Below are 47,893 nucleotides of genomic sequence, written 5' to 3'. Positions count from 1 at the left end.
AGACTCCTGAAAGAACATCAGGTTGATAGGTTAGGGGTGTAAGCATGGTAACATGTTTAGCTGACTAATACTAATAAGTCGAGGGCTTGACCTAAGACATAATTTCACTGTGCAATTTTGAAAGAACAATTATAATAATTAAATTATATTGTTTTAAATTTTAATAGAATTAAGCATTATAAAGAAATGAAGTAATGCGAAGATTATATTAAAATTTAATCTGGTGATAATGCTCTTATTGGATACACTCGTTCCCATACCGAACACGCAAGTTAAGCAATTAGAGGCCAAGAGTACTGCAAGGGAGACTTTGTGGGAGGGTAGGTGGTCGCCAGGTATTAATCCAAAAGATGAAAAACATCAAGCAAAGCTTGATGTTTTATTTTTATTATATATAAAGTTAATATGACTATAAAAGATAATAGATACAAATTTAAAGTTAAAATCCCCTTACTTCTTTTAACTTTAAGTCAATTTCATTAATTTGTTGTTGTTTTTCAATCCAATAATCCTGACTTTTTTGTGCATTTAGCTCTTCTACAGTTTTACCTTGCTGCTCTACCCATGTATAATATTTCAAGTTATGCCATCTTTTTTTGTTGAGCATTGTTCCTTCTTCAATATAATCAAGTTTAACACCTTTAAAAATTGAGTTAAATCTTACTGCTGCTTCTGTAGTAGTTAAGGTACCAAACATTTCAGTAATTTGATTCATAACTGAATAATATCTGTCAAAATTATCTGTAGCCATGGTGAAGATATTATGATTTTCAGTCAACTCATAGTATTTTGCAGTTTTAATTGCTCCTAATATATTGCAAATTCCAGATATGCCGAAGATTTTTGACAACTTTTCAACATCTTCAAAGCTCAATCCAATATCTTTTATTAAGAATTGTTTACCTACTTCATCAGTTAACACCTGTAATGCTTTTTTACAATCCATATCATCAATACACATTATAGCATCCATATTCATTACATTATGAATCCATGTTACATGTTTATCACCAATACCTTGTATATCATGATCACCATATCCATTGTTATATAATGTGGGGCACTGAATTGGTTCTAATCCAATTATCTTTGCTTCAGGATATAGTTGTTTTACTCTATCTCCAGAGGCAATTGTGCCTGAAGACCCCATGGAAGATACTACTGCTGAAGCTCTACCATTTCCAATTCCTTTTCCTTTTAATTCTTCAGATATTTTAGCAATTGTATTACCAGTTACATAGTAGTGGAACATGTAATTTCCAAAACTTTCGAATTGATTTAATATATAGTTTGAATTGCTAGCTCTTTTTAATTCCCAGCATTTATCATAAATTTCTTTAACAGAACTCTCACAACCTGGAGTTTTTATATAGCTAGCACCATAATACTCAATTTTATCAAATCTCTCTTGGCTCATTAATTCTGGTAGGATTACTTTAGTGTCATATCCCATACGAGGACCTGTCCAAGAGCCACCAATACCATAGTTACCTGTTGAAGGATATACAATGGTATGCTCCCCTGGAATTATTTCTCCATTTAATTGCTTCTCCATAGTAACTGAATAGGTAGCTCCAACTTTATGACTTCCAGTAGGAAAATTCATGCCTAGCAAACAAATTATATTAGCTTTAACTCCAGTAATTTCCTTAGGAATAATAAAATAGCTTAAATTTCCTTTATGATCAGTAAAATTAATATTAAACAAATTTATTGGATCTAGTGGATCCTTCTCTAGAGCATTTAGAGCTTGCTCTCTTATGTCAGATTTGATGGTTTCAGGATTTAACATTTCTTCAAAAGTTGGGCCCCATATTAAATTTTTCATCTAAGTTACCTCCGTTTTAAAATATAAAAATTTGTCTGTTTACTGTAAATAAATATGATGAATTTTATATATTATGACATTTCTATTAAAGGTTTTTACAAAGAGTTTTTTAATAATTTTAATAAAACATACAAGCTTAAATAAGGATTTTCCCGAGTAGAATAATTAAAATAATGACTAATTAAATGCAGAAAGTTTTTAGATTTATTAACATATTTTTCATAAATAATATAGGTATATATTAAAATAACACATAATAAAACTGTAAATTTGTTTTATGAATAATTATTTAAATATAGCATATGTATTTATTAATAATTCTCATAAATAATGGAGATGAGTAAAAATTGGAGAAAAAAAATAATATTGATTTCATTTTTAATAAAAGTTATAAACCTTTGAAAGAAAATTGTCCAGAATTTCTTTCTAGTGAAGAATTAAAAAAGGTTAGACACATCCATGATTCAATTCCACAGTGTAAGACAAGTCCTCTTGTACACTTAACTAGCTTATCAGAATACTTAGGACTAAAATCTATTTTTGTTAAGAATGAATCAAAACGTGGAAGCATAAATTCTTTTAAAATTCTAGGAGCAACCTATGCAGTTTCAAAATTAATTTGCGGCAAACTAGGACTTGAAATAGAAGAAGTAACTTTTGACTATTTAAAGTCAAAGGAAGTTAATGAAAAGATTAATAACATCACATTAGTTACCTGTTCCGATGGCAATCACGGAAGAGGTATAGCGTGGACTGCAAATCAACTAGGGCTAAAGGCGATAATTTATATGCCTAAAGGTACTGTTGAAAGCAGGGTTAAGAATATAGAAACTTTGGGAGCACAAGTAGTAGTAACAGAGTTAAACTACGATGATACAGTAAGACATGCAAATAAAATGGCACAACTTAATAACTGGCACATTGTTCAAGACACTTCATGGGAAGGATATGATGAAATTCCCAAAAATATCCTTCAAGGTTATTCCACCATGGGGATGGAAGCCATTGAACAACTCCAAGCTTTAGGAGTTTGTAAGCCAACTCATATATTTGTACAGGCTGGGGTGGGTGCAATGGCTGGAGGCGTTACAGGTGCAATTGCAAATTTTTATGATGGAGCAATCCCAACCACAGTTATAATGGAACCTACAAATGCAGCATGCTATTTTAAGTCAGCTGAAATTAATGATGGTTTTCCTCATAATGTAGATGGAGATTTAGAAAGCATCATGGCTGGTCTTGCTTGTGGAGAACCTGTAAAGGCCGGATGGGATATTATTAAGGACTTCGCTTATGGTTTTTGTAAGTGCCCTGACTATGTTACGGCAGATGGTATGAGGGTACTTGGGAATCCCATAGGGGAAGATGAAAGAATAATAGCTGGTGAATCTGCAGGAGTGGGTATTGGGTTTATTTTGAAAGTTATGACTGATCCTCAATATAGGAAAACTAAAGAATTATTAAAACTAAATAAGGAATCTGTGGTGTTGGTTTTTAGCACTGAAGGAGATACAGATCCAATCAACTATAGAAAAATAGTTTGGAACGGTGCATATGGTAGTAACCTATAATTAAATAATATAAAAAATGTTGGTAAGGAGAGGTAAAAATGAAAATTAATTTTCAACAAGTCTTAGAAAAAGCAAGAAACTATAAGGAGGATATGTCTAAATTTTTAAGAGACATGATTAGAATACCTAGTGAGAGTTGTAATGAAAGAGACGTTGTATTGAGAATAAAAGAGGAAATGGAGAAAGTTGGTTTTGATAAGGTTGAAATTGATCCTATGGGTAATGTACTTGGCTACATTGGGCATGGAAAGCATATTATAGCTATGGATGCTCATATAGATACTGTGGGAATAGGAGATATAAATTTATGGCAGTATGATCCATATGAGGGATATGAGGATGAGGAAATAATTTTAGGAAGAGGAGGCAGTGACCAGGAAGGTGGTATGGCTTCTATGGTTTATGCTGGAAAAATAATAAAGGATTTAGGATTAGAAAATGATTATACACTAGTAGTTACAGGTACTGTTCAAGAGGAAGATTGTGATGGTTTATGCTGGCAATATATAATTAATGAGGATAAAATTGTACCTGAGTTTGTTGTAATTACTGAACCAACCTCTTGTAATATTTATAGAGGCCATAGGGGAAGAATGGAAATTAAGGTTACTACTAATGGACTAAGCTGTCACGGTTCGGCACCTGAAAGAGGAGATAATGCAATATTCAAGATGGCACCTATTCTTAATGAATTAAGGGCTCTACATGAAAATCTTTTAGATAATGAATTCTTAGGTAAGGGATCTTTAACAGTATCAGAAATATTCTTTACAGCACCATCTAGATGTGCGGTGGCAGATAGCTGCACTATCTCTATTGATAGAAGACTTACTGATGGTGAAACCTTCCAGTATGCATTAGAACAAATAAGAAGACTACCTTCTGTTAAGGCTGCAAATGCAAAGGTTGAAATGTATACCTATGAAAGACCAGCTTACACAGGTCTTGTATATCCGACGGAAAGTTATTTTCCAACCTGGGTAATACCAGAAGATCATAATATATGTAAGAATGCAGTACAATGTTATGAAGAGTTATTTGACAGAAAACCATTAGTTGATAAATGGACTTTCTCAACAAATGGAGTTTCTATTATGGGACGCTATGGAATACCATGTATAGGTTTTGGCCCTGGTCATGAGGATGAGGCTCATGCTCCTAATGAAAAAACCTTTAAAGAGGAGTTAATACAATGTGCTGCTATGTACGCGGTTATTCCATTTATGTATGTAGAAAATTTTAAGAAGTAATTTTAAAATATTTAGTAAAAGGTATTTCAATTATCAATGGAATACCTTTATTTTTATTAATTCCTTTTCAATTTGAAGTTCCTTTGATTATAATGTATATATATTTGCGAATAGTTTTAAGTTGGTCCATTATTAAATCTATGAAAAGTAATTCTTTTAAAACTAGATAGTTATGTAGTTATTGTAGGCTATAAATTATCACAAGAGTTAAAAATGAACTTTAGAATTTAAATAGTGAAAAAATAGTTTAAGAATATGGGTGGGGTATGAAAAGATATATTAGATTTGAAATAATAACTGAAGATAAAATTGGAATAACTCTTAAAATATTAGAAAAGATATACAAAGCTAACATTAGCTTGACTTCTGTTGAGGTTTTTCCAACTAAAATATGTGTAAAAATTGAAGACATTCACAAGTGGAAGAAGGATGAATTGATTAAGGAATTTTACACCCTAGAAGAAGTAATTCAAGTAGAAGAAGCTGAACTTTTATATTATGAAAAAAATGAAAGAAAACTATTAGCTGTACTAGATTCAGTAGATGATGGAATAATTGCTGTGAACAGAGAAGGCAAAGTTGAAATATTTAACAGGTACTGTGAAGAAATCTTTGGATATAAAAAGGAAAGTGTAGTTGGAAATGATATTACTACTCTAATCAAGGAAGATGATTTAATTCACGTAATTAAAAATGGGAAAAGCTATAAGAATATTGAAGTTACAGTTAAAAATTTAGAAGAAGAAAAACACTATATGGTTAGTGGTATGGCAATAAAAGACGATGATGGTAATAGCTTAGGTGGCATATGTTCATTAAGGGATGTAAATAAAGCTATTGAAATGGTTAAGGTGATTTCATCAACTGAAGAGGGCGCTTTTAAAGAGGTCATAGGAAATAGTAGAGCTATAAACAAAGTAAAAAATTTAGCAACTACTGTAGCTAAAATAAGTTCTACTGTACTAATAAGAGGTGAAAGCGGTACAGGGAAAGAGTTATTTGCAAAAGCAATACATAATTTGAGCAATAGAAGAGATAATCCGTTTGTGGCAATTAACTGTGCAGCCCTTCCAGATAATTTGATTGAAAGCGAGCTTTTTGGATATGAGAAGGGAAGCTTTACAGGTGCTTTAAGTAATGGAAAGGATGGATTATTTAAACAAGCTAACAATGGTACAATTTTCTTAGATGAGATTGGGGAGCTATCCTTACCCTTGCAAGCAAAACTTTTAAGAGTACTGCAAGAGGGCGTTATAAGAAAAATCGGTTCTAATAAGGAAGAGAGGATAAATATAAGAGTTATTGCAGCAACTAATAGAAATTTAGAAGAAATGATTAAAGGTAAGGTTTTTAGGGAGGATTTATACTATAGATTAAATGTTATTCCATTATATATACCCGCTTTAAGAGAGAGGGTAGAGGATATTCCAATACTAGTTATGCATTTTATTGAAAAATTAAATCACACTCTAAATAAAAACATAAAAGGTGCTGAAATGGAGTTTATCAATAAACTTATTGAATACCCTTGGCAAGGAAATATAAGAGAGTTACAAAATGTTATGGAAAGAGCTATGATTCTTTGTGAAGGAGATACTTTAGTTATAGAAAATATTATATTTGATATAAGTAATTTAAGTGTCTTTGAGAACACTGAAATCTCTAAAAGTGAACCACTGAAAGTTATAGTAGAAAGAACAGAAATAAATGAAATAAAAAACGCCTTGAAAAATAATAGAAGTATAAGGTCAGCAGCGAAGGCATTAGGAATATCCCACACGGCTTTAATGAATAAAATAAAAAAATATAGGATATAAGGCTAGTGGAACTTTTTCATACCAAGTGGAAACTAAAATTACCGCGATATGGTGTATAGTGGTAATTTTAGTTGCCATTAATACGTTTATATATAGAAAAGTATGAAAATAAACAAATTTTGAAAAGTTCTAAGAAATTACAACAGGTAATTTTAGATATAAGAATTAAAATCAATTATAGGGAAAAGAAGAAATTTAACGTTGAATTTCTTTTTTAAGGACAATTAAGAATAAAAAAATAGACATAAGGAGTAATTGCTTTAAATTGGCATAAAAATTGCTAATAATATTAGTGTTATGATTATATACTTACGGGGGGATTAACATGGATAAAAACTTATTAAAAAACATGGGATTTTCAACTAGAGCAGTACATGGTGGAGCAGTAAAGGATCAATATGGAGCACTAGCAACTCCAATACATCAAACAGCTACTTTTATATTTGATTCCGCTGATCAAGGCGGTAATAGATTTGCCTTAAAAGAAGAGGGTTATATTTATTCAAGATTAGGTAACCCAACAAATACTGTACTAGAAGAAAAACTTGCTCTTCTTGAGGGAGCAGAAGCGGCTATGTCTATGAGCTCAGGTATGGGAGCAGTTTCATCAGCTTTATGGACAGCATTAAAAGCTGGAGACCACGTAGTGGCAGCAAAAACTTTATATGGCTGCACATATGCATACTTAAGCCATGGCTTAACAAGATTTGGAGTAGAAGTAACTTTTGTTGATACAAGAGATCCAGAAAATGTTAGAAAAGCAATGAGACCTAATACAAAAGTTGTATATTTAGAAAGTCCAGCTAATCCAAATTTAGATATAGCAGATATTGAAGCTATAAGTAAAATAGCTCATGAAAATGAAGGCTGCCTAGTAATGGTAGATAACACTTTCTGTACACCATATATTGCAAGGCCACTTTCACTAGGTGCGGATGTAGTTATTCACTCTGGTACAAAATTTTTAAATGGTCATGGAGATGTTGTTTGTGGATTTGTTGTTGGAAGCAAAGAATTCTTAACACAAGTAAGATTATTTGGAGTTAAAGACATGACAGGATCTGTAATGAGTCCTTTTGATGCTTACTTAGTAATTAGGGGAATGAAAACATTAGAAGTAAGAATGGAAAGACACTGTGCTAATGCTATGAAAGTTGCTCAGTTCTTAGAGAATCATCCTGCAGTAGAGAAAATATACTACCCAGGATTAAAAAGTTTCCCACAATATGAATTAGCTCAAAAGCAGATGTCTCTTCCAGGTGCAGTAATTGCTTTCGAAATAAAAGGTGGAGTTGAAGAAGGAAAAACAGTGATAAACAATACACACCTATGCAGTCTAGCAGTAAGTTTAGGAGACTGTGAAACTTTAATCCAACATCCAGCTTCAATGACTCACTCACCATACACTTCTGAAGAAAGATTAGAAGCTGGAATAAAAGATAATTTAGTTAGACTTGCTGTGGGATTAGAGAATGCAGAAGATATAATTTCAGACTTAGATGCAGCTCTAAATAAAATATTATAATATAAGACTTAAGGACCTTTTTATAAATAGTCTATTTCTAGAATAAAGGGCTAATGTATTAGGAAGTAAAGTGCCGATTAATAACCATAGATAGTAGAGTACTAATTTCTCTATTGTCTATGGTTTTATTTAATTAGTGTGGATTGTTCTTCCCATGGCACCTTGAAATATGAATATAAAAATCAAAATAACCTACACTATTGTTAAGCATGTTTAAGAATACTTACCATATGGAAACGGAGGATAAGCTATAATATGAAACTAGATAAGAGTTTTTATAGAAGAGATACAATACAAGTAGCTAAAGATCTTTTGGGAAAAAAGCTAGTACATAATTCGAATGGGAAATTACTATCTGGCATAATAGTTGAAACAGAAGCTTATAGAGGATTAATAGATAAAGCAGCACACTCCTATGGTGGAAGGAAGACTGAAAGGACTAAGGTCATGTTCGAACCAGGAGGTGTAAGTTATATATACTTTATCTATGGGTTATATTATTGCTTTAATGTAGTAGCAACTGAAAAAGATATACCTGAAGCTGTTTTAGTTAGAGCTATAGAGCCAATGGAAGGTATTGATGAAATGAGCTTGTTAAGATATAAAAAACCACTTAGGGAATTAAATAAAACACAACTAAAAGCTATAGGAAATGGACCAGCTAAACTTTGTAATGCTTTGAAGTTAGATAAATCCTTAAATGGGGTAGATTTAACTGGTGACACCCTATATATTGAAGATATAGGGTATGAGGATTTTCAAATAATTGAAACTACAAGAGTTGGTATAGATTATGCTGAAGAAGCAAAGGACTTTCTATGGAGATTTTATATAAAAGATAATAAATATATTTCAAAAAAATGATTGTTTTTAAAGCTTGAAAATAAACTATTTATTTCCTGGAAAATAATGTATATAACTCTGACTATATGTATAAAATAAGAAAGTAAGCAATTTATTTCCTTGCTTCAAATTTTATCATTTTAGAGGGGCGATAAATATGGAATTTAGTTTGTTTTTACTAGAGGGCAGAGTTGGGAGAAGAAAATATGGGACTTTCATATTATGTTTTTTAGGTGGGTTTTTATTGTTGAACTTGATATTTAACCTTGGCATCAATATAGTAAGCAATATTAATTATGATAGTATAGGAGTATTTTTATTAGCTGGAAAGTTTACTCTGAAGATATTACTGAACATTTTATTAGTTCTTATTAGTTATAAAAGATTTCTAGACATAAATTATAATGGTTTTTATTCAATAATTTGTGCCATACCCTATATACAAATACCAGCTATTTTATTGTTATTATTTTTAAAAGGAAGCTCAGAAGAAAATAAAAGAAATAGCAATCTTTTAAAGAGGGATATAAAAAAACAAGAGGAAATTGCTACAGATATTTATGATAAGTAACTAAAATTATATAAGTTCTTTATAATAGTGTAAAATATTTTACACTATTTTTATTTTAAAGAAGAACAAACTATATTATGGAAAATAACGCTATAAAGTGGTAAAATAATATAACGATTGCAATATTTATAGATATTGACGAAGGAGGGGAATTTTATGATTGAGGTTAATAGTTTAAGTAAAGCCTTTAAGGAAGTTAAAGCTGTAGATAATATTAGCTTTACAGTGAAGTCAGGAGAAATTGTTGGACTTTTAGGAGAAAATGGGGCTGGAAAAACAACTACACTAAGAATATTAGCCACTATGCTTAAGCCTACAGGAGGGACAGCAAAGGTAAATGGTTTTGATATTTTAACTGAGGATTCAAAGGTTCGTTCACAAATTGGGATACTATTTGGTGGAGAAGTAGGTCTTTATGATAGACTCACTGCAAGGGAAAATATAAGATATTTTGCAATGCTCAATGGACTTTCTAAAGAAGAAACTAAGGAAAATATTGATGAGTTAGTTAAAGCTTTAGAAATGGAAGAGTATATTGACAGAAGAGTTGGCAAGTTTTCAAGAGGTATGAAGCAGAAAGTAGCAATTGCCAGATCAATTGTGCATAATCCCAAGGTTATGTTATTTGATGAACCAACTATGGGACTGGACGTTACGGCAGCAAGAATTGTTCAAAACTTTATTTTTAATTGCAAAGAACAAAATAAATCTATAATCTTTTCAAGTCACAGCATGGTAGAAGTAGAAAAGCTCTGTGATAGAGTGATTATTATTAACAAAGGAAAAATAGTTGAAAGTGGAACTATAAATGAGTTAAAGCAAAAGTATAATAACAAGGATTTAGAAGAAGTATTTATTTCACTAATTGGAGGTGATACTCGTGACAAATAATGTAACAGGCTTAGTATTTAGAAAAGAAATAATGGATATTTTTAGAGATAAGAAAACCTTATTTGCAAGTATACTAGTCCCTCTTTTAGTGTTTCCAATCCTGTTTTTTGTATTAGGAAAAGGAATATCAAAAACTACTGAAGATGCAACTAAAGACATGAAAATAGCCATAGTTGATACTGGAGGAAGCTCTTTAAAAGAATTTATTAAGGGTCAAAAAGATGTTGTTATAGTTGATTCTACAGACATAGATAAGGATATTAAGGATGGTAATCTTTCTATAGCCATTGAAATTCCAAAGGATTTTGAAAGTAAATTAAAAAGTGAGGAACAAGTATCAGTTGCTCTAATAATGGATAATGCAAGCCAAACTTCCTCTATTGTTGCTTCCACAATTCAAAACTATATACAAGCTTATTCTCAGGGTATTGTTACAAATAGGCTATCAGCTAGAAATATTGATACTAAGATACTTACACCAATAAATATTGAACAAAAAACAGTAAAAGAAGAAGAAAGTGGAGCTACCACTATGATCTTATCCATGATGCTACCGTTATTGCTGGTTATGTATTGCATTACAGGCCCAATACCTGCTGCAACAGACTTAGGAGCAGGAGAGAAGGAAAGGGGTACATTAGAACCACTTCTTACAACACAAGCTGGTAGAATGTCACTACTTTATGGAAAGTTTTTTGCCATAACGCTACTTGGTATGATTACTGCCATATCGTCTTTAGCAGGAATTATAATATCCTTTATGATGAATCCTTCAATGTTTAATGGAGGAGGGACAGCGGCTTTAAGTTTGGGTATGGATTACAAAACCTTCATTTTCATATTTATTATAGCAGTATTGACTACTATGGTATTTGGAGCTTTAGAGCTAGCTATTAGTATTTATGCTAGATCATTTAAAGAAGCTCAAACTTATATAACACCACTTACCATAATAGGAATTGTTCCAGTTTATGCAACGTATATGTTAGATGCAAAAAATATTGCAACCTTTTACTTTCATATACCATTAGCTAATGTAGTTTGCCTTCTTAAGGAATTAATCTTTGGAATATACAATTACACTCATATTGGAATTACCTTAGGATGGACGGTTGTTTATATTATAATTTCTTTATTTATAGCAAGAACTATGTTTAAGAAAGAACAAGTTATATTTAGAACTTAAATTTTACTTATATGAAATTAATTTATATCTATAAAAAACATCTCTGAAATTGAAGAGATGTTTTTTTTGTTATGCATATAGTTTAATAAGTATGAAAATAAAAGGGTTTTTTATTAACGCGTTGAATATACATAATAGTGTGAAAAAACTAAATAGAAAGGTGGATAGTGTTATGCTAGATTTAATAAAAAAGAGGATTAATTTTACTAGAAATATAAATGACCCTATAACAAAAGATGTGGTAAATATAGCATGGCCAGTGCTACTGGAATCTTTATTAGGTTCTTTATTCTCCATGGTGGATATGATCATGCTAGGTAGGATTAGCAATAATTTTGTGGCCGCTGCATCTGTTGCTGCAGTGGGAATTACAAATCAACCATTATTTATAGGTCTTGCCATAGTTCAGGCATTAAACATAGGTGGCACTGCAATGGTTGCTAGATACATAGGAAGAAAAGAAGAGGGAAAGGTAGAAACCACTGTAAAACATATTGTATTAATTAACTTATCCTTTTTGGTAGTTCCACTATTTATTCTTGCTCAGATATATGCTGTTGATATTATGAGGTTTATGGGGGCAGAACCAGAGACTATTAACATAGGGATATGGTACTTTAGAATAATAATGTTTGGATTTCTATTCCAAGGAGTAAACAACTCTCTATTTGCTGTTTTAAGGGGTGCAGGAGATACTAAAACACCTATGAAAATTAATATTAAAGTTAATGCTTTAAATGTAGTTGGAAATGCACTACTTATTTATGGATTCTTTGGATTGCCAGCTTTAGGAGTTACTGGTGCAGCAATATCAACTTGTTTTTCTCAGATTGTTGCTACTTTTATGATTGGAAATTTATTTTTAAGGGGTAAAACTGGAATAAGAATTGACTTTAAGAAGAAGTTTAAATATGACAAAGAAATTGTAAAGAATTTTATTAGGATTGGAGTTCCCTCATCTATTGAAATGTTGATTCTTAGAGTTGGTATAATGTTATTTACAAAAACCGTAGCTACTTTAGGTACAGTAATTTATGCTGCTCATCAAATTTGTTTAAATATACTTAGTCTTTCCTTTACTACAGGACAATCCTTCTCAATAGCTGCTGCATCCTTAACGGGAAGAACTTTAGGGGAAGGAGACCCATCAAGAGCAGAAGCTTATGTTTCTAAAGCTCGCCAAATAGGATCTATTTTAGCAACATTAATTGGAGTTGTTTTTTTCCTTTTTGCACCACAGGTATTAGGACTTTATACAAAGGATCAGGTTATTATAAAATCAGGTGCTGAAGCCCTAAAAATTGTGGCAATTATGCAACCTTTTCAATCATCAGCATTTATTATTGTAGGTTCCTTAAGGGGAGCGGGAGACACAACTTTTCCAATGTTGTCTACTGGAATTGGAATATTGGGTATAAGAGTTATTTTAGCCTATACCTTCATAAATATATTTAATATGGGACTTATGGGAGCGTGGATTGCGGTATTTTTAGATCAAGTATTTAGATGGGCTATGGTGTATTGGAGATTTAAAACAGGAAAGTGGAAACATATAAAAATTAAGTAAATGTATATTTTTTTCAAAGAAAACATCTATTTTAAAATTATGAAAAGTGTGTATCGAAATACTATTTTCTTAGAAACTATAAATACTTTAAATTTATATGCTTGACTTAGGAACAACAAGCACCAATATACTATAGAGATTCTATGTATAAAATTGAATTTTTTAAAACAAAAACCATAGAGGGTAGAGTGTGTAATACTCTATTTATCTATGGTTTTCACGTTACTTAGGACCAAAATTATTGTTAAATAATATTATACATATTCTGATGTACTTTAGGAATTTATTAAATATAATCCATTTATCGCAAAGTTTAAGTATAAATATTTACATATGTTAACAACAAAACTTTAGACTGAAAAAACTAATAATCAGGGCATAACAGCCTATACCAACCCTGTGGGAAAAAGCATAATGGACAAAATTGGGGAGCTTCTTTCCCTTCGTGTAGATAGCCACAGTTCATGCATTGCCAAATTTGAACAGTAGGACGATTATATAGGGTGCCGTTAGCTAGACGAGAGGATAAATCACTAAACTGTCTATAGTGTAAGTTTGTTACAACTCTAGCTTCCCTATAGAAGGTAGCAATGTCTTCAAAGCCTTCTTCACGAGCAACTCTCTCATACTCTAAATAAACATTAAGTTCTGCATTTTCAGCTGTGGCTGTAGATTGTAGATTTTCCTGGAGAGATTTTATATTACCAAGGAAACGGCCATAAACTTGCCTAGCATGGGCCAAGTTTTGCTCTGCAGCCTCCTCAAATGTTCTGGCAATAAATTCAAAACCCTCTCTTCTAGCATTTTCTGCAAAAAGTTGATATCTAGTTACACTTCTAGCTTCTGCAGCAAAGGTTTTTCTTAAATTGGTTTGGGTTTGAGAACCTTCTAGTGGCATTGAGTAACCTCCATAAAATGATTCTATTATAATATACTTTAAATACTAGGTTAAGGTGACAAAATTAATATAAAATATTGACAATAATAACACTTTAACATAATATACAAATAGTGTTATGAATATAAAATTTAAATATAGAAATAATAATAAAAAAGTTGTGAGGGATAGCAATGGATATGAATTATAATAAATATGATGAAGATGCAGAAATGCTTAAGGCATTGGCTCATCCAGTTAGGTTATGTATAGTTAATGGATTATTAGGAAAAGGAACTTGTAATGTATCTTTTATGCAAAATTGTTTAGGAATGCCTCAATCAACAGTTTCCCAGCATTTGCAGAAGTTAAGAGTAGCTGGGATTGTTAAAGGAGAAAGAACAGGTACAGAAATTACTTATTCTGTTTGTAACCCTAAAGTGGAAAAAATATTAGAAATATTAAACACATAAATTCGGATATAAAAATATCTGAATTTATGTGTTTTTTAGTAATATTATTGAAGGTAGTAGAAGCTATTTACAATTTATTGATTTCAAATTGTAGAAGATTACTCTTCATAATAACTAAAGCAATACCATAGACAATCTTTACCATAAGGTAAATCGCTTTCTATTATTACATGACCATTATCTGGCATCTTATTATAGAATTTTTTTGTTCCATCATCAAATCTACATTCTATGGTTCTAAGCTTTTTAAAAAGTTCATTTGCAAGTTCATAGGAGATGGGTTTTACAATTCTCCACTTATCACTTAAACTAACATGCTTATCCTTTGCAAGTTTAATACGACGATGGATAATAAATTTTTCTTCTCCTCTTAACTCTAAGGTATGACCTTCAGCATTTACAGCTCTGTAAGTTGGATTTTCATCCAAAATTTGAAATGCTTCAATAGTTGATAAGTTATACTCTACCATCGAAACAACCCCTTTCTATTGTAATAAAATAATATAGCAGGCTAATTTTTTTTATAAGGCCTCTGAAAATAAATAACAAGTCAAAGATGTGAAGGATATTTTGAGTTAGACAATCATACTGACTTATTTATTTTTGAAGATACTTAACATAATGGTTTTAGTATTGTCTAAAATGTAGCCAACTATGAATACATTTGATGATTATATATTTATAATAGCATATAATTAAGAAAAATTACACAAATATTTAGAATATTTAGTAATTTATTTCTGGGATTTTATGCTCAATTTATATATAATATGAGAAAAAAAGCACTTATAGAACACAAAATACTAAATTTTTAAGACTAATTTTAGTTAACTTAATCTTAAAGGATAAATTAGTGCAAGGTATATTAGAAAATACCTTACACTAATTTATATAATATTACTCTATCTCAAAATAGGTGAATAATATTTAGTAATTGGAATTAATTGCACTATAGCTACATAGTATTTATTAAATTAAATCAACCTATTAGGAGGAGAGAATTTGGCTAGTATATTATTTAAAAACATAGATTATTTAATTACTATGAATGACAAAGATGAAATATTAAGAGGGGTAGACTTACTAACAAAAGATAATAGAATTATTTCAATAGGAAAAGAATTAAATCCTTTAGAAGATAGCGAAATAGTGCCTTGTGATAATTTAGTAGTGATGCCCGGATTTGTTAATACCCATCACCATTTATATCAAACTTTGTTTAGAGGAATAAAAGAAGTGCAAGATATGCCTTTATTTCCTTGGCTTGTGGGTTTGTATGAGTTTTGGAAGCATATTACACCAGAGGCTGTTTATTATGGAGCTATGGTTGGGTTTAGTGAACTATTAAGAACTGGCTGCACCACAACAATGGATCATCATTATTTATTTCCTAAATTCACTTCTGGTAACCTTATAGATGAACAAATAAAAGCTGCTGCAGAAATTGGAATTAGATTTCACGCCACAAGAGGTTCTATGTCCTTAGGTAAAAGCGGTGGAGGATTACCACCGGACTCAGTAGTTCAAAAGGAAGAAGATATACTTATAGACTCTGAAAGACTTATAAATAAATATCATGATTACAAAGACCTAGCAATGACAAAAATTTCATTAGCTCCCTGTTCGCCTTTTTCAGTAAGCACAAGATTAATGAAGGAAACTAAGGATTTGGCACGTAAAAAAGGAGTAATGATGCATACGCATCTATGTGAAACCATAGATGAAGAAAATTTTTGCATTGAAAAGTATGGAAGAAGACCTGTAGAGCTAATGGAAGATTTAGAATGGGTTGGACAAGATGTCTGGTTTGCTCATGGAATATATTTGAGTGATAGAGAGATTAAAGCTATAAAAGGAGCAGGCATTGCACATTGTCCTAGTTCCAATATGAAATTAGGAAGTGGGATTTGTAGAACTTCAGAACTTATTAAAGCTAAGGTTCCTGTAGGTATTGCTGTAGATGGAAGTGCATCAAATGATGGGTCTAATATGTGGGAAGAGGTAAGAAGGACCTATTTATTAAATCATTTAAAGTATGGAGATAAGGGACTTACAGCCTATGAAACTTTAAAGATGGCTACAAGAGGCGGTGCTGAGGTATTAGGAAGAAAAGATATAGGCTATCTTGAGGTGAATAAAGCAGCTGATATTATCCTTCTAGACTTAAATGATATTGCCTTTGCAGGATGTCATGACCCATTGGTTTCTATTGTCTGTTGCGGAAATACAAGCTTTGTTAAGAGCACAATAGTAAATGGAAAAGTTTTAGTGAGAGATGGGATTATAAATACAATAGATATATGCAAAACAAAAAAAATGGCTCATGGAATTGCAAGGGATATTGTAGAAAAAGAAAGAGGCTTAAAATAAAGTAAAAACATGTGAAAATGGATATTTTTAATGAGAATAAAAGGGTTTTAAGTGGATACTCTAAATTTAGAGAGGAGAGTGTTCATATGACAAAAATGAAAGATACAAAGGAAAATAGAAAACATGATGGAAAGTTTAGAAAGAAGCACATTAATCATGATCCAGCTGCTGAGAGTGCAAGATCTGTATTTGGAGAACCTAAGGTAAATGATGATAATCCAAGAGATTTTAAAATTTAATAGAAACATTTGTGAAGGCTTCTATTAAATTAACTTATTGATTAAGTGTAAGAAAAATACAAAAAATGCCATGAAACTATAATGATTGAAATCCTTAGCTATTTTTAGCTAAGGATTTTGTATTTAATATAAGAAGATAAGTATTAATTATAAGGAGTAGCTATTAATTACGGTTACTTTAATTATTTTTATCATGGGAACGATTTTCAAATCGTCCTTATCTTAACTAGCTTTTAGGCGGAAATATGGTTACATTTACAATTACTGCGATAACTATTCCTAGTAAGGTCTGAATTAGTCTTTGAAAACCACTTTGTAAGGGTGAAGTTACTGTGGGATCTACCATAATAGCAATAACTACAATGCAAGCAATATTTATAGACCCTTTGCTATTTAGTAAGGTAATAGTATAAATAACACATAGTATGGCAAGTGCAGTAAAAAAACTGCTTTGTTGACCAAAATAGGAGAATACTACTCCAAAAGCAGCTCCAACTGTGCTTCCTAACATTCTATCCCTTCCAACTAGAAAAGAAGAGTGAATAGAGGTTTGAATGGTAGAAACCGCGGCAATACAGGAATAAAAGGGGTCTATGCCAAACATAGTGCTTATAACAATACAAAAGTACACTGCTACAGAAGTTTTTATTGTACGTAATCCTAACCTTGGCATAGTTCATTCTCCTTCATAATTAATTGGTTTATAAATAACATAAATAAAATCCTAAGTAACTAAAATTAGTATGGCTAATAAGATTACAAATTATATAATAAAAATATTAGTTTATAGGTGTAGTTGAAGGTTTCGTGGGTAAACTAAGGTTAAAGTAGAAAGGGTGGTAACATGAGAAAACTAAAGTACTGGCTATTATCTTTATTTATTTTAACTAATTTATCTATTAATGCTTATGCACTATGCAATCCTAAGGATTCTCAGATCGTGCTTAAGCAATTATCTATTAAAACAGAAGTAAATGTAACTTTAAATCCCATCCAATACAGTAATGAATATATTACTGTGAAATTAGATATTCCAGTAATCTCAGGAATAGGAAATAGTGAAGTTCAGAAGAAAATTAATGACAAGATACAGAATACAATAATGACTACAAAGGATTCAATCGAAAAGATGGCAATAGAAGATGGTGAATTAAATAAGAAAACCAGCTATGATGTAAGGCAATATAATGTTACTTCCCAATATGATATAACCTATAATGAGAGTAATATTTTATCTGTTGTTCTCACAATTTATCAATATACCGGTGGTGCTCATGGAAGTTCAAATAAAATTGCATATAATTTTGATTTAAATACAGGGAATTATGGTGTGTTAAATGACTTTATTGGAAATAATTTATCCTATAGATCTATTATTTTAGGTAAGATTAAATCTGAAATGATAAAGGAGCCAGATAAATATTTCTCAGATTCTATTAAAAATCTTAATGGAATTCCGTATAATCAAAATTTTTATCTAGATAAAGATGGAGTAGTAATATACTTTGGAGAGTATGAGATAGCACCCTATGCCTCAGGGATTCCAGAGTTTAAGATTTCTTATAATGCATTTCCAAAAGGTTTAAACAAAAATGTTAAAATTATAAATAGTCCATTAGAAATCACAAACGAAACCCTTATACAAGGAGAACAAAGTTTTCAATCTTACCTTTCTTATCCTGTAATAAAAGGGAATAATAGCGTAGTAATAAATAATATAAATAAGATGATAAAGGATCAGGTATTTGATTTTAATAGTTTTATTAAAACTACGGCAAGTGAAGAGAAAAACAAAATAAATAGTGATAAGCAATTAAAAGAGTGGGGAGCATCAACATATTTTAAAAGTTACTTTGTAAACAAAGATTTATTAAGTATGGTTATAACTTATTCTGCTAGCAATGGTACTACTGAAAATTATGTTTTATATAATAAGGGGTATAATGTAAATCTAAATAATGGTGAAGTTTATAAGTTAAAAGATGTTTTCAAAAAAAATTATAACTATATAGAACCAATAAATAAAGAGATAAAGGATCAAATTAAAACTTTAGAAAAAAATTTAGGCCATGGTAATATTTATAACTTTACTACAGTTGATGAAAATACAGATTTCTATATAGAAAAGGGAAATTTAATAATAACTTTTCCTCAAGGTAAAATAGCATCGAAAGAATATTACAATCCAGAGTTTGTAATTCCTCTAAACAAATTTAAAGATAATGTGAATAATTTATTTTTAGAAAAATAAATTGTTCAAGTATAAAATAAAAAAACTGACTTAAGGTCAGTTTTTTTATTAACATATATTTCCAAATATTTAATCATATGTTATAATATTATTACACTATATTTAAAAAACTTTCATATAGAGGGGGACAAGTTGTGTACAAATTTAAAAATTCCATTTTCATAAGAAAAGATATTAATGAGGTATTTAATTTTTATACTGATTTTAAAAGGTTTTGTACAGTATGGAATGATATCCTCTCTATTAACAAAATAACAGAAGGACCATTAACAAAGGGAAGTAAATATGAGAATATAATAATTCATAATGGAAAGGATTTTAAATTTAATAGTGAAATAATTGATATTATTGAAAATCATAGATTTATTTTCAGTACTATAAAATATGGAGTGAAAGTAGTATATAATTATGAATTTGAAGTTTTAACTAAAGGAACATTGATTAGTTTCAGAGGGGATGTCATGTTTAATGACTATCCAGAGGATTTATCTAAAGATATTTTCGATGTCATTGTTGAAGAAGATGAAAATCATCTAAAGCTTATTAAAGCGTATTTAGAGTCTAATGAAGAAATAGCTATATAAATTAAGGGGTAGCCTCTTGGCTACCCTTTAGTTTATAGAAAAATCTGATTTTAATTTTATAATCATGGTTCTTACGGCGTTTACTTCGTCAATAAGATCACTATTACCAGGAGAAATATTTGTCTTTAAAATACTTTGTAAGTTTTCGTCACCAGATTCTGTCCAGTAATTATAATTCTTTTGAAGAGAATCAAAATGATACATTAAATCGATGACTTGACGAAGCTCTAATTCAGTTAAATACTTTCTTAGGGTAATTATATCATTAAACCATTCATTGTTAATAATTATATTGCTAATACAAATTCTAAGATTATTATTAAGATATAGATGGATTTGTTGAATTATTTCAGTGGATTCAAGGACTTGAATTTCAAGAAGTTTAATTATTTTAATTGCTTGCTGAAGGTTATGATACTGACTTAATCTTAACACCACCCATAGTACAAATATAGTAACAGCAATTAGAGAAATGAATATAGATAGTCCTAAATTTACATTTAAATATACTAAAAATAATACCAGAATACAAACTATTATTAATAAAAAATCTTTGGGAAAAGAAAATACTTTTATATTTTTCATAATATCTCACCTCATAGAATTAATTTGCTTATTTTTATATTCTACAAATTTACAGAAAGTCCTCTATTTATAGTAAAAGTTTCAATTTTATGGAATTTATTTTTTAAGCTATAACTTTCAATTGTTTTACTAAAATGAAATTATTATTGTAATTAGTTTGGTAAAAGAGTAATATATTATTAGAAATTTTCGTTTATAGAGAAATTAGCTTAAAATCCATATAACTTATGAATTAATTTTTAAACAACAGTAACTTAAATTTCAGTTATAAATTTTAAAATCATAGTAACTTTGACATAATAGGATGAAAAGGAGATTTTATGGACGTAATATTAGGTTTGATATTATCATCGATTTTATTAATTTTTAGTGTGGCCAGAGGTATAGATATTCTTGTTCCATTAACCTTAGTTCTTAGTATATTTACTATATTGGCTATAAAGAGAGGACTTACTTTGAAGGAAAGCCTAGAAGTAGCATATAAAGGTGGTAAAAAATCCTTTATAGTGCTTCAAATTTTCGTTCTTATCGGAGCTATAATTTCATCTTGGATGGCGTCAGGTACTGTTCCTGCTATAGTATATTATGGAATAAACCTAATAAGTCCAAGTTACTTTGTAATTAGTGCATTTATATTGTCTGCTTTAGTTTCCCTATTAATTGGAACTTCCTTTGGTACTATTGGTACTGTAGGAATATCCTTAATGGTAATGGCTAGAGCTGGTGGTGGGAATCTATATGCTGTAGCTGGTGCTATACTATCAGGAGCTTATTTTGGAGATAGATGCTCACCTATGTCTTCTAGTGCTAATCTTGTGGCTAATATTACAGAAACAGAGCTTTATAAAAATATAAGAAATATGATTAAGACATCCATTATTCCACTTATAATAGCTTGCATAATCTATACTTTGTTATCTTTAAAGCAGCCTTTAGATTATAGTAATTCTAATATAATATCTGAGATAGTAAATTATTTTAATGTTAGCATAGTAGTGCTGATTCCAGCCTTTATTATAATGGTTTTATCCCTATTTAAAGTTAAGGTGAAAACTTCCATGTATATAAGCATGACAACGGCATCTTTAATTGCATTTTTCCTTCAAGATTACAATTTTATAGAAATTATAAAAACATTAGTTTTTGGGTTTAAACTACCAGAAGGAAATCCTTTGTATTCAATTATAAAAGGGGGAGGCATTTTATCCATGCTCAAGCTTTCTCTTATAGTATTTATGTCTTCAGCTTTAACAGGAATTTTTGAAGGAGCAAATATGCTTCAGTTTATACAAGAGCCTTTAAATAGAATAAAAAGAAGAGATATACTATTTCTTTCTACAATAGGGGTAAGCATAGTAAGTGCCATGGTAGGTTGTACACAAGTATTAGCAGTAATGCTCACAAATATGACTATGAAAAGTGCTTATGAGAAAAATAATATAGATAAGTATACTCTTGCAACTGAACTAGAAAATACAGCGATAGTAATTGCTCCACTTATACCGTGGAATGTAGCTGTGTTAGTGCCATTAACTAATCTTCAAATCGGCCCTAAAGCAATACTATTTTCTTTTTATTGCATTTTAATCCCTATAGTGAACTTAGTAATCATACATTTAAAATCAAAGGTTAAGACCATGAATACTATTGAGAGTAACATAGGTAGTTAGTTGAGGATAAATTGATTATGTAATTTTCTTATAAGATTTTTAACAAGTTACAATTAATAAACTAGTAAGATTTTTAAAACTTGCTAGTTTATTTTTATTTATGATATAAAAAATCCGTTATATTGTAACATTTTAACCATAAAATTAATAATATATTAAGTGAATTACTACTATTATGGAGGATAGTATGCAACAGGCAACTTTTGCTAATATAATAGGTCCAGACATAAATGAATTTAGGGGCGACGTAAATTATGCTTTACTAGCTACTAAGACTAACTATTGTTACGTACGTGGATCAAGTTCTGGTACTGGAAGATTTAGAGTAGACAGAAGATTTTTTGAGTATGTAAAAGGCTTAAGATCAGTAGGAATACTTAGTGGAGCATATCATTATGCAGTACCATCGACGGATTTAACAACTGCGGATGCTCAGTGTGATGACTTTATAAGAGTTCTTCAAGAAGCTTATGGTCCTGGAAATTATGGGGACTTATTCCCAGTAGTTGACATAGAAACCCCACAGGATAAATCTATATCTACTGATAATTTATTAGATTGGGTTGACAGATTTAGAAAGAGATTTGAAAGAAGAACAAGAAGAAGATTAATGTTATACACAGGGCTATTTTTTATTCAACTTTACAATAACTTCCGCCACTCAACTAAGGGGTATATTTTATCTAATATGCCGCTATGGATTGCTATGTATAAAGAAATCCCAAGTAATCCACCATTTCCACCAGATGCAGGTGGGTGGACTAGATGGAGAATGTGGCAGTATTCTGAAAGTGGTACCATGGCAGGGGTTAATCCACCCGTAGACTTAAACTATGGACCAACTAATTTAGATTTTCTAAAACCACCAGTAGTGGTTAAAAATTTCAAGGCTTTTCCAGGAAGAAGTGCAATATCACTTACTTGGTCAAGAAATCCTGATGTTGATTTGAATGGCTATAATATCTTTATAAATTCTAACTATGTAACTACTGTGTCAAAAAATGCCACTAGTTATACCATTAAGCTAGCTAAAGCTCCTAGGCCAAACGAAAAATATGAAATTACAATAGAAGCTTTTGATGTTGATGGAGATTTCTCACCTACAAGGGCAAAGGCACAGGTTACCTTTAGAAATTCTGACATAAATTATGATGATGTGGAGGATAATATGATTAAAAATAATTCACCTGAAAATTATGTATTGGAAGATATATTTTTACCTAAGGCAAGTGGAAAGAAAAATTATCAAGATCCTGTAGATTATTTACAGCGTGAATATATAAACAAACAATCAGACAGGTCAGAGTATTTTGGTAAAGAAGATGAGTTTGAATTCTACAACCTTCCACTAGAAGAAGTAGATGTTTATGAGCCTATAGACTATGATTATGTCGACCCAATGGGAGATATGAATGAAGTTAATCCTGAAGTTAGATATAGAGAGATAGACACTAATTTCAGTGAGTTTAATGCTAATACTAAACCAGTATTTAAATATAACTTAAATGAAGAAGATGAAGACTTTGAGGATTTTGATGACTTTGAAGATTACGATGAATTTAACTCAGTACCAGTATTTAATGATAACTCTTTTGATTTTGATGAAGAAGATTTTGATGTAAATTATGAGGAGCAGGCTTATTACCGTGAAGAGGATTACTCAGAGGATGAAGATAGACTAGATATAGACGAATATGATATGTTTAACAATCAAAATCTTGCTCAATATAACACAATGATTAATCCAAAGTATAATAAGTATATTAAGGAAAATATAAGTGGTAATGAAAGAAAGCCTTGGGAAATAGAAGATAATAGAGAAGAAGATAATACTGTTGTAGAGACTAAAGAAGTTATACAAGTACCAGAACTTAACACTTTAAAACAAGAAGAGGAAAAAGAAGAAATTAAGGATGAGGATAATTCAATAGTTTATAATAATGAATATGAAGATAGTATTCGTTATCGCAGAGTTGCTGAAAATCAACTTGAATTTAGAAACAAAAAGTGCAAAAAGTGTAAAAAATACAAAAAGAGCAAAAAGTATTGTTATGATTGTAAGTACTATGATGGTAAGCATAGTATAGGAGGATTTGAACATCATGAACACCATGAACATCATCATGATGAGAATTATTTATATCATCCTAATTACCACTTAAGTGATAATTATAAAAACAAAAAGAAAAAGAAACATCATAGAGAATATTAATATATAGCAATAACATTATTATTTTCAAAATAAAAGGTGATAGTGGAAAATCAATAGCTATATGATAAAGAGTTTAAATATAAAGCCAGGAATAGAATTACTATTCCTGGCTTTTATGGTTATAACATGAAAGTACTTTTGTATAATGCTTACTTTGCACCAAGTGAAGCATGAACCTCTTTAAGCAATTGTCTTATTGGTAGGTTTTGAGGACATTCTTCTTCGCATTTTCCACATTCAGAACAGTTAGCTGCAGATTTGTTTTTAGGCATTAAATTATTATAAGTATGCGATGCAGCCTCTAATGTATTAAACATATGTCCTTCGTTGTATAGCTCAAAGTTTCTTGGAATATCAACTTCAAATGGGCATGGCTGGCAATAGTTGCAACCTGTACAATTAACCTTAGTTAATCTTAAATAAGCATCTTTAGCTTTATCCATTATTTCAAGTTCTTCAGCATTCATTTCATTGGCTTTACAATTAGATGCAATTTCAAGGTTTTCCTGTAGTTGCTCCATAGTAGACATACCACTTAATATTGTTGTAACCTCGGGGAAATTATATAGCCACTTTAATGCCCAGTTAGCAGGGGTTCTTGAACTATCATAGCTCTCAAATAATTCCTTTACTTCTGTAGGTGGATTTCCAGCTAACTTTCCTCCTTTAAGAGGCTCCATAATAACTACTGCCATACCTTTTTCAGAAGCATATTTTAATCCTCTAAGACCTGCTTGATATTCAACATCCATGTAGTTAAGCTGAATTTGGCAGAAAGTCCATGGATAGCTATCTACTATTTCATAGAAGTGTTCTTCATCATCGTGGAAGGAGAAACCTGCATACTTTATTTTACCACTTGCAATGGCTTCATCTAAGAATTTAAATACTTGATTTTTCTTTAAATCTTCAAAACGATCTTTATTTAGTGCATGCATTAAATAAAAATCAATATGGTCTGTTTGAAGCTTATTTAGTTGTTCATCTAGGTACTTATGAAAATCAGCGTATTCTTTTACCAGCCAAACTGGGGATTTAGTTGCAAGCTTTATCTTTTCTCTATAACCGTCTTTTAAAGCTTTACCAACTAAAACTTCAGAGTTGCCACCATGATATGGATAAGCAGTGTCTATATAATCTACACCATTATCAATAGCATGTCTTATCATAGCAATAGCCTTTTCTTCATTAATTTTTGAAGGATCTTTGTCTATAACTGGAAATCTCATGCAGCCAAAACCTAAAGACGAAACAGAAAAATCGCAATTACCAAACTTTCTATACTCCATTTTTATTCCTCCTAAAACTTTATATTTTAAGTATAACTTTATTATTTTATAATAGAATTTTAATATATAACATATCTACTATTAGTAAATAAGTCTATATTAAAATTTTAATAATTATTCACTTTTATATTATAACAGAAAACTACTAGAAATAAATGTACTAAATTTATAAATATGGTAAAATATACTTAAATTCATATATATTTAGGAGGATTATCATGGGTGAAGTTAAAAAGTTAAAAACTAGAGGTGAAATAGAATCAAAGTATAAGTGGAATGTAGAAAAAATGTATGCAACTGATGAACTATGGGAAGAAGATTTTAAAAGGCTTCAAAAAATAGCCCCTAAACTTGGGGAATTTAAAGGAAAGCTAAATAATGGAAAAGCTTTACTTGAATACCTAAACAGGTATGTGGAAGTATCAAACTTATATGAGTATTTAGCAGTGTATGCTCATTTAAGGGGAGATGAAGATACTGCAAATTCTAAATATCAAGTTATAAAAGATAAAATTTCCACCTATGGAGCAGAGTATAGCGCTATAGTTTCATTTTTTGTTCCTGAAATTCTAAAGATGGAAGAAAGTCAAATTAAAAATCTTATTGATGAAGAGCCAGGGCTCAAGCTTTATGATTTTTTCTTAGAGCAAATTATGGAAAAGAAACCCCATGTGCTTTCAGAAGAAGAAGAAAAGCTTTTAGCAGCAGTAAGTGACTGCTTAAGTGCGCCAAGAAACATATTTGGAATGTTAACTAATGCTGATATGACTTTCCCAATAATTAAGGATGAAGATGGCAATGAAGTTGAACTTACAGAAGGAAATTATTCAGTTTTTATAAGAAGTAAAAATAGAGAAGTAAGAAAAGCAGCTTTTGAAGCTTTATTTGGGACCTATGAAAGGTTCAAAAATACGGTGGCTACCTCATATACTTCTTCTCATAAAAATTTTATTTTTAAGTCTAAAACAAGAAATTACAATTCAGCCTTAGAAAGTTCTTTAAAACCAGATAAAATTCCTGTGGGGGTTTATCACAATGTGGTGAATACTATCAACAAAAACCTAACTTCCCTTCATAGATATGTAGACATTAAAAAGAGACTTTTAGGTTTAGATGAAATCCATATGTATGATTTATATGTTTCAGTTATAGATGATGCAGAATTTAATGTGGAATATGAAGAGGGTGTAGAGCTTTGCGAAAAGGCACTAGAACCACTAGGACAGGAATACCTAGATATTTTTAGAGAAGGTATTAAAGAAGGTTGGATTGATGTTTATGAGAATAAAGGCAAAAGAGGAGGAGCTTACTCAAGTGGAAGCTATAATTCCATGCCCTATGTGCTATTAAACTATAGCAATCAAGTTAATGATGTTTCAACTCTAGCTCATGAAATGGGGCACAGCATCCACTCATATTACTCAAGAAAGACACAACCATATATTTATGCAGATTATGTATTATTCTGTGCAGAGGTGGCATCAACAACTAATGAGTGTTTACTAATGGATTATTTAATCAAAAATGAAAAAGATAAGGCTAAGAGACTTTTCTTAATAAATCAACAGCTTGAGGGTATAAGAACTACTGTGTTTAGACAAACCATGTTTGCAGAGTTTGAACTTTTAACTCACGAAAAAATGGAACAGGGTGAATCTTTATCCAGCGAAGAATTATGTAGAATTTATCATGACTTAAATGTGAAATATTTTGGTGAGTCTATGGTAGTAGATAAGGGCATTGATATGGAATGGTCAAGAATCCCACACTTCTACAGAGACTTTTATGTATACCAATATGTAACTGGTTTTGCAGCTGCTAACTCTTTCTCTCAAATTATACTAAATGGTACTGAGGGGGATGTAGAAAGATATAAAGGCTTCTTAAAAGCTGGAGGAAGCGACTATCCAATTAATATTCTTAAAGATGCTGGAGTTGATATGACTACTCCAAAACCTCTTGAAGATACTATAAGAAGATTTGATGAACTTTTAGATATGTTAGAAAAAGAAATTAGTGAATAAAACTTTATAAGAATCCCACTTAACATCTTATTTAAGGTGACAGGTGGGATTTTATATATTAGGTAAAAATTAATCTCTATACAATAGTACAAAACAAGAGGTTTTTCGTATAATGAAATGTAAAGATTTTTAAGTGAGGGATAACCATGAGTTTGATTTCAACAAAAAAAGATATTAAAGAATTAACAGTTTCTGTATATCAAAATAACTTTGGATTAGTAAGAGAAAAGAGAACCATAAATCCAACTGATAAGGAAGAGAAGATTTACTATCTAGATGTAGCTGATTTGATAGAGATAAACTCTATTATAGTTGAGAACATAGAAGCTTATGAAATAAATTATGATTATGATGTATTAAATTCTATTAATATATTAGAAAAGTTCATAGGGAAGGAAGTAGTACTTTATGATCCAGATAGCGGGAAAAAAGTCCATGGTATATTATTATCCACTGCTGGGGGATATATTATTGAAGATGTGAAGACTAATGAAGTTTATGTTAGCCCAAAGGGAGAAATTATACTTCCTTGTCTTCCTAAGGGCTTCACTTTAAAGCCTACCATATCATTTAAAGCATGTCCTACTGATGAAAATACCTTTACTGTATCCTACTTAACAAAAGGATTAGCCTGGGTTGCAAATTATTCCATAGAACTATTTAACCAATATTTAAGTTTAAAATGTTTTGCTAAAATAAATAATTTTTCAGGTATAGATTTTAGAAATACAAAAGTGAATTTAGTATCAGGAGATATAAAAAGAGTACAAGAGCCTCCAGTAAAACCTGTATACGAAACTGGTTTTATGTTAAAAGCTGCCAGTGATGTTGGGGGAGTACCACCAACGGCTTTAGGGGATAATTATATTTACAATTACCCATGTCCAACAGATTTAAATGATAAAGCGTCAAAACAACTTCAATTGTTTTGGAGTAAAAATGTTAGATATATTAAATATTATATTAATCCTTTTAACGGAAATGAATTAAGTACAGTTATTGAATTTAAAAATTCAAAGGAAAATAATTTAGGAGAGCCATTACCAAATGGAATTGCGCAGGTTTATGATAGGCCTAAAAATAGAGAAAATTTTGAGTTTATTGGTGAGAGTAGAATAGACTATACCCCAGAGGATGAACTAGTTAAATTAGAACTTGGAAGACCTTTTAATATTGTATTTGATAAGGTGCAAACGGATTATAAGAGATTAGAAGGTTTAGAAGAATATGAGTACGAAATAACTATAAAAAACACTGGGAATGAAGAAGCCTTATTAAAAATTACTCATTTTATTTCTGGAGATTGGAAGATGATTAGCTCTACAGATAAGTTCACTAAGAAAGATGCAAATACCATTGAGTTTGATGTAACAGTGCCACCAAGAACTGAAAAGAAAATTACCTTTAGATATTCAGTAGTTGTTCCTGAAAATAATAGAGAGTTTTAATTGCAATAATTAGAATCCACTTAGCTATCACAATTTCATAAGTAGATTTATGAATTTTATATTAATGAAGCCATGGATTATATAGAGTGCTATTCTCTATAATCCATGGCTTAAGAAGTGTTAAGAAATTTATGATCTAGATAAGTATATTAGGTTTTAATTCTTAATTTAGCTAGGTAGAACTTCTTTTTTCACTTTGCTAATAAAGAAAAGAGCAAGGAGGAAGAATAAAGCTCCATAAAAGAACATGTACTTATATCCTATTGTGTCCATGATTCCACCTAGGAGTGGTGGTGAAATTATAGCGGCTATTGAAGAGAATAAATAGTATAATCCAGTGTAGGTGCCTATATTGCCTTTAGGTGCCATTTCTGCTACAAAAGGATAAGAATTTATATTAATCATAGACCAGAAGAAACCAGAAAATAAAAAGCAAATTCTTATTAATAGTATAGATCTTAAGGTTCCTAAAACAACAAATACTACAATTAATCCAAGAATTCCCATAACAATAGTTTTTTTCTTCCCCAATTTTGTCCCAATAGCACCAGCGGGAATTGCAAAAATTAGAAAACTTAAAGACATAAAGGTAAAAGACATGGAAGCTACATTTGCAGGAACCCCTAAGAAGTTCTCACCGTAGCGGGTAAAAAAGGTTTCGATTCCATTGTATCCAATAAACCAAGAACAAATAGCAAAAAGTAGGTACCTAATGTTTTTATTTTTTAAGCCGCTAACAATGCCCTTTACAATGTGTACCTTCTCCTCTGAAGACTTGTAATTTAGTACATCTCTTTTTTCTTTAATAAATAGGAATAATACAATAAAAGATATTAAAATTAAAAAAGCTGCAAGATAAAAAGGATAAGCCCTATTATATCCCCACAAAATAGAACCAATGAAAAAAGCAATAAGAGAGCCAATTCCACCCATGAAATTGATTATACTGTTAGCTTTACTTCTATTGCTTTCATGTGTTATATCAGGCATTAAAGCTATTACAGGAGAACGGAATAAACTCATAGACAAATTCATTAGAACTATAAAGGAAACTAAAGCTAAAAGGGTTTTGTGACTAGGAATGAGAAAAGTAAAAATTACTGCCAGGGGCATTCCAATCATTAAAAAGGGCATTCTTTTTCCAAACCTGGTATCAATTCTGTCGCTAAAGATCCCCACCGTTGGTTGTATAAATAGTGCTAGATAATTATCTACTGTCATAATAAATCCAATTAATGCAGAACTTTTAATAAAGTTTCCAAGAAGTATGGGCATAAAAGCATTATAAACAGACCAAGTAATAGCTATAGAAAAAAAGCCAAAGCCTAAAAGAAAAGTCCTTTTGTAATTAAGCTTTTCCATAAACATCCTCCATAATATTTTTTAATTTATCAGGATAATTTGTAATAATCCCATCTACGCCCGCTAAGATTAGGTTATTCATAGCACCCTCATCATTAACAGTGAAAGGATTAACTTTAAGCCCCTTTTCATGTGCATTTTGTATTACCTCAGGTTGAGCGCAGTAAAAGTATGGGTGAAGAGCATTTGCACCAACCGTTGAGCAGTAATCCTCAACCTTGTATAAGGCTTCCATGTACAAAATTCCTGTGGGTATTTCCCTTGAAACTTCCTTACATTTAACTAAAGAGTAATGATTAAAGTTTGAAAGGATCACATTGTTTTGAAACTGTTCCTTATAAATCAAGTTGATTAAATTTTCTTCAATATTAGGGTAAAGAATAACTCCGCTTTTAATCTCAAAGTTTATAATAATGTCTTGATTCTTAGCTAATGCTAGAAGTTCCTCTACAGTGGGAATAGATGTTTTATTAGTATAGTTTTTCATATAGGTTGAAGCATTAAGTTTCATTAGTTCTTTATAAGTATAGTCTTTAACAAGACCAATGCCATCAGTAGTTCGGTTTACATATTCATCATGAATAAGTACAAGTACCCCATCCTTAGTCATTTGCACATCTGTTTCTATACCTGTAGCTCCCATTTCAATAGCTTTCTCAAAAGCTACCATGGTGTTTTCAGGAAAATAGCCGCTTGCACCTCTATGCCCATAATTAATAATCATAATAAAAGCCTCCTTAATAAAACTTACTAAACTCTTACTGTTCTTATTCCACAATGGTTAGAAAAAACCTTGTGTTTTTCATTAATTCGTTTAACAAAATTTTGTAAGCTACATGCAGGTTAGATTCTATAAGTTAAAGCTGATAATACAAGAAATACTTTATATAACGTGTGAAAGCCATGCAAAATAGAAAAATAATTTCTGTATTTTGCATGGCTTTATTAATACTAAGCTAATATGAGCTCATCTCAAGTTATTTAGAGAGTAAAAATATTTAAATTGTACCTAGTTCTGGATTTCCAATTATATCATCATCCTCATTGAACATTGAGTTATCTTCTGTTATTCTTTCGCTATTATCCATAGTAGAAGTTTCTTCATACATTTCATTGTACATTGATTCTTCTGCTGGTTTAACCTTAATACTATATTGGAAGGTGAAGTTTTCTTTTTCAGTATCACAATTAGGAGCCATATATTTCTTTATTTCTGGAAATATTTTATGAAAACGTCTAAACTTACTTTCTACTGGCTTTTCGATTTCTACTGTACCACTACAGCAACAATCATCAATGGGATCCATATCTTCTAAAATATTAAAATTGCTCTTATCTAAATTACTTAAGCACCTACTAATATTTCTTTTGTGAGCAGTGGAAACCATATCTGCAAGCCTATCTACAACAACAATAGCACCAACTACGGATAAAGTAGTTGCCAACATTTTACCTAGTTTCATAATATCACTCCTTCTTTATAATGCACTAGATTACTTTGGCCATAAAACTAAATTAATAAGTAACAAAAATGTACATTATAGCTTCTAATTAAGATTTAAAATGGTAATAGGAATAAAATATAATCAAAGTTAAAAATAGTTTGCCTTGTTTAATGTTTTTTTATGTTAGGAAAATAATAAACTCCTTGGGAAAAAATGAAAAATTACCATGGAATATAAACTAATGCTCAATAATAGATATAAAATAATAAAGTCCTTTTTTAGACATAATATCCATAGCTTTTAGTTCTAAGGTTTTTCCTTTAAGCTGAGCAGCAGCTACCAAATGACATAAAGCTATTCCTAAATCAATTTTATTGATATACTCAAGGGTCTGGGCAATTTTTAATCTTTTTACTCCATATAAATGAATAATATTTTCTTCCTTAACAAACCTCCAAGGTTGACTATTAATAGCAGAAGGAGCATGTCTTACAGCATCCATAATTGAAAGCCAAGTTTCATCTAACTCTCCACTAATAATTTCATGAATTTCCTTACGCTTTGTAGCTGCAACTAATTTAGCTGTGGAGTCAGCATACTTTTCTGGATTAGGGTCTATGTCTTCTAAAAGATTATTTCGTAAATCTCTAGTTTTAAATCCATCAGGATTTAACGGATAACCAAGAGAAATTACTATTACAGGTATATGGTTTTCAGGAATTTCTATTATATCCTTTAGTAAGTTCTTTTTTATAAATCCACCAATCCAACAGGTTCCGAGGTTTAAAGTAGTAAGTTTAAGAACTAAATACTCTAAAGAGAATCCCACATTCTCCATAAACCAAGGTTTTTCCTCGGAAGTAACTACAAGATAATGAGGTGCATTTATTTTTCCATAACTTCCAATTATGCCTTTAGAAATGTTTTTTATTTTACTTCCATCCTCAACTAAATGAATCTTCATTGAAATTGTTTCATCCAATTGAGGAGTAGAATGAATTAGCTCTTCTACTTGTTTTAAAAGACCATGAGCTAATGGTTCATCTTTATATTTTCTGACTGAAGAACGTTTATAGATAGCTTCAAATAACGATGAGTTATAATCCATATTAAATACCTCTCAAATTTTAATGGTTTTATTGATGTATAGATTGGAAACTATAAAAAGCAGTAACTTTTTGCTCTTAGAGTGGATGATTTTAAAATAAATTTCATTATGATGATAACCTTCTACTTATTATATTATGTGTAAAAATTTATATATTATTTTTAATAACTATTGTATAATTATCTCATAAATTACAAAATAAATATATTGAAGCAATTAAAGGGGGAATTATGGTGTTTAAGCCAATGAGAAGAAATGATAAAGCAATTACTGAAGTTGAAATCCTAGAACTATTAAAACAAGGTGAATATGGAGTTTTATCCACAATTGGAGAAAATGGATATGCTTATGGAGTACCATTAAGCTATGGATATAAAGATGGAAATATATACTTTCACGGAGCTACAGAAGGGTTAAAGCTAGAAAATCTAGCTTACAATAATAAAGTTTCCTTTACTGTTGTAGGTCCAACTAAGGTTCTGTCAAGTGCCTTTAGCACAAATTATGAAAGTGTAATTGTTTTTGGAACTGCAGAGTTTTTAGAAGGTGAAGAAAAGATAGAAGGACTAAAAGTGATTTTAGAAAAATATTCTCCTGATTTTATGGAAAGTGGAATGAAATACATTAGAAATGACGAAAATAAAACCAAGGTATTCAAGATTAAAGTAGAGCAGGTTACAGGGAAAGCTGGAAGAAGATAAGAAAATAACTTTTTAAAAGATAAGTAATGATAAAGCTTTAAGGGAACCTAGGGGTAATAAATATATTTTAACCCTGGTTCCCTTATATTATATTTTGTTATTAGTGGTTATGATTTTAAGTTTTTTCATAATGTCTTCCATGATGAACAGTGAGTTCTGAAGTACATTTATATTATTTGCATCATGATAAAAATTAGCAATCAAGTTATTAAAAACATAAGCTTCTCTTTGCTTTAGTGAATTTTTAAAGCTATTCTGATTAGCTTCAGTTAAATTGTTATAGATTTTTATAATTTCATCAGCATACTCTAAAAGATTGCTATTAATAGTAGTAGCTCTGTTTTTGTAGTTGTTTTTCGATATAAAAAATCCAATAAAAATTATTAAAATAAAGAATAAAAAATTATACATAGCTAAGTTCCTTTCAGTAGTTTTTTCTATAGTATAAACCATAAAAACAGTACAAACAATATTATTACTCTAATTATAGGAGGGGTTTTTATGATTAAGCCTACAATTGTTGTAAGTAAGTGCCTAGGATTTGAGCCTTGTAGATATAATGGCGGAATGCAAAATGATGAATTTGTTAAGAAGTTACATAATTATGTTGACTTTATTGCTGTATGTCCAGAAGTGGAGATTGGACTTACCACCCCAAGAGATCCTATTAGAATTGTACAAAAAAAGGGAAGTATATGCTTAGTTCAACCTAAAACTGGAATTGATGTATCAAAATCCATGTACGAATTTTCTAATGAATTTTTAACTTCTCTAAGTGATGTAGATGGATTTATTTTAAAAAGCAGATCTCCTTCCTGTGGAGTAAAGGATGTTAAAATTTATCCGAGTGAAGAGAAGGGAGGGGGCTCTTCTAAGGGTAAAGGATTTTTTGCTGCAGTAGCCCAAGAGAAATTTCCACACTTAGCCATTGAAGATGAGGGGCGTCTTAAGGATTTTAAAATAAGAGAGCATTTTTTAACAAAAATATTTATTTTATCAGAATTTAGAGATATTAATAAAAGAAAGTCTTTGAAGGAACTTGTAGATTTTCATAGCAGAAATAAGCTTCTATTTATGGCTTATAGCCAAAAATACTTAAAAATACTAGGCAATGTTCTTGGAAATAATGACAAGAAGTCAAAGGAAGAAGTATTTAAGTTATATGAAGAAGGCTTACAGGGTCTTCTTGCTAGGTCTCCTAGATACACTTCAAATATAAATGTGCTAATGAAGGCTATGGGATTTTTCAGTGACAAATTATCTCATAATGAAAAGGGCTTTATTCTAGATACCATAGAAAAATATAGAACTGGAAATGTTCCTTTTAGTGTACCTCTATATGTAATTAAGTCTAATGTAGTAAGATTTAATGAAGAAAGATTACTAGATCAAAGCTTTTTTAACCCTTATCCTCAGGAACTTGTGGAGATGAGAGATTCAGGGAAGTTGGTTCATTAGCGGAACGTAAAAGAACAAAATGTTAACAAATTGTTAAAAAACATATACTGGAAGTAAAAAATAACTTCTCTTGAATAAAATATTAAGGATTTATATCTAAAAAATCCATTTATTTGGGGGGGGGCGTTAATATGAACAAAATATATTATTGCGTAGATTGCAAAAGGATAGTGAGTAACAATGAAAGATGTTGTTATTGCAATGGAAACTACTTAAAAGAAATAGTTCAAGGATCTCCAGTTAATGTTATTGGCACTAAACAAAAGGGCAAAGTATTAAAGGTTGAAGAAGATAAGGTTAAACTAATTGTTATTGATGAAGCTAAAAACAAGCTAATAAAAGAGTATAAAATAGAGCAATTAAAAAAAGTTTTATAGAAAAAAATACTCCAAAATGAAAAGAGCATTTACTTTTGAAGGTAAATGCTCTTTGAATTTAAAATAAAGTTAATAGCATTTTTAAAGCTACTGCAAGAGACATGGTTACAAATATAGGTTTAATAATCTTTGAACCTTTATTAATTGCAAGCTTTGTACCAGCTCTAGCTCCAATAATCATAAACACTGCAACCATTGCTCCAATTCTGTAGTTAATTGAACCACTGAAAGCAAAAGTAACTAAAGCTGTTATGTTACTTACAAAATTTAAAAATCTAGCATTTGCTGAAGCATTCAAAAAGTTAAAGCCAAAGATATTAATCATTCCAAATACTAAGAAAGAACCAGTACCTGGACCAAAGAAACCATCGTAAAAACCTAGTGAAAAAGCGAGAATGATTCCTATAGTAATATTCTTTTTAGTAAGCCCCTTAAAATTATCCTCTTGGCCTATTGATTTAGAGAATAAAGTATATATCCCTATACAAAGTACTAACACAAGAACCAATGGTTGTAAGAACTTTTGGTCTATTAGCATTACTGTTCTCACTCCAAGGATGGAACCAACTAAAGTAAAAGGAATTAATATTTTTAATAGCTTAAAATTACATAAACCTGATTTTGCAAACTTTAAAGAGCTTGTAAAAGAACCAGTAGCTGCAGCAAACTTATTTGTTCCTAAAACCATATGTGGACTTAAGCCTGCAAGCATAAAGGCTGGAACACTAATTAAACCACCACCCCCAGCAATGGAGTCTATAAAAGACGCTAAAAACCCAGCTATACATAATAAAATCATCTCGAACATTTTTTAACACTCCTTAATTTGACATGATTAAGCATAATAAAACACGATGTCCACATATATTATATAATTAAACAGTGCATATTAGAAGTAATAATTATAAAAATTTTAATATATTAAAATTTTGTTGAATAATTCATAGTAAATCAATGAAAATACCAGACTAGAGTAAAGAAACTGTAAAATTATTCATATATGCACATTTCAATAGTTTTTATATAGGCTTTACAACTGTGGCTTATATAGAAAATAAGTTTTATATAAGCTCTTGTTTATTATGCTATAAATAAGCTAATAATTTAATGCTTATTCTTGAAAAAGTATTGGTAGTAAAACCTATATAAAAGCCGGGTATGTAAGAAAAGTTACTATGATTTCAACATAGACATACATTAAATTATCTTTTAATAGATGCTTTTATAAAGTAAGATCCGTTAACTTTATTACGTGATTAAAGCTTGCTTAATAAATGAATGAGAGGTAGGTTAAACTTCCTACCTATGAAATATAATAAAATTCCCTTTATTTTTAGAGAAATCACATATATACTATATAATGTTGGAAAAATAATAAAAGTAGTAAAGCCAATATGTTTTTTCATTAAGCAATATTATCTCAAGAGTAATTCATAAAGTTTCATAAGCAAATAAATTTGTGAATTATGAACGTATCTAAGAAGAAAGTGTTGCACATAATTACTATGATTTTTAGAGTGTTAGAAAATGATAAAGAGCCTTATGGGAGTGAGTAATTTAAAGTGATCAAGTTATTTCTTTACAATAAATATTAAGTGCACTCAATGTTTTAAGGATAGCTCAAAGTTTTTTATATTTCAAGATTTTGATTTCACTACTATTTAATTATGACTAAACAAAAGTCTCATGAATAGTAAGTACATGTATCATATAATCATTCTTAAAAAGAAAAGAATATTAAAACAAAACATAGTAATTTTCAAGAAGAAACCAGAGAAAATTACGGATTTTAAAAATAATAAATACATAGGAGTAGATAGCGTGAGAAAGAGAAAAGAATATGAATTTAATATAGAAGGAACTGAGTTTCCAGGAAAAGGTATAGCATATTATGAAGGAGAAAAGGTGGCAATAAAAGGTACTCTTCCTGGTCAAAAGGTAAGAGCAAGAGTCTCAAAGAAAAATAGCAATGGGATAGAAGCAAAACTTACTGAGGTCTTAGAAGATATAGATTATAAAGTTGATCCAAAGTGTGAAAACTTTGGAATGTGCGGTGGCTGCAGTCATGGACATTTATCCTTGGAAAAACAACTTGAATTTAAAGAGCAGCAGGTGCTAGATTTATTAAAGGATAAAAATATTAAGGACTTTGAGTTCTTAGGAATTGAAAGCAGCCCAGAAGAATATGAATACAGAAATAAGATGGAATTTACCTTTGGAGACTTTGAAAAAGGTGGAGAACTTACCTTAGGAATGCATGCTAAAAATAAAAGCTTTGCCATTGTAACTGTAGATAAATGCCAAATTGTAGATGAAGACTTTAGAGCTATTCTAAGCACAACTCTAGAACACTTTAGACAAGAGGAACTTCCTTACTATAAAATAATGAAGAGAGAAGGATTCTTAAGAAATCTTGTAATTAGAAAAGCCAGTAATACAGGAGAAGTACTAGTAAATATCGTAACAACTTCTCAAATACAATATGATTTTGTTGAGTTTACAAATAAGCTGATAGCCTTAAATCTTAAGGGAGAAATCACAGGAATTATCCATACTGTAAATGACTCCTTCTCTGATGTGGTTCAAGCAGATAAAATAAATATTTTGTATGGAAGAGAATATATAATTGAAAATCTTTTAGGTCTTAATTTTAAAATAAATCCTTTTGCATTTTTCCAAACTAACACTAAAGGAGCAGAAGCTCTTTACTCAATGGTAAGGGACTTCATGGGAGACTCTGAATCAAAGGTAGTATTTGACCTTTACTGTGGAACTGGTACCATAGGACAAATAGTGGCTCCAAAGGCTAAAAAAGTTCTAGGTATAGAATTGATTGAAGAAGCAGTAGAAGCTGCAAAAGAAAATGCAAAACTAAACAATTTAAATAACTGTGAGTTCATCGCAGGAGATGTAGCTCAAGTTATTAAAGATGTAAAAATAAAACCAGATATCATAATCCTAGATCCACCAAGACCAGGAGTTCATCCTGTAGCGTTAGACTATGTAATAAGATTTAATGCACCAGAAATAATCTACGTATCCTGCAACCCTAAATCTTTAGCGGTGGATTTAGCAGTTTTAGTGGAGCATGGATATAAGGTGGAGAAGGTTAAACTGATGGATATGTTCCCACATACCCCACACGTGGAGACGGTAGTAGGAATACGTCGCAAAGATACCTTATAATCCTTGAATTCATGCACTTTACGAGCTTTTTTAACTTTAACACAAAAGGTGATGATTTTAGAAATAAAGAGGTCATAAAAGGTGTTAAGGTAAGAGTTGGTATTTAATAGGGTGTGAGGAGATATGTTAGTACTAATTTAATATGAAATAGAAAAGGACTATGAAGGAGCTTTTAGTAACTTCATGGTCTTTTATTTTTGAAGTATAGTGATGTGATTTAATGTAGTTAAATGCAATAATGTATATTTATATTGAATATTATTTGTTGTATAGCAGGAAAAAATGGTTTTTTGTAGAATTATATACCTAGATAAATTTATATGATTTAGTTTTCATAAAAAGGTAACTATTGTTAATAATCAATATATAAATTGTGATTATTATATTAATCAGACTCAATTTGGAGGCGATAATTTGTCTAGAGTAGCGGATTCAACGATAAAAGGTTTTTTATATCAATTTAATCTTACATTAAAGAATTTACTTGAATTACCAAGTGATAAAGAAATTCAAGTAGAAGGAATAATTGAAGATATTGATATATTATCAAATGAAGATATTACTGCAATTCAATGTAAATACCATGAATCACAAGAAAAATTTAAGCTATCGGCCATTTATAAACCAGTGTTGCAAATGCTAAAAAACTATTCTTTGAAACCAGATTCAAAAATAAAGTACATACTCTATGCTTTTTTTCCTTCATTAAGTGAAGGTATTTATAATTTAACCAAAGAAAATTTGGTAGAAATGTTGAATACAAATAATTTAGATTATATATGTAACTACATTGCGTTTATTAAACCATGTGCAGATCAAGAAATAAAAACATTAATTGAGAAAACAAATAAAACAATAGATGATAAAAAAAAGATTAAAGAGTATTATGATAAAAACTCGATAGAAGTAAGTTGTGATTTAGATTTATTTCTTGCTTCAAAATTCAAATTTGAGATTGGTAAATCATATCAAAAAGTAGAGGATGAAGTAAAACAACTCTTAATAAATGAGCAGTTTTCACCTGATGATGTAAAGGATATATTTTATCCTAATGCTATTCAAAAGATTGCAGAGATTAGTACTATAAGAGTAGATGAAAATCGTATTATAAATAAGCAGTGGCTTATAGAGAACTTGAAGAAAACTAAAAAAACTGCAATAACAAGATGGACAAAAGAATTAACAGATTATAAAAATTTGTTAAAAACACGTAGAAAGCAATTAAGCTTTAATCTTAATGAGAATTATCGAAAAAGGTGTTTTATAATAGATGATAAGGGCATTGAAAATTTTGATGATAATATTGTTATATTCTTGAAAGATTATACAAATATGTACTGTAAAAAAGTAAAATTACATAGACCTGCAACTTTTTGTATTCATAATTATACTAAAAATAAAGTTGATGATTTAGTTTCTAGACTATACGCTAAGGATGTTATTGCAGAGAATGGTTATAAGGGGAACTTATTTTTTAAAGATGCTTTTGTAAAAGAACCTGAGACAAAAGTTTCTGAAAATTGGATGCAATTTAAATTAAGAATAAGTAATGGAATGGAAGATGTTTATAGTGCTATAAATAATAATAAGCCAGATGATCTTTTTGTTATTGGTAGCGATATTCCTTCCAATTTAGACTTGAAAGATGTTAACTTAGAAATATTAGATGTAAAGTCTTTATCAGAATTGAAATATCTTCTTAAATTAGAGAGTGAGGTAAAATAATATGGAACCAATTGGAGTCGTTTACGAAAGTTCTGCATCATCGATAATAATAAGAATGGACTTTGAAAAATTTGAATCTAACAAAGTTAATTTAAAAATAGGAAAGCACTTGAAGATATCTGTAGGTAATCATGATTATCTGATTGCAAGTATTAAAAATATTAGAGCTGTTAGTGATGGTGATAGTGAAAAATATTTATTAGCAACGGAACCTATCGGATCAATTTGTGAAAATATATTTATACCTGGAAGCTCAGTTCTTCCGTCACCAACTGAAAATGCGTATATTGCTGATAAAGAGTCACTTAAAAATATTTTTTTACAAAATGAAAAATATTCTTTTAAACTTGGAAGATTAGTTCAGGATGAATCTGTAAATTTATTTATAAATGGAAATAATTTTTTTAGTAAACATGTAGCTATTGTTGGTTCAACTGGCTCGGGAAAATCATGTGCAGTTGCTAAAATTCTTCAAGAAGCAGTAGGAGTAAAGGAGAAAAAAAATAAAAATAGAGAAAATATTAAAAATTCACATATAATAATATTTGATATCCATTCAGAGTATAAGTCTGCTTTTACAGTAGCAGCAGAGGAAAAATTTTCTCTAAATCATTTAGATGTGGAGAAATTAAAATTACCATACTGGTTAATGAATTGTGAAGAATTAGAAGCACTTTTTATTGAAAGCAATGAGGCGAATTCTCATAACCAAATTTCACAATTTCGTAAAGCAGTAATATTAAATAAAGAAATTCACAATCAGAATTTGACAAAAGTAACATATGATACACCTGTATATTTTAATATAAACGAAGTTTATAATTATATTTGTAATATGAATGAAGAGGTAATAAATAAAATAGAGGGGCAAGAGCAATTGCCTAAAGTTATTGAAAATGATAGTACTAGACTCATAAAAGACAGGAAAGAATACTTCTTGGAAAAATATTCCTTTGTTCCTAATTCTACCTCTAAAGCAGATAAAGCGAGTAATGGAGCTTTTAATGGAGAATTCAACAGATTTATTGCAAGATTGGACAATAAAATTAATGATAAACGCTTAGAGTTTTTAATGAAACCTTTAAAAGAAGATGGTAGTGAATATAAATCAGAAGACTTTAGTGAAATACTGAAACAATTTTTAGGTTACTTAAATAGAGCTAATGTGAGTATTATTGATTTAAGTGGAATACCATTCGAAGTTTTATCAATTACAATTAGTTTGATTTCAAGAATAACTTTTGATTTTGCTTTTCATTATTCTAAATTAATGCATGATAAAAATAAAACAAATGATGTTCCGTTTATGATTGTCTGTGAGGAGGCACATAATTATATACCCAAAAATGGTGGAGCAGATTACAATGCTTCGAAAAAGTCGATAGAGAGAATTGCTAAAGAAGGAAGAAAATATGGATTGAGTTTAATGGTAGTTAGTCAACGACCTAGTGAAGTGTCTGATACAATATTCGCACAATGCAATAATTTTATATCTTTAAAACTTACAAATATGGCAGATCAGAGCTATATAAAAAATTTGTTGCCAAACAATGCGAGTTCTGTTGCTGATGTTCTGCCAACCTTGTCTCCAGGAGAGTGTTTGGTAGTTGGGGATGCATCACCAATTCCAGCAATTATTAGAATGGACATGCCTAGTCCGGAACCTAAGTCAGAGAATGTAAAAGTTCATGATGTTTGGAAAGAAAATTGGAGAGAAATAGATAACCATACTATTTGTGAAGTTACAATAGATGATGTATTAAGACGATGGAAAAAATAAAATATAAAAAATAATAAAAAAGGCTATGAAAGATTATATAATTTACTTTCATAGCCTTTTGTGTTTTAAAAATAAGAAAGTAGGAGTTAGATTTTATCCCCATCCTCAAAAACAAAAAATCCTTCAAATTTACATCCAAGAACTTCAGCAATTTGCTGGAGCTCTTTTTCTGAAAAATTATCACGAGTAAGTTTGTTGGATAAGTTTTGATTAGTAGTTCCAATTAAATTTGCAAGCTCCGATATAGTAATTTTTTTGCGTTTTATTAAAATGCGAATTTTTTCGCCCATTGTTAAAGCCATAAAGTTTCACCATCCTTAATAACAATAATATACACTTTTTAATGTGATTTATCAATAAATACAAATAAAATCAAACTAAATCAAACTAAATAATTTAATATTACTTGCAATAACACACTTTAAAGTGTATTATTAAATTATAAAATGTGAACCATAAGAACAACAAAATTAAATTTGGGAAGGTGGAGGCTAAAAATATGAGTAAAGTAATAGCAATCGTTAATCAAAAAGGGGGAGTAGCTAAAACGGTAACAGCTTTAAATTTAGGATATGCTTTATCTGAAAAGGGAAAGAAAGTTTTACTTATAGACTTTGACCCTCAGAGCAGTTTAACTGTGTGCTTTGGATATGATAACACTGATAGCATTAATACTACAATATATAATTTAATGGCACTGGCTATTGAAGAGAAAAATCTACCTAAAAAAGATGGATATATTCTTTCAACGGGAAACATAGAACTTATTCCTTGTAATTTAGAGTTGTCTGCAATAGAAATAGCACTTGTTAATGTTATGAGTAGAGAACTTGTTTTAAAGTCCATTGTTGATGAAATTAAAGGAGATTATGACTATGTTATTATTGACTGTTCACCATCACTTGGAATGCTAACAATTAATGCTCTTGCAGCTTGTGATAGTGTTATTATACCTGTTACTCCTCAATATCTTTCTGCTAAAGGTTTGGAGTTGGTATTAAGAAATATTATAAGAGTTAAAAAGAGGATTAATCCTAAAATACAAGTTGATGGAATTCTTCTTACAATGTATGCAGAGAGAATGAAGCTATCAAAGGAAGTACTATCAATTATTCAAGAAGCATATGGAAGTAGTATTAATATATTCAATAGCAAGATACCAACATCAGTAAAGGTTGGAGAAGCTAATATGAGAAGTAAAAGCACCATAGAATATGATCCTAAGAATAAAGTGTCCATAGCATATGGGGAGTTTGCAAAGGAGGTTGTGGCAATATGAGTGAGAAGAAGTTAATGAGTTTAGCAGATATGTTTGGAGAAAATACAGAGGAAAAAGAAGCTACTAATCAAACTGAAATTGATATATCAAAGCTTCTATCTTTTGCAAATCATCCTTTTAAATTATATGATGGTGAACGCTTTGAAAATATGGTTAGAAGCATTAGGGAACTTGGAGTTATTGTTCCTGTTATTGTAAGACCTAAAGGTGAAGAGTTTGAAATTTTATCTGGTCATAACAGAGTAAATGCTGCTAAAACAGCAGGATTATTAAAAGTACCAGTAATAATTAAAGAAAACCTTGAAGATGAAGAAGCAATGCTTATTGTAACTGAAACAAATCTTATGCAACGTTCTTTTAGTGATATGCTTCACTCAGAGAGAGCAACTGCATTAGAACAGCACCATAAATCATTAGCTTCTCAAGGTAAAAGAACAGACATTTTAAAAGAGATAGAAACTTTGCTAAAGGCTGATGAAATCAAAGATGAAGAAACTTCTCGACAAGTTGGCGAGAAGTTGACAAGTGCAGATGAAACAGGAAAAACTTATAATCTTTCAGGGAGATCAGTATCAAGGTATTTAAGAATATGCAATCTTATAAAGGAATTAAAAGATAGATTAGATATAGAAGAAATACCTTTTACAGCTTCAGTAACCCTTTCATATCTAACCGAGGAAGAACAATATACTGTAGAACTTATTCTTTCAGAACATAACTTTAAGGTGGACATGAAAAAAGCAGAAGTACTTAGGACTTATTCAGAGAGTAAAAAGTTAGATGAAGAAACAGCTTATGCAATTCTTTCAGGAGAATTAAATAAGAAGCAAAAGGCAAATAAGCCATCACCTATTAAATTGAAACCTAAGCTTATCAATAAATTCTTTGCACCTGAAACTAAGCAACCTGAAATTGAAGATGTTATTGAAAAAGCTTTGGAATTATATTTCAAGTCACAAGGGAAGGAGGTTTTGAATGAGTAGATATAAAGAGGTAAAAGAAATTTATGAAAAGATAACTGATGTTGTTACAGAAAGTAAAAAGGAGTGGAAAGACTTTTTAACCTTTGCAGCAAGGATTTATAAATACAATTTTGATAATGCTATTTTAATTTATGCTCAAAGACCTGATGCAACAATGGTTGCTAACATGGAAATTTGGAATAGAAAGATAGGAAGGTATATCAATAGAGGAACAAGAAGTATTGCAGTTTTTGATACTTCTAAGCCAAGTTTAAAGCTTGAGTACTTATTTGATGTTAAAGATACTAATGGTGAGCCACATACAATTCCTAAGTTGTGGAGTTTAAATAATAACATTACTCCTTCGCTTATAGACAAGCTTAATAAAAAATACGATTTTTCACATAATGATTTAGAGGGTTTAATTGGAGAATTGGTTGAAATGAAGGTTAATGCAAGTCTTGAAAATAGCTTTGCAGATTTTGAAAATGATACCCAAAATACATGGCTTCAAGATTTACCTATGGAAGGGCTTATAAGTTGTTTTGCTCAAACTATTATTGAAAGTAGTCATTATATGGTAGCTAAAAGATGTGGTATAGACTCTCCTATTTACAATGATGATAACAGTTTTAGATTGATTACACATTTTAATACATTGCCACTTACTTTCCGTTTAGGCAATGCAGTATGTAGTATATCCCAAGAAATTCTAAGAGAAATTGAAAGTGAAGTAAATCTAATTATTAGAGAAAAAAGGAGTGAGAGAAATAATGAAAGAAGCATTAGCAATGAATTACAAGGAAGTAGAGGGGATATTTTATCCAGAGATTCAAATATCCAAGGACAAGGAAGCAGACGAGAAGCCATTAGGGAAGTATGGACAGATGGCACTGAATTATCTGAAGGAAAATCATCCGAACAGATACAGCTTACTTTTGGCAAAGGGGGAACTGATGCCGACAATGCACAAGGTGAACAAGGAAGCCTATGGGAAACTGGAGTTAATAATGGAACAGATATTGAAGACAAATCCAATAAAAAATCCAAAGAACACCATGGAGAGCTTCAAGTACAGGGAACAAGTGAAACAGACAGCAGAAGAAATAGTTCTATTGGAGATAGTGTATCAAATCAGATAGACAATAAAATACAAACGAACTTTATTGAGTCACTTAATGGTGGCTCTTTTTTAATGCCAGAAAATAAAAAAGATAAAAGTAATGAAGAAGATACTGTTTTGAAAGAAATTAAAACAAATGAAGAAAAGATAGCTATAGAAAAACATAAGCCTATAAATTATAAATATAGTCCAGAAGATGAAATTGGAGTTGGTGGACTTAAGACAAAGTTTAGAAATAATGTTGAAGCTATTAAAACTTTAAAGGTTATTGAAGAAGAAAATAGATTTGCAACAGCAGAAGAACAAAAGATACTAGCAAAGTATGTTGGATGGGGTGGAATGCCGCAAGCCTTTGATATAAATTCAGGTGGATGGAATAACGAATATGCAGAGCTGAAATCTTTATTAACACCTGAAGAATATTCATCAGCTAGGGCATCTACACCTAATGCTCACTATACTTCACCAATAGTTATTGAAGCTATGTATAAAGCTATTGAGAAATTTGGATTTAAGTTAGGCAATATATTAGAGCCAGCTATGGGAGTGGGAAATTTCTTTTCAACCTTACCAGAAAGTATGGAAGGCTCAAAGCTTTATGGAGTAGAGCTTGATGATATTTCAGGAAGAATATCAAAGCAGTTATATCAAAAGGCAAATATTAAAATACAAGGTTTTGAAGAAAGTAATTATCCAGATAACTTCTTTGATGTAGCTATTGGTAATGTTCCTTTTGGAGATTACAAACTACATGATCCTAATTATGATAAGCACAACTTTTTAATTCATGATTATTTCTTTGCAAAGGCCTTAGATAAAGTAAGACCAGGAGGAGTAGTTGCTTTTGTTACAAGTAAAGGAACTCTTGATAAAGAAAACAGTTCAGTAAGAAAATATCTTGCTGAAAGAGCTGATTTAATAGGAGCAATAAGGCTTCCCAATACAGCTTTTAAAGCTAATGCAAATACTGATGTTACAACAGATATTATATTCTTACAGAAACGTGAAAGAGTGTCTGTAAATGAACCTAATTGGCTTCATATAGGATTAACAGAAGATAAAATTCCTGTAAATGAGTATTTTATTGATAATCCAGATATGCTTCTAGGTAAAATGATTTTTGACCAAAGAATGTATGGTGAGGGCAGTAAATACACAGCATTAGTTAATGATGATGAAAACTTTGACCTTAAAGAAGCGTTGAATAAAGCTATTGAAAACTTAAATGCTGATATAGGTAGTTATGAAAGAGAATATATTAATTCAGAAGATGAAATACCAGCGGACCCTAATGTAAGAAATTACACATACACTTTTGTTGGAGAAAATTTATATTATCGTGAAAATGCTTCTATGAGAAGAATTGATGAAACAGGTAAAACCTTAGAACGAATTAAAGGGCTTCATAGTGTTAGAGAGATTACAAGGGAAATCATTGATATTCAAACCAATGGATGTACTGAAACAGAATTAAAGGAAAAACAAGCCGTTCTAAATAGTAGGTATGATAGCTTTGTTAAGAAGTATGGATATATTACTTCAAGAGCTAATAACACAGCATTCAGAGATGACAATGATTATCCCCTTTTATGCTCATTAGAAGTTGTTGATGAAGCTAATAAAGTTACTAAGGCTGATATGTTTACAAAGCAGACAATTAGACCACTAGAGAAAATTACAGAAGTTGATACAGCTATTGAAGCATTAACTGTAAGCCTAAATGAAAAAGGTAAGGTGGACTTATCTTTAATGTTAGAGCTTTATGATAGTTCACCAGAAAATATTATAGAAGAGCTAAAAGGACAAATCTTTTTAAACCCTGAACATTATGATAAAGATGATATTTTAAAAGGATGGGAACCACAAGATGAATATTTAAGCGGAAATGTAAGGCAAAAGCTTAGAATTGCTAAAGTATATGCAGAAACCAATGCAGCTTTATTTACAGGAAATGTAATAGCATTAGAGCAAGTGCAGCCTAAAGAACTTGAAGCAAGTGAAATTGATATTAGGCTTGGTACTACTTGGATTGAAGAAGGTGATATGGAGAAATTTATTTATGAAACTTTAGGAACACCAAGATACTTTCAAAATTCAAATTCACGATACTCAAACAATGAAATAAAAGTCCATTATAATAATTATAATGCTTCTTGGAGTATAGAAAACAAAGGTGCAGATGGAAACTCTATAGCAGCAACAGAAACCTTTGGAACAAAGAGAATAAATGCTTACTATATCATTGAAGAAAGCTTAAATCTTAGAACAGTTACTGTAAAAGATAGAATAGAAGATGGAGATAGTATAAGATATGTT

General features: G+C 30.3%; 39 protein-coding genes, 2 rRNA genes and 1 pseudogene (1 of these 42 running past the window's edge). 29 read left to right on the top strand and 13 right to left on the bottom strand.

From position 1 onward, the window contains the following. A 23S ribosomal RNA gene (locus J2Z44_RS11820) occupies nt 1-94 on the top strand; the annotation flags it as partial. 125 nt (nt 95-219) lie between these two features. Beyond that, nucleotides 220-337: ribosomal RNA gene (gene rrf, locus J2Z44_RS11815) — 5S ribosomal RNA — on the top strand. A gap of 102 nt (nt 338-439) precedes the next feature. Here rrf and J2Z44_RS11810 read toward each other — a convergent pair. Further along, nucleotides 440-1,828 (bottom strand): PLP-dependent cysteine synthase family protein, encoded by a 1,389-nt coding sequence (locus J2Z44_RS11810; RefSeq protein ID WP_209649593.1) that lies wholly within the window; start codon nt 1,826-1,828, stop codon nt 440-442. 347 nt (nt 1,829-2,175) lie between these two features. Here J2Z44_RS11810 and dpaL point away from each other — a divergent pair, with 347 nt between their 5' ends. The 9 genes from dpaL (at nt 2,176) to J2Z44_RS11765 (ending at nt 13,049) form a co-directional block, all read left to right on the top strand. After that, nucleotides 2,176-3,399 (top strand): diaminopropionate ammonia-lyase, encoded by a 1,224-nt coding sequence (gene dpaL / locus J2Z44_RS11805; RefSeq protein WP_021283298.1) that lies wholly within the window; start codon nt 2,176-2,178, stop codon nt 3,397-3,399. Between the two features lie 38 nt (nt 3,400-3,437). Then, nucleotides 3,438-4,649, top strand: a complete 1,212-nt coding sequence (locus J2Z44_RS11800; RefSeq protein WP_021283299.1) for a YgeY family selenium metabolism-linked hydrolase — start codon at nt 3,438-3,440, stop codon at nt 4,647-4,649. A gap of 266 nt (nt 4,650-4,915) precedes the next feature. Continuing rightward, nucleotides 4,916-6,466, top strand: coding sequence for a sigma 54-interacting transcriptional regulator (locus J2Z44_RS11795; protein WP_209649592.1), 1,551 nt, complete (start codon nt 4,916-4,918; stop codon nt 6,464-6,466). Between the two features lie 325 nt (nt 6,467-6,791). Then, complete coding sequence (megL, locus tag J2Z44_RS11790; protein ID WP_021283301.1) at nt 6,792-7,991, top strand: methionine gamma-lyase; 1,200 nt, start codon at nt 6,792-6,794, stop codon at nt 7,989-7,991. Nucleotides 7,992-8,246: 255 nt separating this feature from the next. Then, the gene (locus tag J2Z44_RS11785) at nt 8,247-8,855 is read left to right on the top strand and encodes a DNA-3-methyladenine glycosylase (RefSeq protein ID WP_021283302.1); all 609 of its coding nucleotides are present in this window, start codon (nt 8,247-8,249) and stop codon (nt 8,853-8,855) included. Nucleotides 8,856-8,991: 136 nt separating this feature from the next. Beyond that, the gene (locus tag J2Z44_RS11780) at nt 8,992-9,405 is read left to right on the top strand and encodes a DUF805 domain-containing protein (RefSeq protein WP_021283303.1); all 414 of its coding nucleotides are present in this window, start codon (nt 8,992-8,994) and stop codon (nt 9,403-9,405) included. A 156-nt stretch (nt 9,406-9,561) separates the two neighbouring features. Then, nucleotides 9,562-10,296 (top strand): ABC transporter ATP-binding protein, encoded by a 735-nt coding sequence (locus tag J2Z44_RS11775; protein ID WP_021283304.1) that lies wholly within the window; start codon nt 9,562-9,564, stop codon nt 10,294-10,296. Further along, nucleotides 10,286-11,482: an ABC transporter permease gene (locus J2Z44_RS11770; RefSeq protein WP_021283305.1), complete on the top strand. Its 1,197-nt coding sequence runs from the start codon at nt 10,286-10,288 to the stop codon at nt 11,480-11,482. Before J2Z44_RS11775 ends, J2Z44_RS11770 begins: the two co-directional genes overlap by 11 nt. A gap of 172 nt (nt 11,483-11,654) precedes the next feature. Further along, the gene (locus J2Z44_RS11765; protein WP_021283306.1) at nt 11,655-13,049 is read left to right on the top strand and encodes an MATE family efflux transporter; all 1,395 of its coding nucleotides are present in this window, start codon (nt 11,655-11,657) and stop codon (nt 13,047-13,049) included. Between the two features lie 364 nt (nt 13,050-13,413). Here the strand turns inward: J2Z44_RS11765 and J2Z44_RS11760 are convergent, their stop codons facing one another. After that, nucleotides 13,414-13,947, bottom strand: coding sequence for a rubrerythrin family protein (locus J2Z44_RS11760; RefSeq protein ID WP_021283307.1), 534 nt, complete (start codon nt 13,945-13,947; stop codon nt 13,414-13,416). Between the two features lie 173 nt (nt 13,948-14,120). Here J2Z44_RS11760 and J2Z44_RS11755 point away from each other — a divergent pair, with 173 nt between their 5' ends. After that, a complete protein-coding gene (locus J2Z44_RS11755) occupies nt 14,121-14,399 on the top strand; it encodes an ArsR/SmtB family transcription factor (protein ID WP_021283308.1) in 279 nt (92 codons plus the stop codon). A 98-nt stretch (nt 14,400-14,497) separates the two neighbouring features. Here J2Z44_RS11755 and J2Z44_RS11750 read toward each other — a convergent pair whose 3' ends face one another. Next, nucleotides 14,498-14,869 (bottom strand): hypothetical protein, encoded by a 372-nt coding sequence (locus J2Z44_RS11750; protein WP_021283309.1) that lies wholly within the window; start codon nt 14,867-14,869, stop codon nt 14,498-14,500. A 532-nt stretch (nt 14,870-15,401) separates the two neighbouring features. Here J2Z44_RS11750 and J2Z44_RS11745 point away from each other — a divergent pair. Both J2Z44_RS11745 and J2Z44_RS11740 read left to right on the top strand, forming a co-directional pair. Next, complete coding sequence (locus tag J2Z44_RS11745) at nt 15,402-16,769, top strand: 8-oxoguanine deaminase (RefSeq protein ID WP_021283310.1); 1,368 nt, start codon at nt 15,402-15,404, stop codon at nt 16,767-16,769. An 86-nt stretch (nt 16,770-16,855) separates the two neighbouring features. After that, complete coding sequence (locus J2Z44_RS11740) at nt 16,856-17,008, top strand: CPC_1213 family protein (RefSeq protein WP_209649591.1); 153 nt, start codon at nt 16,856-16,858, stop codon at nt 17,006-17,008. A gap of 226 nt (nt 17,009-17,234) precedes the next feature. Here J2Z44_RS11740 and J2Z44_RS11735 read toward each other — a convergent pair whose 3' ends face one another. Further along, nucleotides 17,235-17,681, bottom strand: coding sequence for an FUSC family protein (locus tag J2Z44_RS11735; RefSeq protein WP_021283312.1), 447 nt, complete (start codon nt 17,679-17,681; stop codon nt 17,235-17,237). Nucleotides 17,682-17,852: 171 nt separating this feature from the next. Here J2Z44_RS11735 and J2Z44_RS11730 point away from each other — a divergent pair, with 171 nt between their 5' ends. Next, the gene (locus tag J2Z44_RS11730; RefSeq protein ID WP_209649590.1) at nt 17,853-19,259 is read left to right on the top strand and encodes a DUF3298 and DUF4163 domain-containing protein; all 1,407 of its coding nucleotides are present in this window, start codon (nt 17,853-17,855) and stop codon (nt 19,257-19,259) included. A 134-nt stretch (nt 19,260-19,393) separates the two neighbouring features. Next, nucleotides 19,394-19,843, top strand: a complete 450-nt coding sequence (locus J2Z44_RS11725) for an SRPBCC family protein (protein WP_021283314.1) — start codon at nt 19,394-19,396, stop codon at nt 19,841-19,843. Nucleotides 19,844-19,870: 27 nt separating this feature from the next. Here J2Z44_RS11725 and J2Z44_RS11720 read toward each other — a convergent pair whose 3' ends face one another. Then, a complete protein-coding gene (locus tag J2Z44_RS11720) occupies nt 19,871-20,428 on the bottom strand; it encodes a hypothetical protein (protein WP_021283315.1) in 558 nt (185 codons plus the stop codon). 320 nt (nt 20,429-20,748) lie between these two features. On the opposite strand from J2Z44_RS11720, the gene J2Z44_RS11715 reads away from it, so the two are divergent. Together J2Z44_RS11715 and J2Z44_RS21555 are read left to right on the top strand one after the other, a co-directional pair. Further along, nucleotides 20,749-22,098, top strand: a complete 1,350-nt coding sequence (locus tag J2Z44_RS11715) for a Na+/H+ antiporter NhaC family protein (RefSeq protein WP_021283316.1) — start codon at nt 20,749-20,751, stop codon at nt 22,096-22,098. Nucleotides 22,099-22,285: 187 nt separating this feature from the next. Then, a pseudogene (locus tag J2Z44_RS21555) lies at nt 22,286-23,221 on the top strand (glycoside hydrolase family 25 protein); the annotation flags it as partial. Nucleotides 23,222-24,459: 1,238 nt separating this feature from the next. Here J2Z44_RS21555 and J2Z44_RS11705 read toward each other — a convergent pair. Next, nucleotides 24,460-25,599, bottom strand: coding sequence for an aldo/keto reductase (locus J2Z44_RS11705; protein ID WP_209649589.1), 1,140 nt, complete (start codon nt 25,597-25,599; stop codon nt 24,460-24,462). A 218-nt stretch (nt 25,600-25,817) separates the two neighbouring features. Between J2Z44_RS11705 and pepF the strand changes: the two genes are divergently transcribed. Together pepF and J2Z44_RS11695 are read left to right on the top strand one after the other, a co-directional pair. Further along, nucleotides 25,818-27,623 (top strand): oligoendopeptidase F, encoded by a 1,806-nt coding sequence (gene pepF, locus J2Z44_RS11700; RefSeq protein ID WP_021284956.1) that lies wholly within the window; start codon nt 25,818-25,820, stop codon nt 27,621-27,623. 146 nt (nt 27,624-27,769) lie between these two features. Then, the gene (locus J2Z44_RS11695) at nt 27,770-29,071 is read left to right on the top strand and encodes a DUF4139 domain-containing protein (RefSeq protein ID WP_021284955.1); all 1,302 of its coding nucleotides are present in this window, start codon (nt 27,770-27,772) and stop codon (nt 29,069-29,071) included. A 168-nt stretch (nt 29,072-29,239) separates the two neighbouring features. Here J2Z44_RS11695 and J2Z44_RS11690 read toward each other — a convergent pair whose 3' ends face one another. The 4 genes from J2Z44_RS11690 to J2Z44_RS11675 all read right to left on the bottom strand — a co-directional run bounded on the left by J2Z44_RS11690 (nt 29,240) and on the right by J2Z44_RS11675 (nt 32,986). Beyond that, a complete protein-coding gene (locus tag J2Z44_RS11690) occupies nt 29,240-30,433 on the bottom strand; it encodes an SLC45 family MFS transporter (RefSeq protein WP_021284954.1) in 1,194 nt (397 codons plus the stop codon). Then, a complete protein-coding gene (locus tag J2Z44_RS11685; protein ID WP_021284953.1) occupies nt 30,420-31,157 on the bottom strand; it encodes a glycerophosphodiester phosphodiesterase in 738 nt (245 codons plus the stop codon). Before J2Z44_RS11685 ends, J2Z44_RS11690 begins: the two co-directional genes overlap by 14 nt. 274 nt (nt 31,158-31,431) lie before the next feature. Further along, entirely contained in the window at nt 31,432-31,896 is a 465-nt protein-coding gene (locus J2Z44_RS11680) for a hypothetical protein (protein WP_021284952.1), read from the bottom strand. A gap of 220 nt (nt 31,897-32,116) precedes the next feature. Beyond that, nucleotides 32,117-32,986, bottom strand: coding sequence for a nitroreductase family protein (locus J2Z44_RS11675; protein ID WP_021284951.1), 870 nt, complete (start codon nt 32,984-32,986; stop codon nt 32,117-32,119). A gap of 230 nt (nt 32,987-33,216) precedes the next feature. Here J2Z44_RS11675 and J2Z44_RS11670 point away from each other — a divergent pair, with 230 nt between their 5' ends. Beyond that, on the top strand, nt 33,217-33,687 hold the full coding sequence (locus J2Z44_RS11670; RefSeq protein WP_245353245.1) for a pyridoxamine 5'-phosphate oxidase family protein: 471 nt from the start codon (nt 33,217-33,219) through the stop codon (nt 33,685-33,687). An 87-nt stretch (nt 33,688-33,774) separates the two neighbouring features. Here J2Z44_RS11670 and J2Z44_RS11665 read toward each other — a convergent pair whose 3' ends face one another. Continuing rightward, a complete protein-coding gene (locus tag J2Z44_RS11665) occupies nt 33,775-34,098 on the bottom strand; it encodes a hypothetical protein (RefSeq protein WP_209649588.1) in 324 nt (107 codons plus the stop codon). A gap of 90 nt (nt 34,099-34,188) precedes the next feature. On the opposite strand from J2Z44_RS11665, the gene J2Z44_RS11660 reads away from it, so the two are divergent. Together J2Z44_RS11660 and J2Z44_RS11655 are read left to right on the top strand one after the other, a co-directional pair. Beyond that, nucleotides 34,189-35,145: a YbgA family protein gene (locus tag J2Z44_RS11660; RefSeq protein ID WP_021284948.1), complete on the top strand. Its 957-nt coding sequence runs from the start codon at nt 34,189-34,191 to the stop codon at nt 35,143-35,145. A gap of 131 nt (nt 35,146-35,276) precedes the next feature. Further along, nucleotides 35,277-35,522, top strand: a complete 246-nt coding sequence (locus tag J2Z44_RS11655; RefSeq protein WP_209649587.1) for a hypothetical protein — start codon at nt 35,277-35,279, stop codon at nt 35,520-35,522. A gap of 58 nt (nt 35,523-35,580) precedes the next feature. Here the strand turns inward: J2Z44_RS11655 and J2Z44_RS11650 are convergent, their stop codons facing one another. Then, nucleotides 35,581-36,330 carry a TSUP family transporter gene (locus J2Z44_RS11650; RefSeq protein WP_021284946.1) on the bottom strand — a complete coding sequence of 250 codons (750 nt, stop codon included), beginning with the start codon at nt 36,328-36,330 and terminating at the stop codon, nt 35,581-35,583. Between the two features lie 1,013 nt (nt 36,331-37,343). Between J2Z44_RS11650 and rlmD the strand changes: the two genes are divergently transcribed. The 3 genes from rlmD to J2Z44_RS11635 all read left to right on the top strand — a co-directional run bounded on the left by rlmD (nt 37,344) and on the right by J2Z44_RS11635 (nt 42,213). Further along, nucleotides 37,344-38,708 (top strand): 23S rRNA (uracil(1939)-C(5))-methyltransferase RlmD, encoded by a 1,365-nt coding sequence (rlmD, locus tag J2Z44_RS11645; RefSeq protein ID WP_021284945.1) that lies wholly within the window; start codon nt 37,344-37,346, stop codon nt 38,706-38,708. 414 nt (nt 38,709-39,122) lie between these two features. Next, a complete protein-coding gene (locus J2Z44_RS11640) occupies nt 39,123-40,433 on the top strand; it encodes a hypothetical protein (protein ID WP_021284944.1) in 1,311 nt (436 codons plus the stop codon). 1 nt (nt 40,434) lies between these two features. After that, entirely contained in the window at nt 40,435-42,213 is a 1,779-nt protein-coding gene (locus J2Z44_RS11635) for an ATP-binding protein (protein ID WP_209649586.1), read from the top strand. 86 nt (nt 42,214-42,299) lie between these two features. Here J2Z44_RS11635 and J2Z44_RS11630 read toward each other — a convergent pair whose 3' ends face one another. Further along, nucleotides 42,300-42,515: a helix-turn-helix transcriptional regulator gene (locus tag J2Z44_RS11630; protein WP_021284941.1), complete on the bottom strand. Its 216-nt coding sequence runs from the start codon at nt 42,513-42,515 to the stop codon at nt 42,300-42,302. Between the two features lie 197 nt (nt 42,516-42,712). Between J2Z44_RS11630 and J2Z44_RS11625 the strand changes: the two genes are divergently transcribed. The 3 genes in view from J2Z44_RS11625 to J2Z44_RS11615 are tightly spaced (each overlapping or abutting the next) and all read left to right on the top strand, a layout consistent with a single transcriptional unit that may run on beyond the window. Beyond that, nucleotides 42,713-43,492 carry a ParA family protein gene (locus J2Z44_RS11625; protein ID WP_021284940.1) on the top strand — a complete coding sequence of 260 codons (780 nt, stop codon included), beginning with the start codon at nt 42,713-42,715 and terminating at the stop codon, nt 43,490-43,492. Then, nucleotides 43,489-44,475, top strand: coding sequence for a ParB N-terminal domain-containing protein (locus tag J2Z44_RS11620; protein ID WP_021284939.1), 987 nt, complete (start codon nt 43,489-43,491; stop codon nt 44,473-44,475). Before J2Z44_RS11625 ends, J2Z44_RS11620 begins: the two co-directional genes overlap by 4 nt. Beyond that, on the top strand, nt 44,468-47,893 hold the 5' portion of the coding sequence (locus J2Z44_RS11615) for a helicase-related protein (protein WP_021284938.1). Its footprint extends 2,682 nt past the window's final position; only the first 3,426 of its 6,108 coding nucleotides appear in the window; its start codon is at nt 44,468-44,470; the stop codon falls past the right edge of the window. Before J2Z44_RS11620 ends, J2Z44_RS11615 begins: the two co-directional genes overlap by 8 nt.

This window comes from Clostridium punense, assembly GCF_017874425.1.
Lineage (GTDB): Bacteria > Bacillota > Clostridia > Clostridiales > Clostridiaceae > Clostridium_J > Clostridium_J punense.
This window is presented reverse-complemented; position numbering and strand designations above follow the sequence as displayed.

Bases quoted from the DNA above. Each gene is read 5' to 3' on its own strand.
- J2Z44_RS11690 (WP_021284954.1), bottom strand. From the start codon at position 30,433: ATGGAAAAGCTTAATTACAAAAGGACTTTTCTTTTAGGCTTTGGCTTT.
- J2Z44_RS11750 (WP_021283309.1), bottom strand. From the start codon at position 14,869: ATGGTAGAGTATAACTTATCAACTATTGAAGCATTTCAAATTTTGGAT.
- J2Z44_RS11685 (WP_021284953.1), bottom strand. From the start codon at position 31,157: ATGATTATTAATTATGGGCATAGAGGTGCAAGCGGCTATTTTCCTGAA.
- J2Z44_RS11810 (WP_209649593.1), bottom strand. From the start codon at position 1,828: ATGAAAAATTTAATATGGGGCCCAACTTTTGAAGAAATGTTAAATCCT.
- J2Z44_RS11775 (WP_021283304.1), top strand. From the start codon at position 9,562: ATGATTGAGGTTAATAGTTTAAGTAAAGCCTTTAAGGAAGTTAAAGCT.
- J2Z44_RS11730 (WP_209649590.1), top strand. From the start codon at position 17,853: ATGAGAAAACTAAAGTACTGGCTATTATCTTTATTTATTTTAACTAAT.
- J2Z44_RS11705 (WP_209649589.1), bottom strand. From the start codon at position 25,599: ATGGAGTATAGAAAGTTTGGTAATTGCGATTTTTCTGTTTCGTCTTTA.
- J2Z44_RS11795 (WP_209649592.1), top strand. From the start codon at position 4,916: ATGAAAAGATATATTAGATTTGAAATAATAACTGAAGATAAAATTGGA.
- J2Z44_RS11655 (WP_209649587.1), top strand. From the start codon at position 35,277: ATGAACAAAATATATTATTGCGTAGATTGCAAAAGGATAGTGAGTAAC.
- J2Z44_RS11695 (WP_021284955.1), top strand. From the start codon at position 27,770: ATGAGTTTGATTTCAACAAAAAAAGATATTAAAGAATTAACAGTTTCT.
- J2Z44_RS11785 (WP_021283302.1), top strand. From the start codon at position 8,247: ATGAAACTAGATAAGAGTTTTTATAGAAGAGATACAATACAAGTAGCT.
- J2Z44_RS11765 (WP_021283306.1), top strand. From the start codon at position 11,655: ATGCTAGATTTAATAAAAAAGAGGATTAATTTTACTAGAAATATAAAT.
- J2Z44_RS11660 (WP_021284948.1), top strand. From the start codon at position 34,189: ATGATTAAGCCTACAATTGTTGTAAGTAAGTGCCTAGGATTTGAGCCT.
- J2Z44_RS11670 (WP_245353245.1), top strand. From the start codon at position 33,217: ATGGTGTTTAAGCCAATGAGAAGAAATGATAAAGCAATTACTGAAGTT.
- J2Z44_RS11630 (WP_021284941.1), bottom strand. From the start codon at position 42,515: ATGGCTTTAACAATGGGCGAAAAAATTCGCATTTTAATAAAACGCAAA.
- J2Z44_RS11665 (WP_209649588.1), bottom strand. From the start codon at position 34,098: ATGTATAATTTTTTATTCTTTATTTTAATAATTTTTATTGGATTTTTT.
- J2Z44_RS11740 (WP_209649591.1), top strand. From the start codon at position 16,856: ATGACAAAAATGAAAGATACAAAGGAAAATAGAAAACATGATGGAAAG.
- J2Z44_RS11625 (WP_021284940.1), top strand. From the start codon at position 42,713: ATGAGTAAAGTAATAGCAATCGTTAATCAAAAAGGGGGAGTAGCTAAA.
- megL (WP_021283301.1), top strand. From the start codon at position 6,792: ATGGATAAAAACTTATTAAAAAACATGGGATTTTCAACTAGAGCAGTA.
- J2Z44_RS11780 (WP_021283303.1), top strand. From the start codon at position 8,992: ATGGAATTTAGTTTGTTTTTACTAGAGGGCAGAGTTGGGAGAAGAAAA.
- J2Z44_RS11755 (WP_021283308.1), top strand. From the start codon at position 14,121: ATGGATATGAATTATAATAAATATGATGAAGATGCAGAAATGCTTAAG.
- J2Z44_RS11760 (WP_021283307.1), bottom strand. From the start codon at position 13,947: ATGCCACTAGAAGGTTCTCAAACCCAAACCAATTTAAGAAAAACCTTT.
- J2Z44_RS11620 (WP_021284939.1), top strand. From the start codon at position 43,489: ATGAGTGAGAAGAAGTTAATGAGTTTAGCAGATATGTTTGGAGAAAAT.
- J2Z44_RS11735 (WP_021283312.1), bottom strand. From the start codon at position 17,681: ATGCCAAGGTTAGGATTACGTACAATAAAAACTTCTGTAGCAGTGTAC.
- J2Z44_RS11715 (WP_021283316.1), top strand. From the start codon at position 20,749: ATGGACGTAATATTAGGTTTGATATTATCATCGATTTTATTAATTTTT.
- J2Z44_RS11680 (WP_021284952.1), bottom strand. From the start codon at position 31,896: ATGAAACTAGGTAAAATGTTGGCAACTACTTTATCCGTAGTTGGTGCT.
- pepF (WP_021284956.1), top strand. From the start codon at position 25,818: ATGGGTGAAGTTAAAAAGTTAAAAACTAGAGGTGAAATAGAATCAAAG.
- J2Z44_RS11720 (WP_021283315.1), bottom strand. From the start codon at position 20,428: ATGAAAAATATAAAAGTATTTTCTTTTCCCAAAGATTTTTTATTAATA.
- J2Z44_RS11650 (WP_021284946.1), bottom strand. From the start codon at position 36,330: ATGTTCGAGATGATTTTATTATGTATAGCTGGGTTTTTAGCGTCTTTT.
- J2Z44_RS11675 (WP_021284951.1), bottom strand. From the start codon at position 32,986: ATGGATTATAACTCATCGTTATTTGAAGCTATCTATAAACGTTCTTCA.
- J2Z44_RS11800 (WP_021283299.1), top strand. From the start codon at position 3,438: ATGAAAATTAATTTTCAACAAGTCTTAGAAAAAGCAAGAAACTATAAG.
- J2Z44_RS11635 (WP_209649586.1), top strand. From the start codon at position 40,435: ATGGAACCAATTGGAGTCGTTTACGAAAGTTCTGCATCATCGATAATA.